The 41,540-nt window shown below is 44.8% G+C and carries 45 protein-coding genes and 1 tRNA gene (1 of these 46 only partly in view); 24 read left to right on the top strand and 22 right to left on the bottom strand.

Features of this window, described 5'->3' with window-relative positions; all coding sequences use genetic code 11:
• Positions 1 to 584: 584 nt before the first annotated feature.
• From ATB76_RS22950 to ATB76_RS22920, 7 genes are all read right to left on the bottom strand, one after another.
• Entirely contained in the window at positions 585 to 1,835 is a 1,251-nt protein-coding gene (locus ATB76_RS22950; RefSeq protein ID WP_061036151.1) for an HD-GYP domain-containing protein, read from the bottom strand.
• Between the two features lie 153 nt (positions 1,836 to 1,988).
• Positions 1,989 to 2,987 carry a LacI family DNA-binding transcriptional regulator gene (locus ATB76_RS22945; RefSeq protein WP_061036150.1) on the bottom strand — a complete coding sequence of 333 codons (999 nt, stop codon included), beginning with the start codon at positions 2,985 to 2,987 and terminating at the stop codon, positions 1,989 to 1,991.
• 106 nt (positions 2,988 to 3,093) lie between these two features.
• Complete coding sequence (gene chbG / locus ATB76_RS22940; RefSeq protein ID WP_038864458.1) at positions 3,094 to 3,849, bottom strand: chitin disaccharide deacetylase; 756 nt, start codon at positions 3,847 to 3,849, stop codon at positions 3,094 to 3,096.
• A 15-nt stretch (positions 3,850 to 3,864) separates the two neighbouring features.
• Positions 3,865 to 5,187, bottom strand: a complete 1,323-nt coding sequence (locus ATB76_RS22935; protein WP_038864460.1) for a 6-phospho-beta-glucosidase — start codon at positions 5,185 to 5,187, stop codon at positions 3,865 to 3,867.
• Positions 5,188 to 5,197: 10 nt separating this feature from the next.
• Positions 5,198 to 5,509 (bottom strand): PTS lactose/cellobiose transporter subunit IIA, encoded by a 312-nt coding sequence (locus ATB76_RS22930; RefSeq protein ID WP_038864462.1) that lies wholly within the window; start codon positions 5,507 to 5,509, stop codon positions 5,198 to 5,200.
• 47 nt (positions 5,510 to 5,556) lie between these two features.
• Positions 5,557 to 6,891 (bottom strand): PTS sugar transporter subunit IIC, encoded by a 1,335-nt coding sequence (locus ATB76_RS22925; RefSeq protein WP_038864463.1) that lies wholly within the window; start codon positions 6,889 to 6,891, stop codon positions 5,557 to 5,559.
• Between the two features lie 85 nt (positions 6,892 to 6,976).
• Positions 6,977 to 7,282 (bottom strand): PTS sugar transporter subunit IIB, encoded by a 306-nt coding sequence (locus tag ATB76_RS22920; RefSeq protein WP_063345294.1) that lies wholly within the window; start codon positions 7,280 to 7,282, stop codon positions 6,977 to 6,979.
• Positions 7,283 to 7,529: 247 nt separating this feature from the next.
• Between ATB76_RS22920 and cod the strand changes: the two genes are divergently transcribed.
• Positions 7,530 to 8,813, top strand: a complete 1,284-nt coding sequence (gene cod / locus ATB76_RS22915; protein ID WP_061036149.1) for a chitin oligosaccharide deacetylase — start codon at positions 7,530 to 7,532, stop codon at positions 8,811 to 8,813.
• 363 nt (positions 8,814 to 9,176) lie between these two features.
• Here cod and ATB76_RS22910 read toward each other — a convergent pair.
• Together ATB76_RS22910 and ATB76_RS22905 are read right to left on the bottom strand one after the other, a co-directional pair.
• Positions 9,177 to 9,261: transfer RNA gene (locus ATB76_RS22910), tRNA-Leu, on the bottom strand.
• A gap of 177 nt (positions 9,262 to 9,438) precedes the next feature.
• Positions 9,439 to 10,104: an SDR family NAD(P)-dependent oxidoreductase gene (locus ATB76_RS22905; RefSeq protein WP_045400552.1), complete on the bottom strand. Its 666-nt coding sequence runs from the start codon at positions 10,102 to 10,104 to the stop codon at positions 9,439 to 9,441.
• Between the two features lie 245 nt (positions 10,105 to 10,349).
• Between ATB76_RS22905 and ATB76_RS22900 the strand changes: the two genes are divergently transcribed.
• On the top strand, positions 10,350 to 10,829 hold the full coding sequence (locus ATB76_RS22900) for an RDD family protein (RefSeq protein WP_039975711.1): 480 nt from the start codon (positions 10,350 to 10,352) through the stop codon (positions 10,827 to 10,829).
• A 73-nt stretch (positions 10,830 to 10,902) separates the two neighbouring features.
• Here ATB76_RS22900 and lptG read toward each other — a convergent pair whose 3' ends face one another.
• Positions 10,903 to 11,973 carry an LPS export ABC transporter permease LptG gene (lptG, locus tag ATB76_RS22895; protein ID WP_038879670.1) on the bottom strand — a complete coding sequence of 357 codons (1,071 nt, stop codon included), beginning with the start codon at positions 11,971 to 11,973 and terminating at the stop codon, positions 10,903 to 10,905.
• A gap of 3 nt (positions 11,974 to 11,976) precedes the next feature.
• Positions 11,977 to 13,077: an LPS export ABC transporter permease LptF gene (gene lptF / locus ATB76_RS22890; RefSeq protein ID WP_038864471.1), complete on the bottom strand. Its 1,101-nt coding sequence runs from the start codon at positions 13,075 to 13,077 to the stop codon at positions 11,977 to 11,979.
• 200 nt (positions 13,078 to 13,277) lie between these two features.
• Between lptF and pepA the strand changes: the two genes are divergently transcribed.
• The 5 genes from pepA (at position 13,278) to ATB76_RS27545 (ending at position 19,953) form a co-directional block, all read left to right on the top strand.
• The gene (gene pepA, locus ATB76_RS22885; protein ID WP_010450385.1) at positions 13,278 to 14,786 is read left to right on the top strand and encodes a leucyl aminopeptidase; all 1,509 of its coding nucleotides are present in this window, start codon (positions 13,278 to 13,280) and stop codon (positions 14,784 to 14,786) included.
• Positions 14,787 to 14,902: 116 nt separating this feature from the next.
• Positions 14,903 to 15,352: a DNA polymerase III subunit chi gene (locus ATB76_RS22880; protein WP_042601075.1), complete on the top strand. Its 450-nt coding sequence runs from the start codon at positions 14,903 to 14,905 to the stop codon at positions 15,350 to 15,352.
• A gap of 96 nt (positions 15,353 to 15,448) precedes the next feature.
• Entirely contained in the window at positions 15,449 to 18,307 is a 2,859-nt protein-coding gene (locus ATB76_RS22875; protein WP_061036148.1) for a valine--tRNA ligase, read from the top strand.
• Between the two features lie 226 nt (positions 18,308 to 18,533).
• A complete protein-coding gene (locus tag ATB76_RS22870) occupies positions 18,534 to 18,932 on the top strand; it encodes a DUF2061 domain-containing protein (RefSeq protein ID WP_061036147.1) in 399 nt (132 codons plus the stop codon).
• A gap of 115 nt (positions 18,933 to 19,047) precedes the next feature.
• Entirely contained in the window at positions 19,048 to 19,953 is a 906-nt protein-coding gene (locus tag ATB76_RS27545; protein WP_081094949.1) for a bifunctional helix-turn-helix transcriptional regulator/GNAT family N-acetyltransferase, read from the top strand.
• 16 nt (positions 19,954 to 19,969) lie between these two features.
• Here the strand turns inward: ATB76_RS27545 and ATB76_RS22860 are convergent, their stop codons facing one another.
• The gene (locus ATB76_RS22860; protein WP_038864479.1) at positions 19,970 to 20,770 is read right to left on the bottom strand and encodes a hypothetical protein; all 801 of its coding nucleotides are present in this window, start codon (positions 20,768 to 20,770) and stop codon (positions 19,970 to 19,972) included.
• 172 nt (positions 20,771 to 20,942) lie between these two features.
• Positions 20,943 to 21,359: a ribonuclease E inhibitor RraB gene (rraB, locus tag ATB76_RS22855; RefSeq protein WP_038864481.1), complete on the bottom strand. Its 417-nt coding sequence runs from the start codon at positions 21,357 to 21,359 to the stop codon at positions 20,943 to 20,945.
• A 583-nt stretch (positions 21,360 to 21,942) separates the two neighbouring features.
• Between rraB and arcA the strand changes: the two genes are divergently transcribed.
• The 6 genes from arcA (at position 21,943) to ATB76_RS22830 (ending at position 26,573) form a co-directional block, all read left to right on the top strand.
• Entirely contained in the window at positions 21,943 to 23,163 is a 1,221-nt protein-coding gene (arcA, locus tag ATB76_RS22850) for an arginine deiminase (RefSeq protein ID WP_038864483.1), read from the top strand.
• A 157-nt stretch (positions 23,164 to 23,320) separates the two neighbouring features.
• The gene (locus ATB76_RS22845) at positions 23,321 to 24,325 is read left to right on the top strand and encodes an ornithine carbamoyltransferase (protein ID WP_039975705.1); all 1,005 of its coding nucleotides are present in this window, start codon (positions 23,321 to 23,323) and stop codon (positions 24,323 to 24,325) included.
• Positions 24,326 to 24,394: 69 nt separating this feature from the next.
• On the top strand, positions 24,395 to 24,520 hold the full coding sequence (locus ATB76_RS28910; RefSeq protein ID WP_080869678.1) for an aspartate carbamoyltransferase: 126 nt from the start codon (positions 24,395 to 24,397) through the stop codon (positions 24,518 to 24,520).
• Positions 24,521 to 24,609: 89 nt separating this feature from the next.
• Complete coding sequence (gene pyrB / locus ATB76_RS22840; RefSeq protein ID WP_061036146.1) at positions 24,610 to 25,539, top strand: aspartate carbamoyltransferase; 930 nt, start codon at positions 24,610 to 24,612, stop codon at positions 25,537 to 25,539.
• Positions 25,540 to 25,556: 17 nt separating this feature from the next.
• A complete protein-coding gene (gene pyrI / locus ATB76_RS22835) occupies positions 25,557 to 26,018 on the top strand; it encodes an aspartate carbamoyltransferase regulatory subunit (protein ID WP_038879686.1) in 462 nt (153 codons plus the stop codon).
• 165 nt (positions 26,019 to 26,183) lie between these two features.
• Positions 26,184 to 26,573, top strand: a complete 390-nt coding sequence (locus ATB76_RS22830; RefSeq protein ID WP_005432832.1) for a RidA family protein — start codon at positions 26,184 to 26,186, stop codon at positions 26,571 to 26,573.
• A gap of 85 nt (positions 26,574 to 26,658) precedes the next feature.
• On the opposite strand, the gene ATB76_RS22825 is transcribed toward ATB76_RS22830, so the two are convergent.
• From ATB76_RS22825 to mlaF, 8 genes are all read right to left on the bottom strand, one after another.
• Positions 26,659 to 27,384, bottom strand: a complete 726-nt coding sequence (locus tag ATB76_RS22825; protein ID WP_038864490.1) for a 1-acylglycerol-3-phosphate O-acyltransferase — start codon at positions 27,382 to 27,384, stop codon at positions 26,659 to 26,661.
• Between the two features lie 147 nt (positions 27,385 to 27,531).
• Entirely contained in the window at positions 27,532 to 28,797 is a 1,266-nt protein-coding gene (gene murA, locus ATB76_RS22820; protein WP_038864493.1) for a UDP-N-acetylglucosamine 1-carboxyvinyltransferase, read from the bottom strand.
• A gap of 9 nt (positions 28,798 to 28,806) precedes the next feature.
• Positions 28,807 to 29,061 carry a BolA family iron metabolism protein IbaG gene (gene ibaG, locus ATB76_RS22815; protein ID WP_005432865.1) on the bottom strand — a complete coding sequence of 85 codons (255 nt, stop codon included), beginning with the start codon at positions 29,059 to 29,061 and terminating at the stop codon, positions 28,807 to 28,809.
• A gap of 3 nt (positions 29,062 to 29,064) precedes the next feature.
• Entirely contained in the window at positions 29,065 to 29,385 is a 321-nt protein-coding gene (locus ATB76_RS22810) for a lipid asymmetry maintenance protein MlaB (protein WP_038864494.1), read from the bottom strand.
• Positions 29,385 to 30,023, bottom strand: a complete 639-nt coding sequence (gene mlaC / locus ATB76_RS22805) for a phospholipid-binding protein MlaC (protein WP_038864496.1) — start codon at positions 30,021 to 30,023, stop codon at positions 29,385 to 29,387. Before mlaC ends, ATB76_RS22810 begins: the two co-directional genes overlap by 1 nt.
• 3 nt (positions 30,024 to 30,026) lie before the next feature.
• The gene (gene mlaD / locus ATB76_RS22800) at positions 30,027 to 30,524 is read right to left on the bottom strand and encodes an outer membrane lipid asymmetry maintenance protein MlaD (protein ID WP_038879692.1); all 498 of its coding nucleotides are present in this window, start codon (positions 30,522 to 30,524) and stop codon (positions 30,027 to 30,029) included.
• A gap of 2 nt (positions 30,525 to 30,526) precedes the next feature.
• Entirely contained in the window at positions 30,527 to 31,318 is a 792-nt protein-coding gene (gene mlaE / locus ATB76_RS22795; RefSeq protein WP_038879694.1) for a lipid asymmetry maintenance ABC transporter permease subunit MlaE, read from the bottom strand.
• On the bottom strand, positions 31,308 to 32,111 hold the full coding sequence (mlaF, locus tag ATB76_RS22790) for a phospholipid ABC transporter ATP-binding protein MlaF (RefSeq protein WP_038879697.1): 804 nt from the start codon (positions 32,109 to 32,111) through the stop codon (positions 31,308 to 31,310). The genes mlaE and mlaF overlap by 11 nt, the downstream gene beginning before the upstream one ends.
• 400 nt (positions 32,112 to 32,511) lie before the next feature.
• Between mlaF and ATB76_RS22785 the strand changes: the two genes are divergently transcribed.
• From ATB76_RS22785 to mgtE, 11 genes are all read left to right on the top strand, one after another.
• On the top strand, positions 32,512 to 33,477 hold the full coding sequence (locus ATB76_RS22785) for a calcium/sodium antiporter (RefSeq protein ID WP_038864502.1): 966 nt from the start codon (positions 32,512 to 32,514) through the stop codon (positions 33,475 to 33,477).
• A 35-nt stretch (positions 33,478 to 33,512) separates the two neighbouring features.
• On the top strand, positions 33,513 to 34,484 hold the full coding sequence (kdsD, locus tag ATB76_RS22780; protein ID WP_039975700.1) for an arabinose-5-phosphate isomerase KdsD: 972 nt from the start codon (positions 33,513 to 33,515) through the stop codon (positions 34,482 to 34,484).
• 90 nt (positions 34,485 to 34,574) lie between these two features.
• Positions 34,575 to 35,138 (top strand): LPS export ABC transporter periplasmic protein LptC, encoded by a 564-nt coding sequence (gene lptC, locus ATB76_RS22775; protein WP_038864505.1) that lies wholly within the window; start codon positions 34,575 to 34,577, stop codon positions 35,136 to 35,138.
• A complete protein-coding gene (lptA, locus tag ATB76_RS22770; RefSeq protein WP_038864506.1) occupies positions 35,119 to 35,613 on the top strand; it encodes a lipopolysaccharide transport periplasmic protein LptA in 495 nt (164 codons plus the stop codon). The genes lptC and lptA overlap by 20 nt, the downstream gene beginning before the upstream one ends.
• 1 nt (position 35,614) lies before the next feature.
• Complete coding sequence (gene lptB, locus ATB76_RS22765; RefSeq protein ID WP_038864508.1) at positions 35,615 to 36,340, top strand: LPS export ABC transporter ATP-binding protein; 726 nt, start codon at positions 35,615 to 35,617, stop codon at positions 36,338 to 36,340.
• Positions 36,341 to 36,390: 50 nt separating this feature from the next.
• The gene (locus tag ATB76_RS22760; protein WP_039975699.1) at positions 36,391 to 37,857 is read left to right on the top strand and encodes an RNA polymerase factor sigma-54; all 1,467 of its coding nucleotides are present in this window, start codon (positions 36,391 to 36,393) and stop codon (positions 37,855 to 37,857) included.
• Between the two features lie 24 nt (positions 37,858 to 37,881).
• The gene (gene hpf / locus ATB76_RS22755) at positions 37,882 to 38,169 is read left to right on the top strand and encodes a ribosome hibernation promoting factor (RefSeq protein WP_038864512.1); all 288 of its coding nucleotides are present in this window, start codon (positions 37,882 to 37,884) and stop codon (positions 38,167 to 38,169) included.
• Positions 38,170 to 38,171: 2 nt separating this feature from the next.
• Positions 38,172 to 38,618, top strand: coding sequence for a PTS IIA-like nitrogen regulatory protein PtsN (gene ptsN, locus ATB76_RS22750; RefSeq protein ID WP_038864515.1), 447 nt, complete (start codon positions 38,172 to 38,174; stop codon positions 38,616 to 38,618).
• A 14-nt stretch (positions 38,619 to 38,632) separates the two neighbouring features.
• On the top strand, positions 38,633 to 39,496 hold the full coding sequence (gene rapZ / locus ATB76_RS22745) for an RNase adapter RapZ (protein WP_038864517.1): 864 nt from the start codon (positions 38,633 to 38,635) through the stop codon (positions 39,494 to 39,496).
• Between the two features lie 2 nt (positions 39,497 to 39,498).
• The gene (locus ATB76_RS22740; protein ID WP_038879700.1) at positions 39,499 to 39,774 is read left to right on the top strand and encodes an HPr family phosphocarrier protein; all 276 of its coding nucleotides are present in this window, start codon (positions 39,499 to 39,501) and stop codon (positions 39,772 to 39,774) included.
• A gap of 166 nt (positions 39,775 to 39,940) precedes the next feature.
• A complete protein-coding gene (gene mgtE / locus ATB76_RS22735; protein WP_038864521.1) occupies positions 39,941 to 41,296 on the top strand; it encodes a magnesium transporter in 1,356 nt (451 codons plus the stop codon).
• A gap of 89 nt (positions 41,297 to 41,385) precedes the next feature.
• Here the strand turns inward: mgtE and pmbA are convergent, their stop codons facing one another.
• Positions 41,386 to 41,540: the final stretch of a metalloprotease PmbA gene (gene pmbA / locus ATB76_RS22730; protein ID WP_038864524.1), read on the bottom strand. 1,189 nt of this gene lie beyond the right edge of the window; only the last 155 of its 1,344 coding nucleotides appear in the window; the start codon falls outside the window, past its right edge; the stop codon is at positions 41,386 to 41,388.

Here is a 41,540-nt window from a genome sequence, read left to right as displayed (position 1 = left end):
GGCCTGCCGCCAGCGTTCAATCTGAGCCATGATCAAACTCTTCAATTTAAGATTTTGTTCGGCTCAACGAATACTGACTTCAAAACTCATCCTTACTCGAAAGTAAGAAGTAATTTTAAAGCTATTATCATTCCAACAGAATGATAATGAATTGACTGTGCCAAGTCCGAAGACTTGATTGGTCACTCAGTTCATTGAAACCTAATTTGATACCGAGGTATCTAATTGGATTATCATCAACGAGTGCCCACACAGATTGATAGGTCTATATTTTTAAAGAGCTTGCTTTGCGAGAAGTTTTTCTCTCAAAGCGGAGGTGAATTCTAGCGAGATAATTGAGAGTGTCAAACACTTTTTTCAATTTATTTCCTCAGAAGTTTTTTACCTCCTCGACTCTGCTGAAGCCTTGTGGCGTCTGCCGTGTCGATGGATGCGCATTATAGGGAGAAGATTTTCTTTGGCAAGACTAAAAATGCATTTTTTCTAAAAAAACATGCCAAGTGGATACTTTCCATCCAACCAGAAAAATACCCATAAATAACACCCAAGATTTCTACAGATTACCCACAAAAACCTGTGGATAACTACTCATCACTGTCAAAGAAATAGGAAATCCGAGATCTTGGATTTAGGTACTCCCTAATTTTTTCGGGCAGTTTGGATGGATGAATCGCGTTTACGATTTTTAAGTCTTTTGATGCAAGATCAATAATCGGCGCTTGTGTACGCGGAACTGAAGGGTCATAAACTAAGACATTAGGAAACAACAAGTGTGACGCATTTACTGAGATCACCAACCCCACCATATTATTGGAAAGTTGTACTACCGTTCCCGGTGGAAAAACGCCCATAAACTTGATCAAGATATTAAGGTTTTCTTCTTTATATAGATGTTTGCAATTCTTATATAAATGAGAGAGCGCGGTGTAAGGTATCTTTTGTTCGGAAGGGACTGGCGTATGGCACAAATTATCAAAAGCATTCGCCACAATGATCACTTGAGCCAACTCATCGATATCATCCCCTTTTAACCCTTTAGGATAACCCGAGCCATCTCTCATCTCATGATGTTGGGCTATGACTCTTTTCGCGCTTTCAGGAAAGTCATCAATTTGATTCGCCATATCCAAGCCGTACTTGGTGTGCAACTTAAGATAGTTACTTTCTGGTTCAGTGAGCGGCACCTGTTTACGTAAAATAGCCGTTGGGATTTTAATTTTGCCCATATCATGAAAGAGCGCTGCAAAAGAGAGCGCTTTAAGCTGCTCTGCGGAGTATCCTTTTGCACATCCAATCATCATAGCAATGACAGCAACGTTCAACGAATGGAAGTAGATATCTTCAAATTCATTTTTGCCATTCATTAAATGTAATGTGACATTATCATCGCACATCAACTTCTCAACGATATCGTCAATCAATTGTTTGGCTTCATCAACAGCAGCGGCGGGACGATTACGTATTTTCGTCATCACAGAGCGCATACGGGCGAGGGAACGCTCGAACTCTTTCTCACATTGAATGACTCGACGGCGATAAGCGCTAAGCTTTTCGATGCGCTTTTGCTTCTCTTGCCATAGCTTCTGAGCTTCCAGCTCTAAAGTGTCGTCCTTCTTTACTTCTACTTGCGGCTGATTCGCTGGCAGAGGCGATACTTCGCTCTGTTCTGAGTTAAAATAAACAAACTTAACTCCAAGGTGTCGGATCATCTCAACTTGTTCTTGGTCTTTGATTTTGAAGCTATTTAATAGGAAGGGGTGCTCGTTCCACTTGAGTGGGAGACGGATATGTAAGCCGGGCTGAATACGATCCACTGTAAGTTTAATTGTTGCCACTTTTCCACTACTGACTTAGTTCTTCTTGATAAGCCTTTAATAGTAGTGGATTTTGTAAATGAATTCATCAATAAGGCCGATGTATAAAGCGTCGATGTGCTCACCATCAATAGACAATAACGAGTAGGTTATAGGCCACTCAACCTTTAGCACTTACCATAAAGACCTATCGGCCTTACGTATTTTCAGTTGAGCTTCAAAGATAGGCTTGCTTTCTATTTGTTGATCTTTGACTAGCCCTATAAGAGTTTGCACTGCCACTCTCGCCATGTCACTAATTGGGAAATGAACCGCAGATACCGTAGGGTAGAGACTTTCACATAGGTCGACACTATCAAAGCTTACTAACGAAATTTGTTCTGGGACAGATATCTTATGTTCATGCAGAAATTGCATTGCCCCAACCGTCATCTCCTCACTACAAGAAAAAAGCGCGGTTATTTCAGGATGCCGTCTATATATAGAAGCCATTGCATCATAACCACTTTGACGGCCGTAGTTACCTTCTTCACACCAGCTTTCATCAATTTCGATGCCCGCACTCTTCATTGCATCTACATAACCTAACTTTCTAAGTAAGCTATTATGACGCTGTGAAGGGCCGGTAATACAAGCAATGTGCCTGTGCCCCCCCGAGATAAGGTGCTCTACCGCTATTCGACTCGCATCATGATGATTGAACGTGACACACCGCTCTTCAATACCTTCTACAAAACGATCAAGTAATACAAACGGCGTTGGTAACTTTGCTAGTTCACGCAACTCATCATCAGACAAATAACGGCTGTGAAGCACATAACCATCGCAGCGAAGATCATTAAAACGCTCAATAGCCTCTCGCTCTCCTTCTGCGGAATGGTGACCTTGTGCGGTAATCAAAAACTTCTTATGGATGTCTAGTTCCGTTTGAACTTGCTCCATCATCTCCCCGAAAAATCCACCGGTGTAGTACGTCACCAATAAACCAACCATGTTACTTGATGAAGTCGCTAGGGAGCGGGCAATCGCACTTGGGCGATAATTTAATTGCGCCATGGCCGCTTCGACTTTTTTTCTTGTCTCTTCACGGAACTTGCCTTCGCCATTAATAATGCGAGAAACGGTGGAACGGTTTACTCCAGCGAGTTCTGCGACATCTTTTATCCTTGCCATATTGCTATTTAATCCAACTGCATGTTTTATTCGAAGAGATAACCTAGATAAAGCGGCCACCAGCAAGTCGTAAGGTGATAATAGGGTTCGACGCCGGCGGCCTAAATCATACACTGGCAACTTTGTGAGAAGAAATAAGCTCAGAGTAATCCGTGACTGCGATACCATGTTGAACAAGTTCTTGCTTAAGTATCGGGGAGGTCAGAACCTGCAGCTCTAATTCTCGTTGCAGCGCGTAACCGCTGCTAAGTATTAGAGGTTGATCGGCCTCTGCGGGATGACACATCACTTCGACAATATCGTACTGAGACTTTAATCTGAGCAAGCCCCTTAGCAACCCATCGAGACTTACACCTTGATCATAAAATTCATCAGTAAAGAAATATCGAACAGGATTCCTGACATGGCATAACCCACTTCCGCGTAAAGGTACACGATATTTTGTAGCAAGTTCTCTTATAACAGGGAGCAATTGAGGGTGAGTGTGCGCATGGTGATGGCTATCTAGATGACTCAATGATAAGCCTAAAGCAAGAAAGTGCTCTATTTGGCTTTGCGCTTCTTCATACACAGCCTTTAAATCGAAATCTTGTTTTTTCCATAACTCGGCATAACTAACAAAGTGCTCCTTACCATTGGTAAGATTAGGGTGCCCCGTAATTGGAGCACCAGCGGTAAAACGAAGGTGTATACCAATTTTCAAGTTAGAATTTTGTTTCGCCAATTCGACGGCATGCTTCTCGGCCCCCATCCCTACCATCATGGTGGTCGACCGAACCACACCTTGCTGGTGTGCTTTGATGATTCCGTTATTCACTCCGGGCGTTAAGCCAAAGTCATCAGCGTTAAAAATCACTTTCATTGGTGATATCCCTTTTTACAGCATTGTCAGTTTAAATTGAGGAAGGTAGGGTGCATTCACTTTCAATATGTCGTCCAAAATGGATTTCGCTCGCCCAATATCAGGCACTAACGGATTATTGGTCAACGCCATAAGTGCTTTGTCATAACTCCCTTCAACCGCAGCTTCAATCGCTAATTGCTCGTAAGCCTTAACTTGGTAAAGTAGTCCTTTTATGTTGGTCGAGAGCTCCCCTACTGCGAGCGGTTTTGCCCCCCAACTACCAATAACTGCACTACATTCAATCACAGCATTGTCAGGTAAACCGTTAATTGCGCCATTGTTTAGTACGTTCACCACATGAATACTATTGCGATTGTTATAAATCGAGTCCACTAGGTTCAATGATGCATCGGAATAGTAAGCTCCTCCCCGCTCTTCTAACTCTTTTGGCTTATGAGCCAAGTTAGGATCTTGATACAGCTTAAATAGTGCCGATTCGGTCTCCATAACTTGTTCAGCACGCGTGCCTTGTTCACCCGCGCTCTGTTTTTCTTCTGCTAGCATGGCATCTGTTTGATAGAAATAACGATGATAAGGACAAGGGATCGCCCCTAACGCTTTAAGAAATGCAGGATCCCATGGTTCCTCCCAAATATTCTTCATACTGAAGTTGGCACCATCCCCAACCTTCTCTAGTACTGTTTGAGTAATATCCTCTCCTCTAAGCCATGCTTTATGTACCCACACCAAGTGATTCAAACCTGCGAACTCAAGTTGCAGCTCTTTTGGTTCACAATCCATCATCTCGGCAATCATCATTTCCATCGAAACAGGCACATTACAAAGTCCAATACTCTTCACTTTGGTATATTTACTCACCGCTTCAGAGACTAAACCTGCTGGGTTAGTAAAATTTAACATCCAAGCATTTGGGGCTAATTCTTCAATATCTTTGCAAATATCGAGGATTACAGGAATGGTTCTCAATGCTTTGGCGAAACCACCCGGTCCTGTAGTTTCCTGACCGATAACATCATATTTAATAGGAATACGCTCGTCGTTCGCTCGCGCAGCTAAACCACCAACACGGAATTGCGTCATAACAAAGTCCGCACCTTTGATTGCTTCACGACGATCAAAACCCGCTTTAATTTCAATGTCAGCACCAGCTTTATCGACCATACGTTGCGCTAAACCTGTGATGATCTCTAACTTCTCCGCCCCAGACTCAATATCAACAAAGTGCATCTGTTTAACAGGTAAGAACTCCAAACGTTTAATAACACCCTCAACAAGTTCCGGAGTGTAACTACTGCCGCCACCTATAATGGCGAGCTTGATTGCATTTCTCGGCATCGTGGCTTCCTTACCTTTCAGAAATTTGCTTGTTCAATGCGACGATTTCTACCGCCATTTCCTGCGCTAAGATGGTCGTCATTAAATGATCTTGAGCATGCACCATAACCAAGGTCATTGGCACTTTGCCCTCTCCTTGGTCCTCTTCAATCAATTGCGTTTGAATCAGGTGCGCTTTGTTAATGCACTCTTTCGCTTGAAAAAGCTTTTCTTCCGCTGCTGCAAAGTTTCTCTCTCTCGATAGGCGCAATGCCTCATAACTCAAACTTCTGGCTTCACCCGCGTTGCAGATAATTTCCATCACGACTAATTCTTGTTCCATGTCTTCTCTCCGAAAGGGAGGGCTATCGAATGACAGCCCAATCATCTTTATGCTGTTACGCCTTCACCGGATGGTTGTTCCGCGTCTTTTGTTTCTTTGCTTGTTGGAAGCTCTTGCTCTAATACTTGCTTTTCAAACATCTTGAAGAACGGCAAGTAGATAAACAGGTCAAGAATCAGTAGCCCTATCACGAGCAACACAGGTGAGAATGTCCAACCGCTACCCCATGATGCACCGATAATAGCTGGTGTAGTCCAAGGTGTTGTTGCTACCCCCATACCAACAAAACCAAGGTGCACAGCAAAATACGCAATGGTGGCATTCAAGATAGGTGCGAATACGAATGGAATAAATAGAATAGGGTTCATCACCACAGGGCTACCAAAAATAACCGGTTCGTTAATTTGGAAGAAACCAGGCACTGCACTCATACGTCCAATACTTTTGAGGTGAGCTGAACGACTGAAGGACATAAGCATTACCAGCGCTAATGTTGCACCCGAACCACCAATAAAGATGTAGAAGTCCCAGAATGGCTGAGTGAATACATTTGGAATAGGTTGGCCAGCAACAAACGCGTCGATGTTAGCACTGATATTAGTAAGGAAGATGGGAGACAGAAGACCAACGACAATCGCCGCTCCATGGATGCCCGCAAACCACAATAACTGACAAACAAGCAATGCGCCAATGATCGCTGGTAACGTATTTGAAGCACTGATCAATGGTTTGAACATTGCCATCACCGCATCAGGAATCAACATATCGTATTGCATTTGAACAAAAATACTCAGAGGGTAAAGCGTAACGAAAATCGCTAAGACGGGTAGCAATACCTCAAAGGATCGTGCAATAGCCGGAGGCACCTGCTCTGGCATGCGAATCGTAATGTTATGCTTTTTCATAAAGCGGTACAGCTCGACAGAAAAGAAAGCACTCATTACCGCAGTAAAAATCCCCGTTCCTCCCATATGATTCATTGCCAAAGCGCCGTCTTTAGCAGGAGCTGCAATTAATAAGAAACTCATAAGCGACAAAACAGCACTGGTTATCCCATCCATTTTGTACGCTTTCGCCAAGCTATAGGCGACCCCTAGCGAGACGAATATCGTCATGATTCCCATCGACATATTGAACGGCATCATAATGGTATCGAAATGCGTCGTCGCAAAGTCCAACCATATTTGACCTAGAGTAAACGAAGTCCCTTCTTCAAATGGTGGAAAAGCAAATATTAAGATAAAGCTACCTACAATAATAAACGGCATTGCCACGATAAATCCGTCTCTCATTGCTCTAACATGAGGTTGATTACCCACTTTTGCTGCAATTGGGGCTATATGCTTTTCGACTATTCCTATAATCGCATCATAAAGCTTCATAGAGTCCATCCTTATTTTTAGACAAAAGAACCCCACATCAAATATCAATATTTGATGATTGTTCTTTTTATTTTAAACTATTGAATTAGTTAATAAGTTCTAATGCTTGCTTTAATACTTCTTCCCCTTTCATCATTCCATAAGCCTGTGGGGAAATTGCTTCTATATTTTTACCGTGCTCTTGAGCTGTTTTTCGCAACTCTTCTAATTGGAATCGAACTTGAGGTCCAAGCAAGCAAACATCGTACTCTTTGATTGCTTCATCAAACGCGTTCACAGACAACGCATCAATCTTACATACAATACCTTGCTTTTCAGCAGCTTGCTCCATCTTTCTAACCAACATACTGGTCGACATCCCAGCGCTACAGCATAAAAGGATCTTTTTCATAGCCTTACTCCCGTTGTGTAATTTTCAATCTACAAAAACTGTAGCAAAAATAACCAACGCAAAAAAGCGCAACCGGTTGCATTGTTCGTGAACTAAATCTCACTTTAGAAAATACGCTCTATTTTTTATTAATTATTTAGGTCTAGGATAAAAGCCAACAGAATAATAAAACACAAAATTTATATTTATAACTATCAATATATTACTACTGACAACGTCATAATTAATTTCTTAAAAGGAATAAAGAATGAAATTAAATAAACTGGCTATGGTTACACTCTTAGGCACTGCTCTATCTCAATATTCGTTTGCCCAAGCAGACCCAAAAGGCACGATATATTTAACTTTTGATGACGGCCCTATTAATGCGTCAATCGATGTGATTAATGTGCTTAATGAACAAGGGGTTAAAGGCACTTTTTACTTTAATGCTTGGCACCTAGATGGGATTGGTGATGAAAATGAGGACCGCGCTTTAGAAGCATTGAAACTGGCTCTCGATACAGGGCATATCGTAGCGAACCACAGTTATGCCCATATGATCCATAACTGCGTGGAAGAATTTGGCCCTAACAGTGGTGCAGAATGTAATGCGACGGGCGATCATCAAATTAACTCTTACCAAGATCCTGTCTACGACGCTCTAACATTTGACGAAAACTTAGCAGTACTCGAGCGATACCTACCAAATATTTCCAGTTACCCAAACTATCGCGGTGAAGAGTTTGCTCGATTGCCATATACCAACGGCTGGCGTGTAACAAAAAACTTTAAAGCAGATGGCTTATGTGCAACCTCTGATGACTTAAAACCTTGGGAACCTGGCTACGTCTGTGACACTGACAACCCGTCAAACAGCGTTAAGGCCTCGATTGAAGTTCAAAATATCTTAGCGAATAAGGGATATCAAACCCATGGTTGGGATCTCGACTGGGCACCGGAGAACTGGGGCATTGCAATGCCAGCAAATAGTTTGACGGAAGCAGAACCGTTTCTAGGTTATGTTGATGCGGCCCTAAACAGTTGTGCGCCAACGACGATCAACCCTATCAACTCCAAAACACAAGAATTCCCTTGTGGTACTCCGCTACACGCAGACAAAGTTATCGTGTTAACACATGAGTTCTTATTCGAAGATGGCAAACGCGGCATGGGAGCAACCAAAAACTTACCTAAGCTGGCTAAGTTTATCCAAATCGCAAAAGAAGCAGGATACGTTTTCGATACCATGGATAACTACACACCTGTTTGGCAAGTTGGTCAGGCATACGTTGCTGGTGATTACGTAACACATTCAGGTACTGTTTATAAAGCGGTTACAACGCACGTCGCACAACAGGATTGGGCACCGTCTTCAACGTCTAGCCTTTGGACAAATGCCGATCCTGCAACTAACTGGACACTAAACGTTGCTTATGAAGCAGATGATGTCGTGACTTACCAAGGTCTTCGCTACCTCGTAAACATTCCGCATGTATCACAGTCGGATTGGACTCCTAATACACAGAACACCTTGTTCACAGCTCTATAGGCTGTTCCTACTATCACCATGTAGTAGTTTGCGCGAGGCATACCCCTCGCGCTTTTTTTATTTTGGATAACCAGAAACAACAAAGCCCCGACTTTCGTCGAGGCTCTGTCTTAAAATATGGTACCGGTGGGCAGAGTTGATTGGACAAGCATTCCTGCCGCCACCGCGAAGGCAACGCTAACTTTCTTCCACCATTTTCAAACACCCAAAACGACGAAAGGCGGCTATACAAGCGACCTTTCTATGTATAGTACTGGTGGGTGGCTTGATTGGGCAGGCACTCCTGACGCCACGCTGGATTTGAATTTACAAAACCCAGATACAACAAAGCCCCGACTTTCGTCGAGGCTCTGTCTTGGAATATGGTACCGGTGGGCGGACTTGAACCGCCACGCCCGAAGGCAACGGATTTTGAATCCGTCGTGTATACCAATTTCACCACACCGGCATCTCGGGGCTATTGCCCTTTGATGGTTGGCATTATACGTAAGCTTTTGACCTGCGCAAGCAGAAAAACCTTAAATAACTATCGTTTGCTGATAATTTCGCCACAAAGTGTGACAAAGAAGATCTCATCACAGTTCAGTCTGCCATATCACCTGATAACAAGACCTCCCTCTCAGCCCTATAAACGGTTAACTGTAATATCCGAAACGTAACCATTACCAATATTAGAAAGCGCACCATGAATCATCCGCGCTGCATCACCTGCACTCATAAAGCTACTGGTGTCTAAAGACTTACCGCTCGTCTCCCAAAATTCCGTCGCCATACCTCCGGGATACACAGCGATAATTTTCATTGGTTTGCCTTTTAACTCCATACGAACGGATTCAATCAAACCTTTGACAGCCCACTTCACCGCACAATAGGTCGATTCTTGTGCCTTAGCTTGCTGTGCTGCTGTCGACATCACCATCACAACATTTACTGGCTGCTCTTGATAACGTTTGACCAACTCTCGAAGAATATTAATCGCCGAAGTGAGGTTATTTTCAATCAGCTTTTGAATCTCTTGCGGGTCTTGCTCAGCTAATAAACCAAAATACCCACTTCCAGCACAGTGAATCAGAGTAGAAGGCGCTTTAGGCAGCTCATTAAACAAATTCTCGACTTGGGATGTATCCACCAAATCACAACTACGCACTTGAGCTTTATTAGATAGGTGTTGAGAAAGAGTCGCCAACTTCTCTTCACTGCGTCCAGTTAACAGTGTTTCTTCGCCTTGAGCATCATACAACTTAGCTAGTTGCGCACCTAGTCCACTGCTCGCGCCGGTAATCACGATCATCTTGTACCTCTATCACGTCATTCGTAATCTCATGTTCTAAGCAAGGTACCGTATGTTTGACGATTTCACAGGTTAGGTGACGCGAAGTTTGAGCTGGATAGCTTTGTTAAGTTAGACGATGGATATAAAGTGTCTTCTGCTATGGTGATTTCTTCGTAATTAGAGACTCTGTGCGTTAGCTCTCTTTTCACCGACAAGCGGAATCTATATCCTGACGCACAATTTTAAAGGTAAGTGATGGAACTATGACGACTTCTACAACTCTTCCACCAGCGGGCTTATTTCGCCGATTAGCGGCGTTGTTCTACGATATGCTGATTATCTTAGCAATTGAAATGATGGCCGCCGGCGTAGTGATGGCAATCGTCTTTGCGTTAAATGCAGCAGGATTATTGAGCTATGGAGAATATGCAGATGCAGCGGATATGCTAGGAAAGCACCCTGTATTAAGCCCGCTATTTACCCTTTACTTGGCGACAGTCTGGGTATATTTCTTTGTCTTCTTCTGGACACGAGCAGGTCAAACACTAGGCATGCGAGCTTGGAAGATGCAGATCCGAAACAGCAAAGATGGCTCAGCTATTTCTGTAACTCAGGCACTGATTCGCCTAGCAACCTCTGGTTTCGGCTTAGCTAACCTCACTGTACCCATTGACCCACAGAAACGTGGTTTCCATGATATTTGGGCAAAAACTGAAGTCGTGGTATTACCGAAAGCTAAATAGTTAAATGGCAGAAGCAAAATAGAAAAAGGAAGGCATGGCGCCTTCCTTTTTTATGTTTACTGTCTTTGGGAATCTATAGCTTTCTTCTGAGCAGAGATACCGCAATAGCTAAGAATACGAGACTTGGAGCCAGTGCACCGAATACTGGCGGGATGCCATATACCAAGGTTAGAGGACCAAAGAATTCACTGGATATGTAGAAAGTAAAGCCAGCAACCACCCCCGAAAGCACCCTTGCCCCCATGGTCACACTACGTAATGGACCGAAAACAAATGACAGTGCCATCAACATCATTACCGCGATAGAAAGCGGTTGAGATAGCTTGCGCCAAAATGCCAGTTCATAACGTGAAGCATCTTGCTCTGATGCTTTCAGGTATGTCACATAGTCATACAAGCCACTTAGTGACAGCTCTTCTGGTTTTACCGTCACGACTGCCAGTTTGTCTGGTGCTAATGAGGTGTGCCACTCCATTTGTTCCAAATCACGCTTGGTAATGACGTTTTCATTCTCCATGTCAGTAACTTGCACGTAGCGCATCAGCCAATTGTTGTCTTGTTGGTAATCAACTTCTTCAGCAAAAATGACTTTCTGTAGGTTTTTATCATCATCAAAACGCCACATGTTCAAACCATAGAGTTTGTCGTCTTCAACTTTGCCGATAAAGATAAAATCATTGGCATCACGAGCCCAAACACCAGCCCGAACAGAAACGATACTACCGCCAGACAGAGCAAACGCTCGTAGATCACGTGCCATTTTTTGTGCTTCAGGTGCGCCCCATTGGCCAAGCGTCATGACGATTAGCATTAATGGAACCGCGGTTTTAAGCACTGATAAACCGATATCCAACTTAGAAAAGCCGGCTGCTTGCATTACTACGAGCTCGGAGCTGGAAGCCAACATACCAAGGCCAATTAATGCCCCCAACAACGCAGCCATCGGGAAAAACATTTCTACATCGCGAGGGATACTTAGTAACACAAAGTAGAGAGCATGCATTAAGTCGTATGCACCACGGCCGACTTTACGCAGCTGCTCTACGTATTTGATAATGCCAGACAAACCAACAAAGGTCGCTAACACCAAAGCCGTGGTAGAGATTATCGTTCTACCGATGTAAAGGTCTAAGAGTTTGAACACAGCTTACGCGAGCCTCTTCTTACGGAATTTTTCTTTCATTCGACGAGCAGGAACACTGTCCATCATGTTCGCCAGGATAGCGACCAAAAGCAGCATCGCATTAATAGGCCACATGCCAATAGCAGCAGGTATAGCACCATCCTCTAACGCAGATTTCGTTGCACTAATTGCAAGGAAGTACGCCAAGTAAATTAAGATGGCAGGGCCCATTTTGGCGAAACGTCCCTGACGTGGGTTGACCGCGGAAAGCGGAATAACCAACATCGTCAACAGCGGAATACACACAAATAATGAAATTCGCCATTGCAGTTCTGCTTGCGCTTCTGGATCGGGGTGGCCGATCAAATCTGCGGTTGGGTAAGCTTCCCAATCACGACCTTTTTGCTTCACTTCGCGCTGGCCAATCAAGCCTTCATATTCATCAAACTTGGTGATCATGTATTCCACGCGAGTCGGCACACCTTCATAGCGCGTGCCCTCATGCATCGTAATGATCTGACGGCCATCCGACAGTTCTTTTACATCGCCTGAAGAAGAGAACATCACGCTTGGTAGAATGGAATCGCGAGGGCGCATCTGTGCAACAAACACGTTGCTTAACGTGCTGTTTTTGATGTCGTCAATAAACACGACTGACGAACCATCTGGCGTTCCTTGGAATTGGCCTTTCTTTAGCAGGTCAACGCTGTTTTCTGCCGCGACTTGCTCGTACAGTTGCTCGACACGGTCCTGAGACCAAGGCGATAACCACAACGCATTAAACGCAGCAACACCTGATGTAATCAGAGCTAAGTACAATGCCGCCTGTACCAAGAATTTATTCCCGATACCGGTGGCATTCATTACCACGATCTCACTTTCCGCATACAAGCGACCAAAGGTGATCAATATGCCGATGTACAAACTTAATGGCAGCATCAATAAACCCATGGCTGGCATGTTTAAACCAACCACTGAGAAAATTAATCCAGCAGGAATATCCCCGTCCGAAGCATCAGCAAGAACACTGATAAACTTCTGGCTCACAAACACCAAAAAAAGTACGAAGAAAATCGCAAATTGGCTCTTGAGTGTTTCGCGGATCAAATATCTAACAATAATCACGCTGAAATTACCTATACAAAACTTGTTTTTTTGGTCGAATCACTATAGTTTCCCGTTGAACCATTTATTTTTTTAAAAATTATAAACTAGATGTTAGCGCTTAAATCAGCTCTGTTGGTAAGACCTGAGCTTAAATTCAACAAGTAAGCGATCATTATCTAACATTTAGAGCAATTTGTCTTCAGGATGTAGGAGTACGCATGGAGTTCAGTGTTAAAAGTGGCAGTCCAGAGAAACAACGTAGCGCATGTATCGTTGTTGGTGTGTTTGAACCACGTCGCCTTTCTCCAGTAGCCGAACAACTTGATAAAATCAGTGACGGTTACATCAGTTCACTACTTCGCCGTGGTGATCTAGAGGGTAAACCTGGTCAGATGCTACTACTGCATCAAGTACCAGGTGTTTTGTCAGAGCGCGTTCTACTTGTAGGTTGTGGTAAAGAACGTGAACTCGGCGAGCGCCAGTACAAGGAAATCATTCAAAAGACGATCAGCACACTTAACGAAACCGGTTCAATGGAAGCAGTATGTTTCCTAACTGAACTGCACGTTAAAGGTCGCGATACGTACTGGAAAGTACGTCAAGCAGTTGAAGCGACTAAAGATGGTCTTTACACATTTAACCAGTTCAAGAGCGTTAAGCCAGAAACTCGTCGTCCACTGCGTAAGCTAGTGTTCAACGTACCAACGCGTCGTGAACTGAACCTAGGTGAAAAAGCAATCACCCATGGTCTAGCTATTTCTTCTGGTGTGAAAGCATCAAAAGATCTTGGCAACATGCCACCAAACGTAGCAAACCCAGCTTACTTAGCCTCTCAAGCTCGTCGCCTTGCTGACGATTACGAAACCGTAACCACCAAGATCATTGGTGAGCAAGAGATGGAAAAACTGGGCATGACATCTTACCTAGCAGTAGGTCGTGGTTCGAAGAACGAATCTATGATGTCGATTATCGAATACAAAGGTAACCCAGAGTCAGAAGCAAAACCTATCGTTCTCGTCGGTAAAGGTCTGACGTTCGATTCAGGCGGTATCTCTCTAAAACCTGGTGAAGGTATGGATGAGATGAAGTACGACATGTGTGGTGCAGCATCTGTATTCGGTACAATGAAAGCGCTAGCGAAGCTAAACCTACCAATCAACGTTATTGGTGTTCTAGCAGGCTGTGAAAACATGCCAGGCAGCAACGCTTACCGTCCAGGTGACATCCTAACAACCATGTCTGGTCAAACTGTAGAAGTTCTGAACACGGATGCGGAAGGTCGTCTTGTTCTTTGTGACGCACTGACTTACGTAGAGCGTTTCGAACCAGACTGCGTAGTTGACGTTGCAACGCTAACGGGAGCTTGTGTTATCGCACTAGGGCACCACATCAGCGGCGTAATCTCTAACCACAACCCACTTTCTCATGAGCTAGTAAACGCTTCTGAGCAAGCAAGTGACCGTGCATGGCGTCTACCAATGGCAGACGAGTACCATGAGCAGCTGAAGAGTCCATTTGCTGATATGGCAAACATTGGTGGTCGTCCTGCAGGTACTATCACTGCAGGTTGCTTCCTGTCTAAGTTTGCTAAGAAGTACAACTGGGCACACGTCGATATCGCGGGTACAGCTTGGAAGTCAGGCGCAGCGAAAGGCTCAACGGGCCGTCCTGTCTCAATGCTTGTCCAATTCCTTTTGAACCGCAGCGGCCAAGAGACAGAAGAGTAATTTCTGAACACTATCTAAAAGGGCCGCAAGGCCCTTTTTTATTACCCCGATTTTCTTGAGAGAGAATAGGAATGTAAAATGGTCTAAGGATGAGACCAATGGCAAGTGAGAGAATGATGCAAACTGCAACCTTCTACATCATTAAAGAAGAGAGCCCTCAAGCAACAAAGGCGGGCTTTGAACAATACATCGTATTCTTGGCTCAGCACTTTGCTCGCCAAGGAGCTAAAGTGTATTTGAACTGCCAAGATAAGTCGCACGCCGAACAACTGGCCGAGGCTTTTTGGCAAATTGATGCAGATAAGTTCATGGCTCATAATCTCGTAGGTGAAGGACCGAAATACGCCACCAATATTGAGATCGGCCATGAAGGCGTAAAACCTAATTGGAATCGTCAATTGGTAATTAATTTGGCGGAAAATGAGACAACCTTTGCGAACAAGTTTGCTCAAGTGGTAGACTTCGTGCCTTGCGAAGAAAAAGCTAAACAGGTCGCAAGAGAAAGGTATAAAATTTACCGTCAAGCAGGTTATCAACTGCAAACGATCGAAATTCAATATCCTTAACGGTCAATCCTTATAGTTAAGGCGATCTTGTTAAGATCCCTCACTTATAAAGATTGACTTAGATTCAACCATCAACGTATCCATTAAAAGAGCGCTATGGAAAAGACATACAACCCAACTTCAATTGAACAAGCTCTGTATCAGACTTGGGAAGAGCAAGGCTACTTTAAGCCACACGGTGACACTACTAAAGAATCATACAGCATCATGATCCCGCCACCGAACGTCACTGGTAGCCTACACATGGGCCACGCGTTCCAAGATACGATCATGGATACGCTTATCCGTTGTGAGCGCATGAAGGGTAAAAACACTCTTTGGCAAGTAGGTACGGACCACGCAGGTATCGCAACTCAGATGGTTGTTGAGCGTAAGATCGCTGCAGAAGAAGGCAAAACAAAACACGATTACGGCCGTGAAGCTTTCATCGACAAAATCTGGGAATGGAAAGGCGAATCTGGCGGTACTATCACTAAGCAGCTTCGTCGCCTTGGCGCATCTGTAGACTGGGACCGTGAGCGTTTTACGATGGACGATGGTCTATCTAACGCCGTTCAAGAAGTGTTCGTACGTCTATACGAAGACGACCTAATCTACCGCGGTAAGCGTCTAGTTAACTGGGATCCAAAGCTACACACAGCGATTTCAGATCTAGAAGTAGAGAACAAAGACACTAAAGGCAACATGTGGCACTTCCGCTACCCACTAGCAGATGGCGTTAAAACAGCGGATGGCAAAGACTACATCGTTGTGGCTACGACTCGTCCAGAGACCATGCTAGGCGATACTGGTGTTGCGGTTAACCCAGAAGATCCACGTTACAAAGATCTTATCGGTAAAGACATCATCCTTCCTATCGTTGAACGTCGCATTCCAATCGTGGGCGATGAGCACGCAGATATGGAAAAAGGTACTGGCTGTGTGAAAATCACACCTGCGCACGACTTCAACGACTACGAAGTTGGTAAGCGCCACCAGCTACCAATGATCAACATTCTGACTTTCGACGCGAATATCCGTGCTGCATCTGAAGTCTTCAACACTAACGGTGAAGCAAGCGACGCCTACAGTACTGAGCTACCAGCTAAGTACCACGGTATGGAGCGTTTTGCCGCTCGTAAAGCTATCGTTGCTGAATTCGACGAGCTAGGTCTACTTGAAGAAGTGAAAGATCACGATCTACAAGTTCCTTACGGCGACCGTGGTGGCGTGGTTATCGAACCAATGCTAACTGACCAATGGTACGTACGTACTGCGCCTCTAGCGAAAACAGCCGTTGAAGCAGTTGAAAACGGCGACATCCAATTCGTTCCTAAGCAATACGAAAACATGTACTTCTCTTGGATGCGTGACGTTCAAGACTGGTGTATCTCTCGTCAGCTATGGTGGGGTCACCGCATCCCAGCTTGGTACGACAACCAAGGTAATGTTTACGTAGGTCGTGACGAAGAAGAAGTTCGTAAGAATAACAACCTAGAGTCAGTCATTGAACTTCACCAAGACGAAGACGTACTGGATACATGGTTCTCTTCTGCACTATGGACGTTCGGTACTCAAGGTTGGCCAGAGCAAACTGACGATCTGAAAGTATTCCACCCTTCAGACGTACTAGTAACTGGTTTCGACATCATCTTCTTCTGGGTTGCGCGCATGATCATGATGACCATGCACTTCGTAAAAGACGAAAACGGCAAACCACAAGTACCATTTAAGACAGTTTACGTTACTGGTCTAATCCGTGACGAAAACGGCGACAAGATGTCTAAGTCGAAAGGTAACGTACTTGACCCAATCGACATGATCGATGGTATCGACCTAGAGTCTCTAGTAGAGAAGCGTTGTGGCAACATGATGCAGCCTCAGCTAGCGAAGAAAATCGAGAAGAACACTCGTAAGACGTTTGAAAACGGTATCGAAGCATACGGTACAGACGCACTACGTTTCACTCTTGCAGCAATGGCATCAACAGGTCGCGATATCAACTGGGATATGAAGCGTCTTGAGGGTTACCGTAACTTCTGTAACAAACTATGGAACGCAAGCCGTTACGTAATGATGAACACAGAAGAGCAAGATTGTGGCTTCGACGGTGGTGAGATTGAATACTCACTAGCGGACAAGTGGATCGAGTCTCAGTTTGAACTTGCAGCGAAAGCGTTCAACAACCATATCGACAACTTCCGTCTAGATATGGCGTCTAACACGCTTTACGAATTCATCTGGAACCAATTCTGTGACTGGTACCTTGAGCTTACTAAGCCAGTTCTATGGAAAGGTACTGAAGCGCAACAGCGTGGTACTCGCCGTACACTAATCACGGTTCTTGAGAAGACTCTACGTCTAACTCACCCAGTGATTCCTTACATCACTGAAACTATCTGGCAAAGCATCAAGCCACTAGTTGAAGGTGTAGAAGGTGAGACAATCATGCTGCAAGCACTGCCTCAATTCGACGAAGCAAACTTCAACCAAGAAGCGCTAGACGATATTGAATGGGTGAAAGCGTTCATTACCAGCATCCGTAACCTACGTGCTGAATACGACATCAACCCAGGTAAGCCGCTTGACGTTATGTTGAAAGCAGCAAACGCAGAAGACGCAGCGCGTCTAGAAGCAAACAAACAAGTTCTGATGTCTCTAGCGAAACTAGAATCTGTACGCGTACTTGCTGCTGACGAAGAAACGCCAGCGTGTGCAACAGCACTGGTTGCTAAGTCTGAGCTTATGATCCCAATGGCGGGTCTGATCGACAAAGACGCTGAGCTTGCTCGTCTAGATGGCGAAATCAAGAAAACTCACGGCGAAATCAAGCGTATCGAAGGCAAACTAGGTAACGAAGGCTTCGTAGCGAAAGCTCCTGAAGCGGTTGTTGCTAAAGAGCGTGAGAAGCTTGAAGGTTACAAAGAGACACTAGCTAAGCTGGAAGAGCAGAAGACAACGATCGCTGCACTTTAATCGCTAAAAGCTAGAATAAAAGAATCAAAGGGTTGGTGTGAAAGCATCAACCCTTTTTGCATTTTATTGCTCGGAAAGCTTTCAAAGATATTCACTACTCTCTCCTACTCTGCCTCATATTTAATAGTTTTTACCTATCAAACTAATCTTAACTGACCATTAGATTTAATGATAATAATTCTCAATAATAGACCTATCGAAACAACACAACAATTGAGTAATTATCATGAAAAAGACACTAACCTTTGCAGCACTCCATTTTACTATCGCGTTTAGTGTCGCTTACGTGCTTACTGGTGACATTCTAATTGGTAGTTTAATTGCCATGATTGAGCCTTCAGTGAACACCGTCGCTTTCTACTTTCATGAAAAAGCATGGGCAAAAGTCCCTGCGCTTAAAGCTCGTCAGTGGATGACCAAAATAAAAACCGCAAGCTTTGCCACTATCCACTTCAGTGTTGCCTTTACCGTAGTTTACTTACTAACAGGTGATGCGTTTGTCGGCGGTATCATGGCAATGCTAGAGCCAAGCTTGAATACAGTAGCGTACTACTTCCACGAGAAAGTATGGATGCATAGATCAGATAACCAAGCACCACAGTTCTGTCTGCACCAACACGCTTAAACATGGAGGCTCAATACGCCTCCTAACGAGAAAAATGACATTTACCATTGACAAAGTTGCGCACCGCAATTAATTTAATTGCGGTGCGCAACTTTATTTTTAGAGGTAAGTGATAATGAATGCTCATCAACTCCGACACTATTCCCGTCAAGCCGTCCGATTGCTTGGTATGTTCGATAAGCAATGTGGCGACGTCGCTCTCACTCCTGTGCAAGCGCACGCGTTAGGTGAGATCCAACTGCAGCCGTTGACCATCAATCAACTAGCACAACAGCTCAATGTCGACAAGTCCAATGCAAGCCGTACCGTTACTGGGCTGATCAAATTAGGTTTAGTTGAGAGTATCGAAAACCCGAAAGACAAACGCAGTCAACTTGTGGCGCTTACAGAGCAAGGTCAACAGGCGTTATCGCAACTAGACCAACAGCAAAACAGCTTCTTTGAACAACTGCTTACCCAACTGGATGACAGTGAGCAAGAGCAACTCAAACTTGGTTTAGAGACTTACCTAAAAGGGCTAACAAAAGTGTGTCAGGCAGAGGAATACGTTCTTCGACCTCTTACCAAAGCAGATAACTCGCAAGTTGCAAACGTGATTCGCGCAGTCTCCGCAGAATACGGTTTAACCGCAGACAAAGGTTATGGTGTGGCCGATCCAACGCTTGATGACATGTACTCGGTTTACGACCAACAAGGCGCAGCCTACTGGGTAGTCGAATACCAAGGCGAGATTGTGGGCGGCGGCGGCTTTGCACCTTTAGCTGGTGAGCCAAATGTGTGTGAGTTGCAAAAGATGTACTTCTTACCTCAAACACGAGGGCACGGTTTAGCCAAACGCATCGTCGCATTGAGCTTACAACTGGCGAAACAGTTTGGGTATCAGCAGTGTTATTTAGAAACGACAGAATGTCTAAGAGAAGCGGTAGGCTTGTATGAAAAGCTAGGCTTTGAGCATCTCGATGCCCCGCTAGGACAAACAGGGCATGATGCATGTGAAGTCGTGATGCTTAAGACGTTATAGCGTTTTATCCCCAAACTTAAAGTACAAGATGGGTAACACAGAGCTCTTGGCTAAGTGCCACTGTAAATGCTTGGCGCTGCCCATCCAACTCCACTACGAGTTCGTAGAGATCTTTTGGATCGGGATCGTTAAGATCGGCATACTTTGGCGCTTCGATCTGGAATAAAGCACTCGCATGATCCGCTCGGACATCAATAGGAATATGGTAAGTCATGCCATTAAACTTAACCGATGCCGATACTAGACCCGGCGCAAAAGTTTGATAGTACAAGTCGACTTTAAACTCACAACCACCACCGTGGTGCCAAATCTGCTCGGTAGCCACACGGTCTAAACGAACATTGCGAATGAACTGTAGATACGGTTCTTGCCATACCCCCAAGCGCTCATCACTCTTTTGGTATTCATGATCCGCAAGTGAGCACAACTCCGGTTTATCCTCATCCAGCAGAAGATCTTCTTCTTCCTCGAGGAACAGGATCTCAAAACGGTTGCGCCCCATCTGCATAAATGGACGAATGTCTTTTTTGTATATGCTTTGCGAACCGTCACAGTCGAACAATGCGACTCCGTTCAAACGCACTTCTGCATGGTAATCCACACCACCCAACACCATTTCTACCGCTGGGAATGCCATCATGGATTCGTCCACTTCGATGTCGTGCATCAGGTGCCACTCTTGCTGACGGATCGCTTCTTCAGTCAGTTCAGCAGGCAATACCTGACTCAAAGGAGCAGGGAAAGTAATGTCATCCTGTGGGATAGAAAGGTCCGTCAGTGGAGAGACTTGCCATAAACCGGCGAGTGAGAGTTGCATATACACCTTGAGCTAGATCAATTTTCATACATTATATACTCAAGTGGCTTAGGGTTATAGGCAGTAAGCCTACAAACTCAATGAGAATTATTTATGGTCACCCTCGGTTATCATTTTTAAGGCACAAAAAAAACCAGCGATAAACGCTGGCTTCTTAGAATGAATGAGTCGATTACTCTTCGTCTTCATCATCTTCGTCTGGGTAAAGCGCATCTTCGCCTTCGTAGTAAGTACCCCAACCGTCGTAAATGATGTCGTATTTTTCTGCAAGGTGAATCAACTTCTCAACCTGTGCATCAATCGCTTCTGCGTTTAGTGCAGATTCCATTGTTGCATCACAGCAAAGCAGTTTGTTACCGTCTTCATCTTCTGTTTCTTCAGCTTCAAGCACTTCAAAGCCCATTTTGAATGCTTCCACAACCGCTTTCTCTAGCGTGTCGAAGTCTTCTGCAAATAGGTGGTGCTCGATTTCGTATAGTGAATCTGGATCGCTGCCGTCTTCTAGCAATGCTGCAATGATATCGCGAGTCTCTTCCTTTTGAATCTCAATTAATTCTTCTACTGATAGATATTCATCTTCGTGAGACATGTTTTGGCTCCAGATTAGTTACTTGATGAAAACACTATACTCAAGACTGAGTATGTTAATGCGGTGAAATATGGCACGGATTGCGATGAAAAGCCACAAACAAACACCAAACGGCTTGGATTCTTAACGAATATTCTTTCTCAAAAATCGAAACCTCGCTCACAGAAACAAAAAATTAACAAAAACAAGAAATCTTTAATATTCAGAAGATCCTAATCAAGTAAATTCGTCGAGATAGGAGAGTGCATTGCGTGTTTATGGCTATGAAGTGAATACACCAACAAGGCAATTAAAAATGCAAGCGAATAAAGAAAGCTTTAAAAATGCATATTTGAGAATAGTTATGCGCGTTTTATGCACTAACAATGTGAGTCTATTGAAAGCGAGTAAAAAGAATAAAAACGCACTTTTTAAATACTATGAACAAAGCTCTAAATATAGAATTTAAAAATGCAAATCATTAATTTGCAAAATATATCGCTAATAAAAGCCAAAATATCGACATATAGAGTAAGTTCCAGGACTTGCATCTTTGCGGCAAGCTTGTCATAACTAATGGCTGGAAAATTTGTAAGGATACAAAATGAGCAAGCTGTACGTTGGATCAGAAGTTGGTCAACTTAGACGAGTGTTATTGAATCGCCCAGAGCGTGCCCTCACCCACCTCACCCCATCAAACTGTCACGAACTGTTATTTGACGATGTGCTCGCGGTAGAAGCTGCAGGGGAAGAGCACGATGCATTTGCCCGTACACTACGAGAGCAAGATGTCGAGGTGCTACTGCTACACGATTTGCTCGTAGAGACACTTGCCGTTCCTGAAGCAAAACAATGGTTGTTGAATACTCAAATCTCCGATTTCCGCTACGGTCCAACATTTGCTCGTGATTTGCGTCAATACTTTGCAGAAATGGATGACGAGCATCTTGCGACTATCTTTCTTGGTGGTTTGGCCTACTCTGAACTACCAATCAAATCCTCTTCGATGCTACCGAAAATGAAGCGTCCATTGGATTTCGTTATCGAACCTCTTCCGAACCACCTCTTTACCCGCGACACATCATGTTGGGTATACGGCGGCGTTTCTCTTAATCCAATGATGATGCCAGCGCGACAACGTGAGACCAACCATCTGCGCGCGATTTACCGTTGGCACCCAACTTTCGCAGGTCAAGATTTCATTAATTACTTCGGTGATGAAGACCTTCACTATGACAACGCAAACGTAGAAGGCGGTGATGTACTGGTTATCGGTAAAGGCGCCGTTTTGATTGGTATGTCTGAGCGTACAACCCCACAAGGTGTAGAAAACTTAGCGGCGAGTTTATTTAAATCTGGTCAGGCGAAAGAAGTGATTGCTATCGACCTACCAAAACACCGCTCGTGCATGCACCTTGATACGGTCATGACGCACATGGATGTGGACACTTTCTCGGTATACCCAGAAATCATGCGTAAAGATTTAGACACCTGGCGCCTAACACCTAAAGGCAACGGTGAAATGCATGTCGAAGCATCACACAACTATCTGCATGCCATCGAATCGGCACTTGGCTTAGATCAATTGAAGATCATCACAACGGGTGGTGACAGCTATGAAGCTGAACGAGAGCAATGGAACGATGCCAACAACGTACTGACGGTGAAACCTGGTGTTGTGATTGGTTACGAACGCAACGTCTACACTAACGAGAAGTACGACAAAGCTGGCATTGAAGTCCTGACTATTCCGGGTAACGAGCTTGGTCGCGGTCGTGGTGGTGCACGCTGTATGAGCTGCCCAATCGAACGTGATGATATTTGAGAAACCTCTCCCACCAAATAAAACCAATTGAGACTAAGGTTGATGTGAATGCATCAACCTTTTTTTGCTTTTAATTAAAATAATTATTCACAATAAAAGCATTTATATGTTTTAATACTTTTATTCTTTATCAACCAAACGACCTAAGGGACGAGCTATGGCTTTCAATTTACGTAATCGCAACTTTTTGAAGCTATTGGATTTCTCAACTAAAGAGATCCAGTTCTTGCTCGAACTGTCCGCAGAGCTGAAAAAAGCTAAATATGCAGGAACAGAGCAGAAGAAACTTCAAGGTAAAAACATCGCGCTAATCTTTGAGAAATCATCTACTCGTACCCGATGTGCGTTTGAAGTTGCTGCCTTTGACCAAGGCGCTCAGGTCTCTTACATCGGCCCTTCTGGTTCGCAGATTGGTCATAAGGAATCCATGAAAGACACCGCACGCGTTCTTGGTCGTATGTACGACGGCATCGAGTATCGTGGCTTTGGTCAATCTATTGTTGAAGAGCTCGGTACTTACGCAAGCGTCCCTGTTTGGAATGGTTTGACTGATGAGTTCCACCCTACCCAAATTCTTGCTGACTTCCTGACCATGCAAGAGCACGGGCGCGGTAAACAACTGCATGAAATGACGTTTGCCTACCTTGGTGATGCTCGTAATAACATGGGTAACTCACTCATGGTTGGCGCAGCAAAAATGGGCATGGACATTCGCCTTGTAGCTCCAAAAGCCTTCTGGCCAGAAGAAGCATTAGTCGCAACTTGCCAAGAGATAGCCCAACAAACTGGCGCGAAGATCACGCTGACTGAAAACGTTGAAGAAGGCGTTAAAGGCTGTGACTTCTTATACACCGACGTTTGGGTCTCGATGGGTGAGTCGGCTGAGGCTTGGGATGAGCGTGTTGCGCTGATGACACCTTACCAAATCAATATGGATGTGATTAAGCAAACGGGTAACCCTCATGTGAAGTTCATGCACTGCCTGCCAGCCTTCCACAACGATGAAACGACTGTGGGTAAAGAGGTGGCAGAGAAATACGGCATGAAAGGACTTGAAGTCACCGAAGAGGTGTTTGAATCGGAATACTCTATCGTATTCGACGAAGCCGAAAACCGCATGCACACGATTAAAGCCGTGATGGTGGCAACCTTAGGCAGCTAAACCAAAGCATTAAAAATGGTAACAAAAACCATGATGTAATCGCTTGCGCTCACGAAAGTTAAGCGTATAATGCTCGGCAATTTGTCTGAGGATTACGAAATGATCACGCCGATTGCTGACGTAAAAACGCGATTTGCTCTAGCTAAGCGACTACGCTTACGTGCTGTTATTTTCGTTAATTCTATTGAATTTTAAAACCTCCCCAATTGGGGAGGTTTTTTTATGTCCGAAATTCCATCAGGGTAATTTTGGAGATAGTCACCACTGTTATAGGGAAGAAGATCATGGCGAACTCGCTTTACCAGAAGCACATCATCTCTATTCCAGAGCTTTCACGTGAAGAACTGGAACTGATTGTAGAAACTGCAGGTCAGCTAAAAAAAGAACCTCGTCCAGAACTGATTAAAAACAAGGTTGTAGCGAGCTGTTTCTTTGAGCCATCCACACGTACTCGTCTGTCATTCGAAACAGCGATTCAACGTATTGGTGGCGATGTTATTGGTTTTGATAACGGTGGTAACACCTCTCTGGCGAAAAAAGGCGAGACACTGTCTGACTCAGTTCAAGTGATCTCTTCTTACGTCGATGCCTTCGTTATGCGCCACCCTCAAGAAGGTGCAGCGCGCTTGGCATCCGAGTTCTCTAACGGCGTTCCTGTGATTAACGCTGGTGACGGTGCCAACCAACACCCAACACAAACGCTACTCGACCTATACACGATTGCAGAAACACAAGGTCGTCTAGACAACCTGAACGTTGCGTTCGTTGGTGACCTAAAATACGGTCGCACCGTGCATTCTTTGACTCAAGCATTGGCAAAGTTCAATAGCATTCGCTTCTTCTTTGTGGCACCTGAAGCGCTCGCGATGCCTGATTACCTATGTGAAGAACTCGATGAAGCAGGTATTCAATACAGCCTGCATACAGACATGGAAAGCGTGATTCCTGAACTAGACATTCTGTACATGACACGCGTACAGAAAGAGCGTTTCGATGAATCTGAATACGCGCACATCAAGTCAGCTTACATCCTAACAGCGGCACTACTAGAAGGTGCACGTGAGAACTTGAAAGTGCTACACCCACTGCCACGCGTGGATGAAATCACCACAGACGTCGACGTAACACCGCACGCTTACTACTTCCAACAAGCAGAAAATGGCGTGTACGCGCGCCAAGCATTGTTGGCATTGGTTCTAAACGAAACACTGTAATCGAGGGAGAAAAAGACATGACTAAAGAAACTCAATTGCAGGTAGAAGCAATCAAAAATGGCACAGTAATCGACCATATTCCAGCCCAAATTGGTATCAAAGTGTTGAAATTGTTCGATATGCACAACTCTTCTCAACGCGTGACGATTGGCCTTAACCTGCCATCATCCGCATTAGGTCATAAAGACTTGTTGAAGATCGAGAACGTGTTCATCAACGAAGAGCAAGCAAGCAAATTGGCACTTTACGCACCACATGCGACCGTAAACCAAATCGAAAACTACGAAGTTGTGAAGAAGCTAGCGCTGGAGTTACCAGAGCAAGTTAAAAACGTGTTTGAATGCCCAAACACTAACTGCATTACCCACAACGAGCCAGTTGCGAGCAGCTTCCAAGTGTTCGAGAAGAAGCAAGAAATCCGTCTGAAGTGTAAATACTGTGAGAAAGTCTTCGCTCGTGAGATCGTCACTGAACGTTAATTTCCCGCTTCAATTCTTGCTAACGATAAATTGACTGATACCCCGCCCGTGTGGGGTATTTTGCTCTTTACGTGCTTCATGTTTAAAGGCACACTGATTCTTCTTAAGAACGCTCAAATTGTTTGAGTACACTCTTTATTCCCCTAAACAGATGGAACAATTCAAATGACGAAAGTACTTCACACTGAGTCTGCACCAGCAGCAATCGGTCCTTACGTTCAAGGCGTAGATCTAGGTAACATGGTTCTAACTTCTGGCCAAATCCCAGTAAACCCAGCAACAGGTGAAGTGTCTGCGGACATCGCAGAGCAAGCACGTCAATCTCTAGAAAACGTGAAAGCAGTAGTTGAAGCTTCAGGCCTTAAAGTCACTGACATCGTAAAAATGACGGTATTCGTTAAAGACCTAAACGACTTCGGTACTGTGAACGAAGTTTACGGCAAGTTCTTCGATGAGCACGAAGTAGCAAACTACCCAGCACGTTCTTGTGTCGAAGTAGCTCGCCTACCAAAAGATGTTGGCATCGAGATTGAAGCAATCGCCGTTCGTAAATAATTGCGCTTGCTAAGAAACATAAAAAAACGGGTAGCTTAGGCTACCCGTTTTTTATTGTCTTTTTGTTGCAGTGTTCTATTTCAATTTAGGCGGCATTACGCTGTTTTACTTCTTCATCCAGCGCTTCTAGCTTCGCTTTCATTTGATCGCGACAGGTGTTTGCAAGTTCACGAACGCCTTCTTTGCCATAGCCTTCAGAGCTGATTGGTGGCAGCATTTCAATGATCACATGACCGTTATTCCAACGGTTCAATTTAATGTGATCAGTTGAACTACACACGATCGGAATGATTGGCACCTCTGCGCCGATAGCAGCATGGAATGCGCCGGTTTTAAATGGCAGTAAGCCACGGCCACGTGAGCGCGTCCCTTCTGGGAACATCCATACTGAAACGTCACTCTGCTTAATGCTATCAACTACTTGATCAATAGTGCCCTTAGCTTTAGAACGGTTACCACGGTCAATTAAAATGTTACCCGTTAGCCAGTAAAGCTGACCAAATAGTGGCATCCACGCTAAGCTTTTTTTACCTACCGTCACGACTTTTGGTGTCACTGCTGAAGATACAGTAAACAAATCCCAGTTATTTTGGTGGTTCGCGATGTAAACATGCTGACCACGAGAGTAAGCATCTTCAGGAATTCGTAATTCTAATTTGATTCCGAACACACGAGACATCTTGCCGAACAAGCGGCCAAAAGTGAAAACGTGCTTAGGATTTCGAGGACTTAATAGGCAGTAACCACAACCACCAATAAACATCACAATTGCGAAAATTGCGACAGCAAATACACGTAATAGTGCAATCATTGTTGTTCTCCAGGAACCGGCTTTACGCCAGATACAGCTATTGTTGGTTCTTTGGACATCGTCATCAGCTATGAAAGAGAGCACGACATAAAAAAACCGAAACCTGAGTTTCGGCTCTCTTTATATCGAAGTCAACTGCGATGCAGTTTAACCCGCCTCACTCACGCGCTCAATATTTGCGCCAAGAGCAGACAGTTTATTTTCGATTTTGTCGTAACCACGATCAATGTGGTAAATACGATCAACGATGGTTTCGCCTTTCGCGATACAACCTGCAATCACCAAACTTGCCGAAGCTCGTAGGTCAGTGGCCATTACTTGCGCACCACTTAGAGAATCTACGTCACCACAGATGACTGTGTTACCTTCGATTTCCGCTTTTGCGCCCATGCGCATCAGTTCAGGTACGTGCATGAAACGGTTTTCAAAGATCGTTTCAGTAATTACGCCACCGCCTTTCGCCATCATGTTTAATAGCGTGAATTGTGCTTGCATGTCAGTCGGGAAACCTGGGTGTGGGGCAGTACGAATGCTTACCGCTTTCAGTTCACGATCCGTCATATCTACAGAAATCCAGTCTTCACCAGTCTCTACTAATGCGCCCGCTTCTTCTAGCTTCGCAAGTACCGCTTCTAACAAGTGACCGTTGGTGTTACGACACACTACTTTGCCGCCAGAAACAGCCGCAGCAACAAGGAACGTACCCGTTTCGATACGGTCAGCCACAACGTTGTGCTTACCGCCACCTAAACGCTCAACACCTTCAATAGTGATGGTGTCTGTGCCCGCGCCTGAAATTTTTGCGCCAAGCTTGTTTAGGAAGTCTGCTGTATCAACGATTTCAGGTTCACGCGCTGCATTATCTAGCGTTGTGGTACCTTCCGCTAACGCTGCCGCACACATGATAGTAATCGTTGCACCAACACTCACTTTGTCCATCACAATGTGAGCGCCTTTTAGACGACCGTCCACTTCTGCTTTTACGTAACCATCTTCTAGTGTAATCGTTGCGCCAAGCTGCTCTAGACCTGTGATATGTAAATCAACAGGACGAGCGCCAATCGCACAGCCACCAGGTAGAGAGACTTGACCTTTACCAAAACGAGCCACCAGCGGACCAAGTGCCCAGATTGATGCACGCATGGTTTTCACCAAGTCGTAAGGTGCGCAGTATTCGTTGATGCTGCTTGGATCGACATGAACAGAACCATTACGGCTTACTTTTGCGCCCAAACGCTTAAGCAGTTCCATAGTAGTATCGATATCACGAAGGTGTGGCACATTCGCCACCTCTACTGGCTCTTCAGCCAAGATAGACGCAAATAAAATCGGCAGTGCTGCGTTTTTTGCACCTGAAATGGTCACTTCACCAACCAGTGGTTTATCTGACCCAATAACTCGAAACTTTTCCATCAATAAACCTTAAAGCGACATTAGCTTTTTATCACGAGCCCACTCTTCTGGAGTGAACGCTTTAATCGATAGCGCGTGAATGTCGTTACGCTGGATGTAATCCATCAGAGGACCGTAAATTAACTGCTGCTTCTTAACGCGGCTCATTCCATCGAAACAAGCATCAACAGCAACCACCTCATAGTGGCTACCTTCACCTTTTACATGCACTTCTTGAAGGTTTAGTGCTTCTTCTAGTAACTGTTGTACTTTTGCGCTATCCACAATTTACCCCTGATAATTCTGTATATGTTTGGCCACTAAAGATTCAACGTTGCTCAGCTGAAACAAAGTGCGCAATTGCGCCGGCACGAAACTGAGCATTATATGACAGTTTTGTTTTTTTGCATGCTCTAATAAGTGGATTAACATCACCATTCCCGCAGAGTCGACGCGCTCAATCTCTTCTAACGAGCATTCTAACTCGGTTTGAGATGGCTGCCATCGCTGCGCAACGGCCCACAAAGAAGGCACGGTATCTCGATCCAACGCCCCTGTAAGCTTAAGAATATCTGATTGTAAATGCCACTGAGAATGAGACTGCGCCATTACTTTGCTGCCTCGAAACGAATTGGCTGTGCCGCCAATTTTTCAAGATCTTTTGCTACCGCTAGGATACCGTCTTGACGAATCTTTGTATTCCACTCCGATTGCTTGCTTGAAAGTAAGCTAATACCTTCTGCAACCATGTCGAATGCTAACCATTCACCGGTTTTCTTATCTTTACGCAATTTAAACTCAAGTTTGATGTTCGGACGCGGAGCGTCGATGATATCTACTTTAATGCTTGTAATGCGCTTAGATGGGTCTAACTTAGGTTCAGGGCCAAACTCGATTTGCTGGTCTGTGTATTGCGTTAAGACTTGTGCGTAAGACGTCACCAAGTAAGAACGAAATGCCTTAATAAACTCACCAACGTCTTCACGCTTCGCGCCTTTTAAGTTCGGACCAAGCAGTTTTAATGCCGCATAGCGATCGTTGACGTAAGGCATCAGCTCTTCTTCAACGATAGTCTTAAGCAAATTAGGATCTTGCTTAATTTGTGGCTGTTCAGCTTTCAAACGATCAAATGTCACTTCCGCAACTTGTCTCATCATTTGATAAGGCTGAGTTTTATCTACTTCTGCAGCCACTGCACCAAAAGCAGTAAATGCCGCTACGAAAGAAAGTAATAATCTAGAGAACATGGGTTATTCCTTACTCGTGTTGCCAGAATCGCCGGAGCCACCGATGCTGTATAGCACCTGTCCAATTAAGTCTTCTAAAACTAAGGCAGACTTGGTGTCTTCGATGGTATCACCATCAACTAACATTTCTTCATCATCAAAGATGAAACCCGGAACTAAGCCAATGTACTGCTCGCCAATCAATCCAGAAGTCAAAATTTGTAAACTAGAAGTTTCTGGGAATTGATTGTATTGACTGTTAATCGACAAGCTCACAATTGGAAGTAGGCTTTCAGGGTTAAGTGTAATATCACTCACACGACCAACCACAACGCCGCCAACTTTCACTGGTGAACGAACTTTTAAACTACCAATATTATCGAACTCAGCTTTCAGGGTATAAGTATTGCCAGAGCCAATGCTTTTTACGTCAGCAACCTGAAAAATCATCACAAGAATCGCGCAAATTCCTGCCAATACAAAGCTGCCAACCCATAATTCAGTTTTACGTGTTTGTTGCATGATTAATTCCCAAACATCAATGCGGTCAGTACAAAGTCTAGTCCCAGTACTGCTAAAGAAGAATGCACTACCGTGCGCGTCGTTGCTCGGCTGATTCCTTCCGAAGTCGGAATCGCGTCATAGCCATTAAAAAGAGCGATCCAAGTAACGGTAATCGCAAACACGATACATTTGATCATGCTGTTACCAATATCTTGGCCTAATTCTACTGACGACTGCATTGCCGCCCAGAAACTACCGTGGTCAACGCCTTTCCAATCAACGCCAACAATTTGAGCGCCCCAGATACCAATAGCCATGAAGATCATCGCCAACAGTGGCATGGAAATCACACCTGCCCAAAAACGAGGAGCGATAACGCGTTTAAGCGGGTCCACCGCCATCATTTCCATACTCGAAAGCTGCTCAGTGGCTTTCATCAAGCCGATTTCTGCGGTTAATGCAGACCCAGCTCGCCCAGCGAATAACAAGGCGGTTACCACAGGCCCTAGCTCACGCAATAGCGACAGAGAGACCATTTGCCCGAGACTGCCTTCCGCACCGTAGTCCACCAGCACGACATAGCCTTGTAAACTCAACACCATGCCGATAAACAAACCCGATACGACAATGATAGCCAGAGACTGCACACCAACGGAGTAAAGCTGCTTCACTAATAACGGGAAGTTTTTGACCGGTTGTGGACGGGTTACCAAAGCACCAACCAACATTAGTGTCGCACGGCCAAAGGCTTCACAGATGGCCAACGTGCGTCTTCCTAATGAAGCGACAAATTGAATAAAACTATCGACCATCAAATAAATCCTTTTCGATACTTTGAGCGGGAAATCGGAACGGTACCGGACCATCCGCATCACCCAACAAGAATTGCTGCACGCGTGGATCTGGATTGTCTCTCAGATCTTGTGGCGTACCAAAAGCAATGATTTTGCCATCGGCCATCAAATAAACCCAATCCGCAATACTCATCACTTCTGGTACATCGTGTGAAACGACAATCGAAGTCAGACCTAGCGCTCGATTCAAATTACTGATCAACTCAACCAATACGCCCATGGTGATCGGATCCTGACCAACAAACGGTTCATCATACATGATAAGGTCGGGATCGAGCGCAATCGCGCGTGCTAAAGCAGCTCGCCTAGCCATACCGCCAGAAAGTTCACTTGGCATCAACTTTGCGGCACCACGTAGACCTACGGCTTCAAGCTTAAGCAGCACCATAGTACGGATAAATTCTTCAGAGAGTTCTGTATGTTCACGTAAAGGAAAGGCAACATTATCGAAAACGTTCAAATCCGTGAACAGAGCGCCTGATTGGAACAACATACTCATCTTCTTTCGAGCATGGTAAAGCTTCTTACGTGAGAGTGCTGGAATGTTATCGCCATCAAACCAGATCTCACCTTGTTCGGGGTACAACTGACCGCCAATTAAGCGTAACAGTGTCGTTTTACCGATCCCCGATGGCCCCATAATGGCCGTCACTTTCCCTTCTGGCACGTGTAAATCAACGCCATCAAAGATCTTACGTTCGCCTCGTGAAAAAGTGAGATTGTTAACGGTAACTAAATCGTTGTTCGACATACTATCTCTTCTACTGTTTGTGAGTTTGACTCACAGAGTCATCAGCCAACTCAACCCCGATTGTTTTCAAGATATTACGTCGAGAATATCCTAAAGTGACTTCGGTACACTTATTAGGCTGCAATCATAAGCACATTGAACTTGAATTAAAAGCACTGTTCAATTAAATAAAGCCGACCAAATTCAAGCAATTCTTCATAAAATATGACGAAATCAAAGGAAGGTGTTTAAATTCAACTCCAGATAAGCGGTATCAAATACAACACGCGATCGAGCAACAATTAAACACAATTTCGTTACTAACCTTTAATTTATTTGTTGTTTATCTTCCATTTTTGGCTGTGAAAGGTCAAAATTAGCGGTTACTCATTTCACTTATTTTTATTACTTAGGAATCATCATGCTCGAAGCCGTAGCGTTGCTTATCGTCGGTCTTGTTATACTTGTATGGAGTGCAGATAAACTTGTTTTTGGCTCTGCAGCTCTGGCCCGCAACGTCGGTATTTCACCTTTAGTGATCGGCATGACCATTTTGGCGATGGGTTCTTCTGCGCCAGAAATGATGGTTTCTGCAACCGCAGCATGGGACGGTAAAACCGACACAGCTGTCGGTAACGTTCTTGGCTCGAACATCGCCAACATCGCTTTAATTCTTGGTATCACCGCCATCATCAAACCACTTTCCATCAGCTCTGCTGTGGTTCGTCGAGAATTGCCATTGATGATAGCAGTAACCGTGCTGGCTGGTATTTTACTTTGGGATAACCACCTAGGTTTCTACGAAGGCGTATTGCTGTTTGTACTCTTTGCTGCGTTCCTATTTGCCATGTTGCAAATCAGCCGCAAAGAACAAAAAGCGGGTGATGCTTTTGTCGATGAACAAGAATCAGAAGTCCCTGAAGGTGTAAGTAATCCAAAAGCCGTTATGTGGGTTGTGATCGGTCTGATACTTCTACCTTTGGCAGCAAGCATGTTAGTCGACAACGCCGTCATCATTGCAAAACACTTTGGTATGAGTGATCTCGTTATCGGCCTTACTATCATTGCTATCGGCACTAGCCTACCGGAGCTTGCTGCATCTCTAGCGGGCGTTCTAAAGGGCGAAGACGATATGGCTGTGGGTAACATCATCGGTTCAAACGTTTTCAACATTTTGGCGGTAATGGGCCTACCGGGCATCATCAATCCTTCAATGCTAAGTGAATTTGCGATGGGTCGTGACTTTTGGGTTATGCTCGGCGTATCGCTACTGCTTGTGGCAATGTGTCTTGGTAAATCTCGCAGTATCAACCGTTTAGAAGGTTCAATCCTGTTTGTGTGTTTCTTAGGCTACCAAGTGTACCTATTCGCAAACATGGCCGCTTAATAACATAATAAGTAAAGACAAATTGGAGCTCTGATATGTCCACTCAATTTGATTTTCGTGCTGCTGCTAAACAAGTTCTTGATATTGAAGTGACCGCACTTCAACAACTGGACCAGTATTTTGATGCGCAGTTTGAACAAGCTTGCGAATTGATTCTTTCCAATAATGGCAAAGTCGTTGTTATGGGGATGGGCAAATCAGGTCACATTGGCAACAAGATTGCTGCGACCCTTGCAAGTACAGGCACCTCCGCGTTTTTTGTTCACCCTGGTGAAGCTGCGCATGGTGACCTAGGAATGATCAGTGAAGGCGATATCGTCATTGCGATTTCTAACTCTGGTGAGTCTCACGAGATTTTATCTCTATTCCCAGTATTGAAACGTCTGAACATCAAAATTATCAGCATGACAGGCAAGCCTGAGTCGAACATGGCCAAATTGTCGGATATGCATTTGCAAATCACCGTTCCGCAAGAAGCCTGCCCACTTGGTCTTGCACCAACGAGCAGCACAACAGCAACTTTGGTCATGGGCGATGCTCTTGCCGTTGCCCTGCTTCAAGCTCGTGGTTTTTCTGCAGAAGACTTCGCTCTATCACACCCTGGTGGTGCGTTGGGAAGAAAATTGCTGCTCAAGCTGTCTGATATTATGCACTTTGGTAATGCACTACCAAAAGTTGCGCCAGATGCATTGATTCGCGACGCACTTCTTGAGATTTCAGAGAAAGGCTTAGGGATGACCGCGATTGTCGATGAGCACGATGCTATGCTTGGTATATTCACTGATGGTGACTTGCGTCGTACTTTGGATAAACGTATTGATATTCACACCACAGCAATCGGTGAAGTGATGACTCAAAACCCAACAACGGCTCATCCAGAAATGTTAGCTGTCGAGGGTTTGAATCTTATGCAAGATAAAAACATCAATGCTCTGATCTTGTGCGACAACAACAAGATTGTTGGTGCGCTGAATATGCACGATTTGTTGAAAGCGGGTGTGATGTAATCCATCCATCAACAAATGTTTACACAATTTGATTAACAGATTAAGGCAATGGTCAGGGAAGTACTGAGCTAAGATAAAGGCCTTTATTTTATGAGTTTTACTCGCCTTATTTATTTGCTCCTGATCTTCGTTGTCGCATGGTGTGGTTATTATTTGCTGACACCAAAAGGCGATGAAGATATACAGGTTGCACCTAATTTAGAACTGCCTATGTTCAGTGGTACTGGACTAGAAAATATCACTTATGGTGAAAATGGTGTCCGCAGTTACATCATTCGCTCCAACAGCTTGGATCATTACGCCAAGAGTGGAGATACGATTTTTAATAGCCCAACACTGATGGTTTACCGTGAAGGTAGCGTTGTTGAGTGGAAGGTCACTGCAACAAGAGCAGTACTTGATGAAGACCAGATCCTGACGTTATACGACAAAGTTCTCATGCAAAACTTATTGCCTGACGCAAGCTTTGACACCATGGCAACAGACAAGCTGGTCATCAACTTAAGCAATCGTGATTTTAAAGCCGATCAACAAGTAATGTTGGTTGGACCACAATTTGAAACTACCGGAGGCGCAATGCAAGGCAACTTAAAAGCCCACACTGCGACTCTGACAGATGAAGTTCAAGGTCGATATGAAACCGTTACACCTTAGCCTATTGGCATTGGTATTAGCAGCGCCACAAGCGTTGGCACTTAAGTCGGATACGCAACAGCCGGTTTACATTAATTCAGACACCCAGCAGGTGGACATGAAGAGTAACCAGGTGACCTTTAAAGGTGATGTATCTCTTAAGCAAGGTAGCATCAATATCGATGCTGACAGAATTGTTGTAACTCGTGACCCGAAAACGGAAGCGATCAAACAAATTCAAGCATTTGGTAAACCTGCCACTTTCTCTCAATTAATGGACGATGGTAAAACACTCAGTGGTCAAGCTACTGAATTGGATTACCGTATCTCTACTGACGAATTGACCATGAAAGGCCAAGCACAGCTAGCCCAAGACGGTAACACCATCAAGGGCTCATCAATTCGCTACCAAATTGGTCAACAGAAGCTTGTTGCTGACAGCTCGAAGAATGAGCGCGTTACCACCATCCTGCAACCGAACCAAATCGAGAACTAATATGGCAGTACTGAGCGCAAAGAATCTTGCTAAAAGCTACAAGAAACGCAAGGTCGTTACGGACGTGAGCCTCGAAGTCGAGTCTGGTCAAATTGTGGGACTGTTGGGTCCAAACGGCGCAGGTAAAACCACATCGTTTTACATGATTGTCGGCTTGGTACCTCGTGATGAAGGCATCATCACTATCGACGATCAAGACATCAGTATCCTACCGATGCACAGTCGCTCGCGCCTAGGTATCGGCTACTTGCCACAAGAAGCTTCCATATTCCGTAAGTTATCGGTTGAAGACAACATCATGGCCGTCCTAGAAACTCGCCAAGAGTTAACTCGAGAAGAGCGCCAAGATAAGCTTGAAGATTTATTGGAAGAATTCCACATACAGCACATACGCACCAGTGCGGGTATGGCACTATCAGGTGGTGAACGCCGCCGTGTAGAAATCGCTCGTGCATTGGCAGCAAACCCTCAGTTTATTTTGTTGGATGAACCGTTCGCGGGTGTTGACCCAATTTCGGTTAACGACATCAAAAAAATCATTGAACACTTGCGCGATCGCGGTCTTGGTGTGTTAATCACTGACCATAACGTTCGTGAAACCTTGGACGTTTGTGAAAAAGCCTATATCGTAAGTCAAGGACACCTTATTGCTTCAGGAACTCCAGATGAGGTTCTCAATAACGAGCAGGTGAAACAAGTTTATCTCGGTGAACAATTCCGTCTATGATTACATTAGGAACGGTAAGATTCTGAGCATTACAAGGTAAGTAACACTGAATGAAACCTTCATTACAACTCAAGCTAGGTCAACAGTTAGCCATGACGCCGCAGCTACAACAAGCGATTCGTTTGTTGCAATTGTCGACGCTCGACCTTCAACAGGAAATCCAAGAAGCCTTGGACTCCAACCCTTTATTGGAAGTTGAAGAAGGCCAAGAAGAACCTCAAGCAAATGGTGAAGACAAATCAGCACTCGATGCTGCAGACAACAGTGCCAATGAAACTGCCGAGATTGATGTTCCTGATAGCTCAGACGTGATTGAAAAATCTGAAATCAGCTCTGAGCTAGAAATCGACACCACTTGGGACGATGTTTACAGCGCGAACACTGGCAGCACAGGCTTAGCGCTTGATGACGATATGCCGGTCTATCAAGGTGAAACCACTGAATCGCTGCACGATTACCTGATGTGGCAGTTAGACTTAACGCCATTTAGCGAAACCGACCGCACCATCGCGTTAGCCATCATTGATGCGGTTGACGACTACGGTTACCTCACGCTCTCTCCAGAAGAAATTCATGAAAGCTTCGACAACGAAGATGTTGAACTTGATGAAATCGAAGCCGTTCGCAAACGCATTCAACAATTTGACCCCCTTGGCGTTGCCTCTCGCAACCTTCAAGAATGTCTATTACTGCAATTAGCGACCTTCCCAGAAGATACACCGTGGCTCGCTGAAGCGAAAATGGTGCTGAGCGATCATATCGATCATCTTGGTAATCGCGATTACAAGCTCGTCATCAAAGAGACCAAACTGAAAGAAGCAGACCTACGTGAAGTGTTAAAGCTGATTCAGCAATTGGACCCTCGACCTGGCAGCCGTATTACTCCAGATGATACCGAATACGTTATTCCTGACGTTTCCGTTTTTAAAGATCATGGCAAATGGACGGTTTCTATTAATCCTGACAGCATCCCAAAACTAAAAGTAAATCAACAATATGCGCAACTGGGCAAAGGCAACAGTGCCGATAGCCAGTATATTCGCAGCAATTTGCAAGAGGCAAAATGGCTGATTAAGAGCCTAGAAAGCAGAAACGAGACGCTTCTCAAAGTTGCAAGATGTATTGTTGAACATCAACAAGATTTCTTCGAGTATGGTGAAGAAGCCATGAAACCAATGGTACTTAACGATGTAGCATTGGCAGTGGACATGCATGAATCCACGATTTCTCGTGTAACTACACAGAAATTCATGCACACACCACGTGGCATTTTTGAATTGAAGTACTTCTTCTCTAGTCATGTCAGTACAGACAATGGCGGAGAATGTTCGTCCACAGCAATTCGCGCGCTCATCAAAAAGTTGGTCGCAGCGGAAAATACCGCTAAACCATTGAGTGACAGCAAGATTGCTGCTCTTCTGGCTGACCAAGGGATTCAAGTCGCAAGACGTACGATCGCGAAGTATCGTGAATCCTTGGGTATCGCCCCTTCAAGTCAGCGTAAACGCCTACTTTAAGGCACCAACTGAAAAGGAAAGTCTATGCAAATCAATATTCAAGGCCATCACGTTGATCTTACCGATTCAATGCAAGACTATGTTCAATCAAAGTTTCAGAAGCTCGATAGATTCTTCGACCATATAAACCAAATACAAGTTGTACTAAAAGTTGAAAAACTTAACCAAATCGCGGAAGCTACGCTTCACATAAATCAGGGCGAAATCCACGCGTCATCGAATGACGAAAGTATGTATGCAGCAATTGATTCGCTGGTGGATAAATTAGTTCGTCAACTTAACAAGCACAAAGAAAAACTAAACAGTCATTAATCATGCAATTGAGCGAGATACTGTCACTGGACTGCACCAAAAGTGCAGTCCATTGTACAAGTAAGAAACGAGCCCTAGAGATGATCAGCCAAATTGTTGCTGAAAACACGGGCCAAGATTCAACCGAACTGTTTGAGTGTATGCTCAGCAGAGAAAAGATGGGTAGTACGGGTATCGGCAACGGTATTGCTATCCCTCACGCAAGAATGTCATCCAGCGATAAAGCCATTGCCGTATTACTTCAATGTGATGAAGCGATTGAGTTTGATGCGATCGACAACCGACCTGTAGACCTTCTCTTTGCGCTTCTGGTTCCAGAAGAACAGTGCAAAGAACACCTCAAAACACTATCCTCTATGGCTGAACGCTTGAGCGACAAGCAAGTGTTAAAAATGCTGCGCAAAGCTCAGAGCGATGAAGAACTCTACGACATTATGATTCATCAGTAATCGAGGCGATCACCATGCGATTAATTGTTGTTAGCGGGCACTCCGGTGCCGGGAAGAGTGTTGCCCTGCGCGTACTTGAGGACTTAGGGTATTACTGCGTAGACAACCTACCAGTTAACTTGCTTGATGCGTTTGTAAAGTCGGTATCCGACAGTAAACAGAACGTTGCCGTAAGTATCGATATTCGAAATATCCCAAAGAAACTCAAAGAGCTGAACACCACTCTCGAAAAACTCAAAACTGAGTTAGACGTAACGGTGCTGTTCTTAGATGCGAACAAAGAGACCTTACTCAAACGCTACAGCGAAACCAGACGGATCCATCCGCTGTCGCTTGGCGCTCAATCCTTATCTCTTGATCAAGCCATTGAGTTAGAACACGAGATACTGATGCCCTTAAAAGCACACGCGGACTTAGTGCTCAACAGCAGTGGTCAATCCCTGCATGACTTGAGCGAAACCGTACGTATGCGCGTTGAAGGGCGAGATCGAAAAGATCTGGTGATGGTATTCGAATCCTTCGGTTTCAAATATGGACTACCCTCTGATGCCGATTACGTGTTTGATGTGCGCTTCTTGCCAAACCCGCATTGGGAACCAGCATTGCGCCCTCTTACAGGTCTAGATGCCCCGATTGGAGCCTTCCTAGAGCAACATCAATCTGTACTCGATCTTAAGTATCAAATTGAAAGTTTTATCGAGACTTGGTTGCCTCTGCTAGAAAAAAACAATCGCAGTTACTTAACTGTCGCGATTGGTTGTACTGGTGGTAAACATCGCTCAGTGTATCTAACGCAAAAAATTGGTGAGTTCTTCGCTGACAAAGGCCATCAGGTACAAATTCGCCACACTTCATTGGAAAAAAACGTTAAGGAATAACGGTGGAATTAAGTCGTAAGGTATTGATCCAAAACCGCTTAGGGCTTCACGCTCGCGCCGCGGTAAAACTGGTCGAACTGGCACAAAGCTACGATGCGATCATTACGATCGACAACGAAGAAGATAAAACAGCCACCGCTGATAGCGTTATGGGGCTATTAATGCTTGAGTCCGCCCAAGGGCAATACGTGACGATCCACGCCACTGGCGATCAATCAGAGCAAGCCCTTGATGCGGTTTGTCATTTGATTGAAGATAAGTTTGATGAAGGCGAGTGATTCACTCGCTTTTTTATTTTTAACACCCAAATATTCCACATCGCTTCCCCTTCCTACTTAAATTCCGATAAATAATTTTGTCGACTTTCATAAGTTGTTATTAAAAGGTGCCTAGAATTAAGTTATTATTCAAAGCATTGTAAATATCAGGAATTAGGGGGAATGAATGGCAGAGCAAATAGAATTCGACCAAGCTCACCAAGCCCTCCAAGAAGTCACAGAAGCGCTGGAAAACGGCCGCTTTGTCCATGTTCGTCGCCAATTGCAGGACATGGAACCTGAGGATATCGCCCATCTTTTAGAAGCCTCTCCACGTAAAAGTCGTGAAGTACTCTGGCAACTGACTGACCCAGAAGACTACGGTGAGATTCTTGACGAGCTAAACGAAGACGTCAAAGACAGTCTCGTGTCCAAAATGGCCCCAGAAGCGCTTGCAGAAGCGACGGAAGGCATGGACACTGATGATGTGGCTTACGTACTGCGTAGCTTGCCTGACGACGTCTCACGTGAAGTTCTATCCCAGATGGACACCGCTGACCGTCAACGAGTCGAAACGGCGCTATCCTACCCTGAGGATACCGCTGGCGGATTGATGAACACCGACGTAATCACCATTCGTGGTGATGTGGATGTGGACGTTGTCCTGCGCTACTTACGCATGAAAGGCGAACTGCCAGAAGCAACCGATGCGTTATACGTCATTGATGATGATAGTAAGCTGATTGGTGAACTGCCGATTACCACACTGATTACCACTCAACCTGATGTCAAAGTCAGTGCTGTGATGGAAGATGCCGACGATGCAATTACCGTAGATACCAGTGACTCTGATGTTGCTAGTCTATTTGAACGTCGTAACTGGGTATCTGCACCTGTGGTTGATGAAAACCAACATCTGGTTGGTCGTATCACCATCGATGACGTGGTCGATGTTATCCGTGAAGATGCCGAACACTCAATGATGAGTATGGCGGGTATGGATGACGATGAAGATACCTTCGCACCTGTCGTAAAATCCGCTCGTAAGCGCAGTATTTGGCTCGGTGCCAATGTACTTGCAGCGCTAGCGGCGGCCTCAGTATCCAACATGTTTGAAGCAACACTAGAGCAAATGGCAGCTATCGCCGTCTTGATGACCATTGTTCCATCGATGGGTGGCGTTGCGGGTAACCAAACGGTCGCTCTGGTGATCCGCGGTTTAGCGCTTGGTCATATTGGTGATTCAAACAAACGAGAACTATTGCTGAAGGAAGCAGCTATCGGCTTACTTAACGGCATCATGTGGGCACTGATCATCGGCGGTATCGTGGTTGCTTGGAAAGGAAACTGGATGCTTGGCGGTATCATCTCCGCGGCCATGTTGACCAACCTTTTTGTAGCAGGTGTTGCCGGCGTAACCATCCCTATTCTACTCAAGAAAATGAACATCGACCCAGCCTTGGCTGGCGGTATGGCACTGACCACGGTCACTGACGTGATTGGCTTGTCAGTCTTCTTAGGCCTCGCGACCCTGCTGATTTAATCTCATGTCATAAACTGCCATGAACAAGCCATAAAAAAGCCTGATGCGTACATCAGGCTTTTTTGCATCTAGCGGTTAGCGGGGTGATATTATTCGCCCGCCACCTTCATGGTATCAAGCAAGATAGAGCCGGTTTGGATTTGAGAACGCGTTTCCACATCACTACCCACGGCAACAATTTGGTTGAACATGTCTTTTAGGTTACCCGCAATGGTAATTTCTGATACTGGGTATTGGATTTCAC

The sequence above is a fragment of the Vibrio sp. MOR3 genome, from assembly GCF_001557775.1.
In the GTDB taxonomy this organism is placed as follows: domain Bacteria; phylum Pseudomonadota; class Gammaproteobacteria; order Enterobacterales; family Vibrionaceae; genus Vibrio; species Vibrio jasicida.
This window is presented reverse-complemented; position numbering and strand designations above follow the sequence as displayed.

What these genes read in the sequence shown, in the direction of transcription:
- ATB76_RS22845 (WP_039975705.1), top strand. Translation starts at nt 23,321, where the DNA reads ATGGCTTTCAATTTACGTAATCGCAACTTTTTGAAGCTATTGGATTTC.
- lptB (WP_038864508.1), top strand. Translation starts at nt 35,615, where the DNA reads ATGGCAGTACTGAGCGCAAAGAATCTTGCTAAAAGCTACAAGAAACGC.
- ATB76_RS22875 (WP_061036148.1), top strand. Translation starts at nt 15,449, where the DNA reads ATGGAAAAGACATACAACCCAACTTCAATTGAACAAGCTCTGTATCAG.
- ATB76_RS22785 (WP_038864502.1), top strand. Translation starts at nt 32,512, where the DNA reads ATGCTCGAAGCCGTAGCGTTGCTTATCGTCGGTCTTGTTATACTTGTA.
- ptsN (WP_038864515.1), top strand. Translation starts at nt 38,172, where the DNA reads ATGCAATTGAGCGAGATACTGTCACTGGACTGCACCAAAAGTGCAGTC.
- kdsD (WP_039975700.1), top strand. Translation starts at nt 33,513, where the DNA reads ATGTCCACTCAATTTGATTTTCGTGCTGCTGCTAAACAAGTTCTTGAT.
- arcA (WP_038864483.1), top strand. Translation starts at nt 21,943, where the DNA reads ATGAGCAAGCTGTACGTTGGATCAGAAGTTGGTCAACTTAGACGAGTG.
- rraB (WP_038864481.1), bottom strand. Translation starts at nt 21,359, where the DNA reads ATGTCTCACGAAGATGAATATCTATCAGTAGAAGAATTAATTGAGATT.
- cod (WP_061036149.1), top strand. Translation starts at nt 7,530, where the DNA reads ATGAAATTAAATAAACTGGCTATGGTTACACTCTTAGGCACTGCTCTA.
- ATB76_RS22905 (WP_045400552.1), bottom strand. Translation starts at nt 10,104, where the DNA reads ATGATCGTGATTACCGGCGCGAGCAGTGGACTAGGTGCGCAACTAGCT.
- ATB76_RS27545 (WP_081094949.1), top strand. Translation starts at nt 19,048, where the DNA reads ATGAATGCTCATCAACTCCGACACTATTCCCGTCAAGCCGTCCGATTG.
- ATB76_RS22920 (WP_063345294.1), bottom strand. Translation starts at nt 7,282, where the DNA reads ATGAAAAAGATCCTTTTATGCTGTAGCGCTGGGATGTCGACCAGTATG.
- ATB76_RS22900 (WP_039975711.1), top strand. Translation starts at nt 10,350, where the DNA reads ATGACGACTTCTACAACTCTTCCACCAGCGGGCTTATTTCGCCGATTA.
- ATB76_RS22930 (WP_038864462.1), bottom strand. Translation starts at nt 5,509, where the DNA reads ATGGAACAAGAATTAGTCGTGATGGAAATTATCTGCAACGCGGGTGAA.
- rapZ (WP_038864517.1), top strand. Translation starts at nt 38,633, where the DNA reads ATGCGATTAATTGTTGTTAGCGGGCACTCCGGTGCCGGGAAGAGTGTT.
- murA (WP_038864493.1), bottom strand. Translation starts at nt 28,797, where the DNA reads ATGGAAAAGTTTCGAGTTATTGGGTCAGATAAACCACTGGTTGGTGAA.
- ATB76_RS22810 (WP_038864494.1), bottom strand. Translation starts at nt 29,385, where the DNA reads ATGGCGCAGTCTCATTCTCAGTGGCATTTACAATCAGATATTCTTAAG.
- mlaC (WP_038864496.1), bottom strand. Translation starts at nt 30,023, where the DNA reads ATGTTCTCTAGATTATTACTTTCTTTCGTAGCGGCATTTACTGCTTTT.
- ATB76_RS22925 (WP_038864463.1), bottom strand. Translation starts at nt 6,891, where the DNA reads ATGAAGCTTTATGATGCGATTATAGGAATAGTCGAAAAGCATATAGCC.
- lptA (WP_038864506.1), top strand. Translation starts at nt 35,119, where the DNA reads ATGAAACCGTTACACCTTAGCCTATTGGCATTGGTATTAGCAGCGCCA.
- ATB76_RS22830 (WP_005432832.1), top strand. Translation starts at nt 26,184, where the DNA reads ATGACGAAAGTACTTCACACTGAGTCTGCACCAGCAGCAATCGGTCCT.
- pyrB (WP_061036146.1), top strand. Translation starts at nt 24,610, where the DNA reads ATGGCGAACTCGCTTTACCAGAAGCACATCATCTCTATTCCAGAGCTT.
- pepA (WP_010450385.1), top strand. Translation starts at nt 13,278, where the DNA reads ATGGAGTTCAGTGTTAAAAGTGGCAGTCCAGAGAAACAACGTAGCGCA.
- chbG (WP_038864458.1), bottom strand. Translation starts at nt 3,849, where the DNA reads ATGAAAGTGATTTTTAACGCTGATGACTTTGGCTTAACGCCCGGAGTG.
- hpf (WP_038864512.1), top strand. Translation starts at nt 37,882, where the DNA reads ATGCAAATCAATATTCAAGGCCATCACGTTGATCTTACCGATTCAATG.
- ATB76_RS22880 (WP_042601075.1), top strand. Translation starts at nt 14,903, where the DNA reads ATGCAAACTGCAACCTTCTACATCATTAAAGAAGAGAGCCCTCAAGCA.
- mgtE (WP_038864521.1), top strand. Translation starts at nt 39,941, where the DNA reads ATGGCAGAGCAAATAGAATTCGACCAAGCTCACCAAGCCCTCCAAGAA.
- ATB76_RS22945 (WP_061036150.1), bottom strand. Translation starts at nt 2,987, where the DNA reads ATGGCAAGGATAAAAGATGTCGCAGAACTCGCTGGAGTAAACCGTTCC.
- mlaD (WP_038879692.1), bottom strand. Translation starts at nt 30,524, where the DNA reads ATGCAACAAACACGTAAAACTGAATTATGGGTTGGCAGCTTTGTATTG.
- ATB76_RS28910 (WP_080869678.1), top strand. Translation starts at nt 24,395, where the DNA reads ATGCTCGGCAATTTGTCTGAGGATTACGAAATGATCACGCCGATTGCT.
- ATB76_RS22825 (WP_038864490.1), bottom strand. Translation starts at nt 27,384, where the DNA reads ATGATTGCACTATTACGTGTATTTGCTGTCGCAATTTTCGCAATTGTG.
- ATB76_RS22870 (WP_061036147.1), top strand. Translation starts at nt 18,534, where the DNA reads ATGAAAAAGACACTAACCTTTGCAGCACTCCATTTTACTATCGCGTTT.
- ATB76_RS22860 (WP_038864479.1), bottom strand. Translation starts at nt 20,770, where the DNA reads ATGCAACTCTCACTCGCCGGTTTATGGCAAGTCTCTCCACTGACGGAC.
- mlaF (WP_038879697.1), bottom strand. Translation starts at nt 32,111, where the DNA reads ATGTCGAACAACGATTTAGTTACCGTTAACAATCTCACTTTTTCACGA.
- mlaE (WP_038879694.1), bottom strand. Translation starts at nt 31,318, where the DNA reads ATGGTCGATAGTTTTATTCAATTTGTCGCTTCATTAGGAAGACGCACG.
- ATB76_RS22935 (WP_038864460.1), bottom strand. Translation starts at nt 5,187, where the DNA reads ATGCCGAGAAATGCAATCAAGCTCGCCATTATAGGTGGCGGCAGTAGT.
- lptC (WP_038864505.1), top strand. Translation starts at nt 34,575, where the DNA reads ATGAGTTTTACTCGCCTTATTTATTTGCTCCTGATCTTCGTTGTCGCA.
- ATB76_RS22760 (WP_039975699.1), top strand. Translation starts at nt 36,391, where the DNA reads ATGAAACCTTCATTACAACTCAAGCTAGGTCAACAGTTAGCCATGACG.
- pyrI (WP_038879686.1), top strand. Translation starts at nt 25,557, where the DNA reads ATGACTAAAGAAACTCAATTGCAGGTAGAAGCAATCAAAAATGGCACA.